The sequence below is a fragment of the Bradyrhizobium murdochi genome (assembly GCF_000472965.1).
Taxonomy (GTDB): domain Bacteria; phylum Pseudomonadota; class Alphaproteobacteria; order Rhizobiales; family Xanthobacteraceae; genus Bradyrhizobium; species Bradyrhizobium murdochi.
Genome location: NZ_AXAU01000024.1, coordinates 1 through 54,697, shown reverse-complemented (window position 1 = coordinate 54,697; position 54,697 = coordinate 1). Strand labels below are relative to the sequence as shown.

The following is a 54,697-nucleotide window of genomic DNA, read 5'->3' as shown; positions in this document are numbered from 1 at the left end:
CTCAACGGCGCTCGCGGTGTCGCTACTGTCGAGCGTGCTTCTGTTGAATGCACAGGCGGCGACCGCTCAAACGACGTCGCCGCCGAGCGCCACCGCAACGCGGCCGGCGACGACACCGCCGGGGCAAACCTCCGTTCCAAGCGAGAGCCCGCCGCCCACGACAACGCAGACCACCGGCGAAGGCAGCCGGGATCCGATGATCAAGCAAATGAACGAAGACGAAAAGCGGAAGGTCGAGACCAAGGGCAAATAAAAACAAGCCAAATTGAAAGCGGCGGACTTTCGTCCGCCGCTTTTTTCTTGCCGCTCCGTTGCCGTCGCTCTCTGGCAGTTACTTCTTGAGGGCAAAGACCCAGACAACGCCGCCCTGGGGCACGTTATTCTCAAGACCGACATTGTTCTGAGTCACCAATGAGTCCTGGATGCGCTGCGCGTCTACGCCCCAGCCCGACTGGACAGCGATATACTGCGTCCCATCGATTTCATACGCGATCGGCATACCCACGATGCCGGAGTTGGTCTTCTGTTCCCAAAGCAGTTCGCCTGTCTTGGCATGAAAGGCGCGGAACATCCGGTCATTGGTACCGCCCACAAAGACGAGATCGCCCGCGGTCGCCGTCACCGAACCAAACAGCTGCGATCTGGGGAAATTGTGCGACCAGACCTTCTTTCCCGTGCCCGGATCCCAGGCCTGCAGCTCGCCAAAATGAGTGGCGCCGGAGCGAACCTTCAGGCCGATATCTTCGGGCTTTGTCCCGAGCCAAAGCTGACCGGGAACCAACGGCACCTTCTCGCCGGTAAAGCCGCCGCAGAAATTCTCGTTGGCCGGAACATAGACAAAGCGGGTCTTCGGACTATAGGCCGCCGACGGCCAATCCTTGCCGCCCCATAATGACGGACAGAAGTCAACCCGCTTGCCCATAACTGGCTTGTGAGCCGGATCGACAATCGGCTTGCCCGTCTCGGGCTCAATGCCCTTCCAGACGTCGGTATAGACATAAGGCCAGCCGGCTACATACTTGATGCTGTCTGGCTTGCGCTCGAGTACCCAGAAGATCGCGTTGCGTCCCGGATGGATGAGGCCCTTGAAGATGCGTCCATCCCTCTGCACGTCGACCAGCATTGGTGCTTCCACCTCGTCCCAATCCCAGGAATCGTTTTGATGGTACTGGAAATAGGTTTTGATCTTGCCGCTATCCGGGTCGAGCGCTAGCACTGAGGTTGTGTAAAGATTGTCGCCGGGGTGAGTATCTCCCGGCCAAGGCGCGGCGTTGCCGGTGCCCCAGTAAATGGTCCTGGTGTCGGGATCGTAGTTGCCCGTCATCCACGCAGAGCCGCCACCCGTTTTCCAGTCGTCGCCGCTCCACGTCTCGTGGCCGGGTTCACCTGGGCCGGGAATGGTGAAGGTCCGCCACAATTCTTTGCCGTTATTGGCATCATACGCGACGACATAGCCCCGCACGCCGAATTCACCGCCGGCAGCACCGACGATAACCTTTCCGTCGACAATGAGCGGCATCAGGGTCAGGTACTGACCCTTTTTGTAGTCCTGGACTTTGGTATCCCAGAGGACCTTGCCCGTTCTGGCATCGAGCGCGACCACATGGTCATCCGTTGTAGCCAGGTACAGCTTGTCTTGCCACAATCCCACCCCGCGGTTCGTCGGGTGCAATTGGAAGAGATCGTCGGGGAGCTGGCGTTTGTAACGCCAGTACTCTTCGCCTGTCTTGGCGTTCAGGGCGATCACCTGGCCCATCGGAGTCGTGACGAACATCACGCCGTTATTCACGATCGGGGGAGCCTCGTGCCCTTCAATCACGCCGGTGGAGAAGGTCCACGCCGGTACCAGGTCTTTCACGTTCGAGGTGTTGATCTGGTCGAGCGGGCTATATCCCTGGCCGTCATAGGTTCGCCGATAGAGCATCCAATTACCGGGTTCCGGGTTCTTCAGGCGGTCGGCGGTCACTGGGGTGTATTTCTCAATCGGGCCGGCAAAGGCAGCGATTGAAAACAGGCACGTGGACGCGACAAAGCTCGACAATAGCCATTGCTTCATGGTCATAGACGCTACCTCCCTGTTTGTTTTCTTCATCTTGTTTAGTTGTGCGGCATCTGATGCGGGCGGCCGTCACCCTCCTTGCAGTGCTCCTACCTTTCCAATGAATGTTCCAACGACGGTGAGCGTACCGTCGGCCACCGCCAGGGGAAGTGCAGCAAGGCGCCGCGGCGCCGGTCCAAACACCACTTGCGCGCTTTGCCGGGGGTCGAACTCGGAATTATGGCAAACGCACTTCAGGACGTCCTTGTCGCCCTGCGCTTCCTTCCCCCACGCCGTGATGGGGCACCCGGCGTGGGAACAAATAACCGAATACGCTACGATGCCGTCAGCCGACCGCGGGCGCGTGTCGTCATCAAGTTCGGCTGGATCAAGCTTTACAACCACCACCTCATTCAACCGCGAACCTTTTCGGATCACCGAGGTCTTGGGATCCTTTGGCCAGGCGCGCACGAACGGTCCGCCGAGCTCTAGATTCTCCGGCTTGATAACCTCACCCGCATGATCCCCCTCGGCGAAGACCAGGACGTCGGCTTTTTGCGGTCGCAGGTCGCTGCCAGGGGCGTCCTCCTCGGCGGCGGCCGATCGAGGCGCCGATGCGTGCACCGCAGTGGCGAGAGCGGTCAGGATGATCGTGCGCCGGGTCTGATCTGAAGGCGATGACATTTTCGTCTCGCGTTCTGGATTGATGCCATCGGGCGATGGTCTAGTGCGTAAGTGGATTCAGATATCACAAACTGAAAGGGCGAACCCGGCCAAAAAGAGGCGGCGGACAAATTGTCACGTGCGACCTTCCTGTTTTCACACCACTCGGTTCGTTTGACCCAATCGCAGCAAATTGCATTTTGCCGTGTTCCAGGCGCTGCGCGAGATAAGCAAGCCTTCGCCGCCCGAAGCGGGCAGTCAGTTCGAACGCACCTCGGTCAGTCCACCGCGATCGCCTTCGACATGGCATTCAATGAAGACGCCTGCTCTTGGTGATCGCCGCGCCCGTGCTGGCCATCATCAACATCGGATTCTCCCGACACACGACAATGCACGCGGCGCGGTCTCCTTGCTCCACATCCCGTCCTCTACCAGACTTTAGTCGGTGAGCCCTGCCCTCGCGCCTACCAAACCGAGTTTGCACTGCCACAAGTGTCCAATGACGAGCATGCGCGCAGGTTGACTTCTCGCCGTATTCTCCAAATACTTGATTGAAAACGGGAAGAACCAGTCCCGACGATAATAATAGTTCAGTGGGAGGAGACGATGCCGACTTCACGCAGAACACTGCTGAAGACTTCTGCGGCGGCGGCTGCTGCATTCAGCTTCGATTGGACCCGCGCGCAGGCACAAGCCGAGACGGTACGCATCGGCCTGATCTACGACTTGACCGGCCCCTTTGCCGCCGGCGGGTCGGTCGCCTCCTCGATTGGCGCGCAGATTGCCATCGACCTCGTCAACGAAAAGGGCGGCATCGGCGGCAAGTACAAGGTTGTCCCCGTCGCTGCCGATTCCCAGAGCAAGCCAGATGTGGCGATCAATGAGGCCAATCGCCTGATCGACCAGGAGAAGATCGACATCATCAACGGTGTCTATGCGAGTTCGCACGCGGTCCCGCTCTCAGCCAAGGTCGAACAGCAGAAAAAGATTCTCTGGATCACGACTGCGGTTTCTACCGCCGTCTTCAAGGACAAGAACCTGCAATACGTCTTCCGCGCACAGATTCATTCCGATCAGTATGGCCAGGCCTTTGCGAGCTTCATCAGCGAGCACGCCAAAGCCAAACTCGGCATGGAGCCCAAGGACGTCAAGGTCGCGCTGATTCACGAGGACGGCCCTTACGGGGTCGGCGTCGCCGTGGCCGACGAAGCCTATGCGAAGGAGGCCGGCCTGCAAGTCGTGCTCAAGGAGGGCTATTCTGCATCCGCCCCCGACCTGTCGGTGCTGGTGACCAAGATCAAGCGCGCCAGGGCTGACGTGATTTCCCATGCCGGATACAATCCCGACATCACTCTGTTCCTGCGCCAGGCGCGCGAGAACGGCCTCAAGTTCAAGATGCTGTTCGGCGCCGGCGCAGGCTACAGCCAGCTCGACAAGTTGCGCGCGACCTTCGGCGCGGACATCGACAATTTCTGCAACATCGATCCGGTGCCGGCGCAATTGCTTGATCCCGCGAAACTCGCGCCCGGCATCGGCGATCTCACCAAGGTCATGGTCGCCCACTACAAGGAAAAAACCAGCGCGACCGACGTTCCGCCGCATTGCTCGATGGGTTTCAACCAGACCTGGATCCTGCTCAACAACGTGCTGCCCGTGGCCAAGGAGAAATACGGCGGCTTCGATCCCGAAGCGGTTCGCAAGGCGGCGCTCGACGTGGACATCCCGCCGGGCGGCACCATCCAGGGCTACGGCGTGAAATTCTATCGGCCCGGCACGCCGCTCTCCGGGCAGAACGAGCGCTCAACGCCGGTCGTGATGCAAAATGCCGGCGAGCATATCTCGGTGGTCTGGCCCACCAACATCAGGACGCGGGATCCGGTGTTCCCGCTGCCGAAATCATCGGTCTACGCGGCGTAGAACGTTCGGGGCTTCATCCTTCGAGACGCGCGCGTTGCGCGCTCCTCAGGATGAGGTCTTGCATCGCGCGAGCTACCAGACCCTCATGGTGAGGAGCCGCGAAGCGGCGTCTCGAACCATGTGGCCCGGACGCGCCACGATGGGATCAATGCCAGCGGCTCACAGCGTGACGCGCCGTCCCTCCTCTGCCGCCCAATAGCCGGCGTAGTTGACCTTGATCGTCTCGAAGGCCAGCGCCAGATCGGAGAGCGGTTGCCGGCCGCTGGCGACGCACTCCATGAAGTCCTGGATTTCCTGCGTATAGCCGCGCGTCCACTCCTCCTCGAGGCAGACATATTGCCAGCCGGTCTTGCGGTCGACCTTTTCGGTGATATAGACGCCGGCGAGCTTCTCCTCACTGGTCTGGTAACTCATCATGTGCGTGTTCGGCGTGATGTTGGCGAACAGCGAGCCGCCGCTGGTATAGGTCTCGATCACGTTGCGGACGCCACCCATGATCATGTCGCCGGAAAGCACCGTCGCCTTGGTGCCGTCGGAGAAGGTCGCCGTGAGCGTGCCCCAATCCTCGACGTCGACCGGATTGGCCTTGATGTAGGTGCGCTCCTCCGGTTTGAGGATAGCCGTGACATTGCCGACGTCACACGTCACGCTCGCAACGCTGATCGTCTCGCCGCGAGCCTTTGCCTCGACCTGCTTGAGATATAGCACCGCCGAGAGCGGATGACATCCCATCCGGATCAGCGAGCCGCCGCCGGTCATCGCCCATTGCGCGGCGTGCGCCGCGTGCGAGCCGGAGTGACTCTCCTCCCCCTTCATGAACAGGATCTTGTCTTTCGTGGCCTTGAGGATCTCGGCGGTCTTGGTCACCGCCGGCGCGTAAATCCAATCTTCCGCATACATGAAGAGCTTGCCGGTCCTGTTGATCGCCGCACGGGTCTCCGCCATTTCGTCCAACACGCGCTCATACATCAACGCCTTCGACACGTGCTTGCCGATCGGCGCTTTGTCACCATCCCGGCCGAAATAGCCGGCGAACGGCTTTTCGCAGATAACGTGTTTGCCGGCCTGCATCGCATCGACAATCATTGAAGTGTGCAAGTTGGGCGGCGTGCAGATGTCGATCACATCGAGCTCGCTGTCGGCAATCAGATCGCCAAAGCTGCGATAGACCGTCGGGATCTGGTGACGATTGGCAAACTCGAGGACATAACTGCCCCTCGCTGCAACAGCCTTGACCTCGACATCCACGCCATAAACGCGCCGATAGGCATGCATGTGCAGCTCGGACACGAAGCCGCAGCCGGCCAGACCGATCCTGATTTTCGCCATTGCGGATACATCCCAGGTTGTCGTCGATCGGGATCGTACAACAAGGAATCAGGGCACGTCACTCTTGCCGAGAGCGATGCCGCTCACATGAGCCGGCCCGCGGCTCGCCTGATCGGCTTACGGAGGTCATACCGCTATGCGAGCTCGACATGCACCACGTGCGGCCGGCCGACGGTGGGCTCAGCTATGTCGACGCTCCAGCTTCCGTACAAAGCCGGTGTCCGTATGACGCCCTTCATACTCGTCATCGATTTCCTTCAGGAGGGTGTCGCCCTTCTTCGGCTCCACAGCAAGCAATATAGCGTCGATCTTGGCCTCTATCCGGTCCTCGCCCTCCTTGGATTGCGGCGAGCCGACGTGCAATAGAATGGCCAGACCTGCAACCTGCCAAAGCAACTGCAAAAACTCAGATTGCCAGTTCTCCAGCATGTCACGCATCATCTGCATGGTGTAGTCGCTGATTTCAACTGGCTGCTTGAGCGCAAGCTGCTCGTTCGCGTAGGCATACCAACCGAATATCCAGTGACCGGTCAGCGTGATCAGAAATAAAGCCCCGGTGACCCAGGCGAACCCGTACCGCGTCCAGATCGATCTCCGAGCCATATCATGCTCCTGCTTCGCGTTTTGCGAGCCATGAACGCCGCATCTTCAATGCCGTTTTGTTCCGTAAGTTCCTTTAGGGTGCCGCTGCGCCAAACGGCGCCGCGCGAAGGGGGAACATCTTTGGGAACTTAGACTTGATGCTTTGATGCCCGATGAGGGCGATAAGCCAGGCCGTTGAACGTCCGGATGACCAGTCCCGCCATCGCGAGCGCTACTGCCGTTCTCTTGACTGGGGCGGCGGTGCTTTTGGTTTACGATCTCGGTCATTTCTCGACCCATATGGTGCTGCATATCGCGTCGATGAATATCATCGCGCCCTCGGTCGCCGCGTTGATCATTACCCGCCGGCACATCGGCGGCACCCGACCGATCTGGCTTTGGACCGCGACTTTCCTTCAGATTGTTCTGCTCTGGACGTGGCATTCCCCGGCGGTCCATGACCTCCTCCTCCGGTCTCAGCCGGCTGGTTTGACGTTCCACGCAACACTGTTGCTAGCTGGGCTCTTCTTTTGGTTGTCCCTGCTGACAACGTCCACCACGTCGCGGTGGCAGACTATTCCGGCGCTTCTGCTTACAGGAAAGCTGACATGTCTGCTTGCGGCGCTGCTCATCTTCGCGCCGAGAACACTCTATGGGTTCGCGGGCCATCTTGCTGGCGCTGCTGAACATTTCTCATTGCATCACGCGCTCGAGGATCAACATCTAGCCGGCCTGCTCATGGTCACAGCCTGTCCACTCAGCTATCTGGTCGCGGCCGTGATCATCACCGTGCAGTTAATAACACGCGCGGAGATATCGGCGGCTCCCATGCCGGACGGCAGGCTCCCTATCGGCCGCTAGCGATGCCCCTTGTTTCACGCCCACGCCTGATACGAACCATCCGTTTCATTCTCTATGGCCTAATCGCAATCACGCTCGGCGGCTTTCTCTTCGCATGGTCCGGCCTTTACAGCGTTGCAGCAAGTCGTGGCCACTTCGCGCTGACCAACGCCATTCTTACATTCGGAATGCGTAATTCCGTAAGGACTCATGCGCTTGGCATCGAGGCCCCGCAGAGCTACAGCGACGATCTCTCGGCACTCGGCGCCGCCCATTTCCACGATGGATGCGCCTATTGCCACGGCGCACCAGGCGTTCCGACCGATCCGATCGCGCAACGCATGTTGCCTCCCCCACCTGACCTTTCGACGGCGGTGCGGGATTGGCGCGATCGGGAGCTGTTCTGGATTGTCAAACATGGCATTAAGTACACCGGCATGCCGGCCTGGGTCGCGGCACAGCGCGACGACGAAGTATGGGCAATAGTCGCCTTTCTCAGGCAACTGCCTACCCTTGATGCGGCGGGCTATCGCGAATTGGCGCTTGGCGGCTTGTCAATTCGGCCGCAGATTGGGAGAGAGATCGCTACCACCGAGGATACGTCGGGGGCAATGAGCGCCTGCGCGCGTTGTCATGGTGCGGACCGCCGCGGACCGAAGAGCCACCTGGTACCGGTGCTGCACGGTCAGTCCGCCGAGTTTCTGATTGCGGCGCTGGAAGACTTTGCCGCGGGCCGCCGTGCGAGCGGCATCATGCAGCCGGTGGCGAGCGGACTCTCCCCCGCCGAACGCGAGCGGGTAGCACGCTATTATGCCGGGCTTGCGCGGCCGGGCGCGCCGAACCGATTGGAGAGCGCTGCGGCCGTCGAGCGTGGGCGCGAACTCGCGACGCAGGGGGATCCGAACGCAAAAATTCCTGCGTGTATGGATTGTCACAACACCGCAGCGCTCAACGCCTATCCGCGTCTTTCGGAACAGCATGCCGCCTACATCGTCAATAGGCTGCGGAATTGGCGGAAGGGAATCACATCCTCCTCAGCAACCGATGCGATCATGGCGCCTATCGCCAGGTCTCTAAACGAGCAACAGATCGACGACGTCGCGGCCTATTTTGCATCAACAACCGCGTCGACTTCGAAAGAAGAGAAGCAATGATACCGGCCCGACCATGCTGGTACCTGTTTGGCGCCTCGATGCTTCTCGGCGGCTGCACCAGCGATGTTCAATCGGTGATGAATCCGAGCAGTCTCCAGGCAGTGCAGATTGTCGAAGTAGCCTGGTTTCTGTTCGGGTTCGGGACATTCGTGCTCGTCCTCGTGATCGTGACGTTATTGCTCGCCATCCGCGGGCCATTGCGAATACGCCAAGCGCTGGCGCGAGAGAGCACTGTGATCTGGCTCGGCATCGCGTTTCCTGCCGTGACGCTGACGGTGCTTCTAGTCTACGGCGTTTGGGTGATGCGTTCGAACCTCAACCTGCCCCACGGTGGCAGCCCCGTCAGCATCGAGGTGGTCGGAGAGCAATGGTGGTGGCGCGTCCTGTACCACGCTCCTGCTGGTCCACAGATTGCCAGCGCCAATGAGATTCGTATTCCGGTTGGATCTCCGGTCACATTGAACCTCAAGGCTGCTGACGTCATTCACAGTTTCTGGGTGCCGAGCATTGGTGGAAAGGTCGATATGATCCCGGGGCGCACAACCCAATTGCAGCTCACTGTCGATCGTCCGGGGGTCTATCGCGGACAATGCGCCGAATACTGCGGCGGGGCTCATGCCCTGATGGCCATGGACGTGATCGCGATGTCCTCATCCGATTATGCGGCCTGGCTCGAGCGCGCGGCGACGGTGCCCGCGACGCCTGAGACCGACATCGGCTTGCACGGAAGATCGATCTTCCTCGCCGCCGGCTGCGGCGCATGTCACACGGTGCGCGGCACCGCTGCTGCAGGCTCGCTCGGTCCGGATCTGACGCACATCGGCGCGAGGCGCTCAGTCGGCATCAAAACCCTGCCGCTGACCCGCGAAAACCTGATGCGGTTTATAGTCGATGGCCAGCACGTCAAGCCCGGAAACTTGATGCCTGAGTTTCGCGTCCTGCAGCCACAGCAACTGGAAGCGCTTGCCTCCTACCTTCTGAGCCTCAAGGCAGCAGACTAGATGGTTGACGCAGTCTCCTACCCAAACACATTACCCCGGCCAAGCGAGGAACTGGCTCAGCTCGAAGCAATATGGGCTACGCCTGGAGGCTGGCGTATTGTCACCGACGTCAACAACACGGTGATCGGCCTTTTTTATACCGCTACCGCGGTTCTGTTCTTCCTGCTGGCTGGCATTCTCGCACTGCTGATGCGCCTTCAGCTCGCGGTGCCCAGCAATACCTTTCTCAGCCAGGAAGCCTACAATCAGATCTTCACGATGCATGGCACCGTGATGATGTTTCTGTTCGCCGTTCCCGTCGTCGAAGCAATGGGTATACTTTTGCTTCCGCAGATGCTCGGTGCGCGCGACCTGCCTTTTCCGCGACTCGGCGCTTACGCGTTCTGGGCCTATCTGGTCGGCGGGCTGATCTTCTTTGGCACGCTGTTCTTCGATCTCGCGCCATCGGGCGGCTGGTTCATGTATCCGCCGCTGAGCAGTTCGCAATTCTCGCCCGGACCAGGGGCGGACTTCTGGCTCCTGGGTATTGGTTTTATCGAGATCTCAGCGATCGCCGGTGCGATAGAAATCATCGTCGGCGTGCTTCGCACCCGGGCACCCGGCATGACCCTCGACCAGATGCCGATGTTTGCGTGGACGATGCTGATCTTCGCCGGCATGATCGTCTTCGCATTCCCAGCCGTGATCCTGGCCACGCTGCTGCTCGAACTGGAACGCGCGTTCAACTGGCCTTTCTTCATCGCAGCGAGGGGCGGCGATGCGTTGCTCTGGCAGCATCTTTTCTGGTTCTTCGGACATCCGGAAGTATACATCATTTTCCTGCCGGCTGCCGGTATGGTGTCGATGATCGTGCCGACTATGTGCGCTACACCACTTGTGGGCTATCGGCTTATCGTCGTGGCACTGATCGCAACCGGCTTTTTCAGCTTCGGCCTGTGGGTCCACCACATGTTCACCACTGGAATTCCGGCGCTGTCGCTTAGTTTCTTTTCGGCCGCCAGCATGGCGGTGGCGCTACCCAGTGGGATTCAGGTTTTTGCGTGGATCGCGACAATCGCGTCAGGCCGCTTACGGTGGACAACGCCGTCCCTGTTCGTGCTGGGCTTCCTCGTTATTTTCAGCCTCGGCGGCCTCACTGGCGTAATGGTCGCGATGGTCCCGTTCGACTGGCAGGCGCACGACACCTATTTCGTGGTCGCGCATTTCCATTACGTGCTGGTCGGCGGAATGGTGTTTCCGCTGTTCGCCGCATTTTACTACTGGGCGCCGGCATTTAGCCGTCTGGCACTGTCCGAGCAACTTGGAAAGTGGATTTTCTTGCTGATGTTCGCGGGCTTCAACGTCGCGTTCTTTCCGATGCACCTCACTGGCCTGATGGGGATGCCGCGGCGCGTCTATACCTATCCGGCCGTTATGCAATGGGACGTGCTGAATATGATCTCCACGATCGGCGCCTTTCTGCTCGCCGCCGGCATTGCCATCTTTCTGGTCGATGTGGTTCGAAGCCTGCGTCCCGCTATGTCGAAAACGGCCGGCAATGTTTGGGGAGCGGCAACACTCGAATGGCTGCCCAATAATGTCTATGGGCTGCGCAGCATTCCGGCCGTAACCAGTGCATACCCGCTGTGGCATCATCCACAGCTAGCCAAGGAGATCGAAGACGGACGGCATTTCTTGCCCGGCTCGATCACCGGTCTGCGCGAAACCATCGTCACCTCACCCTTCGATGCGACACCGCAATACCTGCTCCGCCTTCCCGGCCCGGGCTGGACGCCGTTTCTCGCGGCGGTGCTCACGGCTGCCTTCTTCATGCTGCTCACCGTCAAGGCGGTGGTGCTTGCGCTGATCTGCGGGCTGCTCGGAATTGCGATGACGGTCGTGTGGATGTGGGGCAGCGACTTGAAGCCGCTACCACCCGTCGATATCGGCGCGAACCTCAAGCTCCCAACCTATGCAACCGGTTCATTGTCGCATGCCTGGTGGGCCATGATCGTCCTGTTATTGGTCGCCGGTTCGCTTTACCTCTCCTATGTATTTTCCTACCTCTATCTATGGACTGTTTCACCGCAGGTTTGGCCGAGGCTTTCAGCGCTTGCACCGATCGCATACCCTATCGTATCGGCTTTGCTGCTTGTTTTGGGCAGTGCAATCCTCGAAATCGCCCGTCGTGTTTTGCCCGGAAGGTCGCGCAGCAGTGGCGCTTTCGTAGGACTTGCCGGGCTCGCCGCGGCCGCGTTGACCGGCGCGCTGGTGATCGACGTGCTAGCCCAATGGCGGGCCGGGCTGCGCCCGGAGTCCGATGCGCATGGTGCGATGGTCTATATGGCCGCCTTCCTGCAGGGGCAGCTAACCATTGCGGTTCTGGCCATGACGGGATTTGCGATCGCGCGGAGCTTCGCCGGCCGCCTTGATCGGAAACGACGCGTGGCCTTCGACAATCTGGGCCTGCTATATCACTACACGGTCGGCCAAGGCCTGCTGGGGCTTCTCCTCGTGCACGGATTTCCGAGGCTTGCAGGATGAGCGATACTTTCAAGCTATCCCTTGGCAATCTTCTGCAGGTGCTTGCTCCGCCCCTTATCTGGTTTCTGCATCTGACCACCGTCTACGCCGCCGAAGCGCTGATCTGCATTGGACCAGCGGGCGCAGCGGCTACCATGATGGCCTGGACGATTGCTCTTGCCACTGTCGCAGCTTTAACCGCCCTCCTCCTGACGGCGTGGACGCTCCATCGCGACAATGCCCGGCACCCCCAGAGCCTCGGCAGCTCTCGGTTCCTGCGTGGCGTATCACACCTTCTAATCCTGCTTTCGCTTCTTGGGATCGCGTGGACGATCCTGCCGACTGTCTTCCTGCCCACTTGCGCATAGATTTCCGCCCCCGTTTCTATCCGCTATTGCTGCCTCTGCCGGCGCCCTTACGGCGCATCAATGCGGCGAAGAGATCGGCCAAGCCGAACTGCCAGGGCTCGCAATCGCCGCTGTGACGCATCCGGTTGGTTAGCCGGCCAAGTTTCGGCGTGGCGACCGTCACCAAATCGCCTTCGACATGGGTGAACCCCTGCCCCTTCGCGGCACGATCCTGGATCGGCGCGAACATCGTGCCGAGGAACAGCACAAAGCCGTCGGGATATTGATGGTTCTCGTTAATCGTCTGCCCGACGATGTCGGCCGGGTCGCGGCTGATCTGGGTCAGCGAGGATGCGCCGTGCAGGACGAAGCCTTCCGGTCCCTTCACCTCCAGCGAAATTTCCATTCTCCGCACGTCATCGAGCGTGAAGTTCGCGTCGAAGAACCGCACGAACGGCCCGATGGCGCAGGAGGCGTTGTTGTCCTTTGCCTTGGACAGGAGTAGCGCCGAGCGCCCCTCGAAGTCGCGCAGATTGACATCGTTACCGAGCGTGGCGCCAACGATGCGCCCATCGCTCGCCACCACCAGCACGACCTCCGGCTCCGGATTATTCCAGGTCGATTTCGGATGCAGACCCGCATCCACGCATGTACCGACCGCCGACAGCACGGGCGCCTTGGTAAACACCTCGGCGTCCGGCCCGATGCCGACCTCGAGATACTGGCTCCAGGCGTTCTGGGAAACCAGCACGTCCTTCACATGCTGCGCTTCGGCCGAGCCCGGCTTCAGTTGCGACAGGTCGGTGCCGACGATCCGCGTCACCTCGGCCCGGATCGCCTCGGCCGAATCCGGATTGCCGCGCGCCCGCTCCTCGATCACCCGCTCCAGCATTGACACGGCGAACGTGACGCCGGCAGCCTTGATCACCTGCAAATCGATCGGAGCGAGCAGCCATGGCCTGGTCGGATCGCGGGTGTCGGGCGGCGTATTGTCTAGGAGATCCTGCAGTGCGCCAAGGCGCTCGCCAGGCGCGGCGCGCAGCGCTCCGCCCGGATCGGCCGCGGCGGCAAGCTGGCTGGCGGTGGGGAAGTCCTCGGTGATGTCGAACACGCCGTCCTGGCGGATCGCGACGACCGACGGGCCGGCAAGATCGGGACGCCAGACGCGCCCCATCAGCGCGGCACTGGCGAAATCGTCGGGCAGAATGAAGGCGGCGTCTGTGACGATCGGCATCTGGGAATCCTCGCGAGCATCTATGCGGTCGGCACCGTCCATAGAAGGGAACCGCTCAATGGGTCAACACCTCCCGGGAATGTCCGTCCTCCAGCATCGCAGCCGCCACGACAGGCCACCGCACCGCAGCATGAAAAATCAGACGATCGGTCAGTCCGGCCGATTGCACGCCCTGCAACAACCATGGCGGCATGGCGACTGCGCGAAGACTTCGATGTCTGGGAATTAGGCGCGGGACGCACCGCCCGCCCGATCGCCGAACGACTAGAGGCCGGGAGGCCTGCTCACCTGTCGGCCCAACGGAAAGGCATAGGACCGCCTCGCCGTACTCTTAGAGCGCGGTTGCGCTGACGGCGACCGCCATCAGCGCAACCTTGGTATCGCGCGAACTTCAGGGCCGGCGCCTGCTCCAAGCCGCCTTGTTCAAGCAACTTTGTTCAAGCAGCCCTGGCCTTGGACTTGGCCACGTGGCTTGAAATCGCATCCATCAAGGGTGGCGACAGACAATCATACGGCTCCAGTCCGAGTTCCTTCAGCCGCGCCCTGATGCCATCCATCTCACTCGGCTGAACACCGGACTCGAGCACGGACGACACGAACGCGGCAAACCCAGGAGCTGCCCATCCGGCTTCCTGGAACAGTTCGGGATGGATGAAGTCGAGCCCGTAGAACGGATGCCCCGTGTTCTCGATCCGGCCGTACATATGCGTACCGCAGGCCTTGCAGGCATAACGTTGAATTGCCGCCGCCGAATCGACGATCTGCAGCTTGTCGCCGTTCTCGACTACTTTCACATTGTCGCGCGGGACGACGGCGACAATGGAGAAGATCGCACCTTCGGGCTTCCAGCATTTGGTACAGCCGCAGGCGTGGTTGTGGGCCACGTCGCCCGTGATGGCGACCTTGACCGGCTTGTCTTTGCATTTGCAGACCAGGGTGCCGCCGGCGAAGTTGCCAGTGCCCTGCTTTACGCCGCTGTCAATCGATGGGTGGATATGAACAGTCATAAGCCTATCCTCCTTGTGCTTGAAGTTCCCCGATTCAGAATACGACAACCGAACGGATCGACTTGCCTTCGTGCATGAGGTCGAATCCCTTGTTGATCTCCTCAAGCTTGAGGACATGCGTGATCATCGGATCGATCTCGATTTTTCCGTTCATGTACCAGTCGACGATTTTCGGCACGTCCGTGCGGCCGCGCGCGCCACCAAACGCGGTGCCCTTCCAGACGCGGCCGGTCACGAGTTGGAACGGCCGGGTGGCGATTTCCTTGCCGGCCTCCGCGACCCCGATAATGACCGAGACGCCCCAGCCGCGATGGCACGCTTCGAGGGCCTGTCGCATCACGCCGGTGTTTCCGGTGCAGTCGAAGGTGTAATCGGCGCCGCCGTCGGTGAGCCCGACCAGATGCTGGACGATATCGCTGACCTTGGTCGGGTTGACGAAATGGGTCATGCCGAAACGGCGGCCCCAATCCTCCTTGGAATCGTTGACGTCGACGCCGACGATCTTGTCAGCGCCCACCATCTTCGCGCCCTGGATGACATTGAGGCCGATGCCGCCGAGACCGAACACGACGACGTTGGCGCCCGGCGTCACCTTGGCGGTGTTGACCACGGCGCCAACGCCCGTCGTCACCCCGCAACCGATGTAGCAACTCTTGTCGAAGGGCGCGTCCTCGCGGATCTTTGCCACCGCGATCTCCGGCAGCACGGTAAAGTTCGAAAACGTCGAGCAGCCCATGTAGTGGAAGATCGGCTTGCCCTGATAGCTGAAGCGCGAGGTGCCGTCCGGCATCACGCCCTTCCCCTGCGTTGCGCGGATAGCCGTGCAAAGGTTGGTCTTGCCGCTCAGGCAGCTTTTGCACTGGCGGCATTCCGGCGTGTAGAGCGGAATCACGTGATCGCCGGCCTTGACCGACGTCACGCCCGGCCCGACTTCGCGAACGATGCCCGCGCCCTCGTGACCGAGTATCGAAGGAAAGATTCCTTCGCTATCGAATCCATCGAGCGTGTAGGCGTCGGTGTGGCAGATTCCGGTCGCTTTTATTTCGACGAGGACTTCACCGGCCTTCGGGCCTTCCAGATCGACCTCGACGATTTCAAGAGGCTTCTTGGCTTCGAATGCGACAGCAGCGCGGGTCTTCATTGTAAACTCCACATTGGCTTTTCAAGTCGCCGCACGGATGTACCAGGACGCGCCCCTCGCATGTTCGGCATGATCATTTGGCTCCCATGCAGGACTTTTCCGTCTCGGTGTACGCGTCGGGCTTGTCTTCCTTCTTGGCAGGGCGGACGCGCCCAACGGCGTCATGGGCGCGGGCGCGCAGATACACATAAAGGTCGTCCATGTAGCAGGCGACATTGGGGTTGTCGCCGAGGGCTGGCATGACGGAATTGCCGCTCTTGCGGCCGCTCGCGACGACCGAGACGAAGTCGCCATAGCTCATCGTCTTCAGCGAATCCTGTAACGCCGGCGCATAGGTCGATCCCATCCCGTCAGGGCCATGGCAGACATGGCATTCGGAATGATAGCGACGGTATCCGGAGTAGGTGTACCAATCGACCGTGCCATCGGCCCCGACTTTGTAGGTCGGGTTTCCTTCCTTGTCGAAATACTTACCGTCCTCGGTCTTGACCGCGGCAGCATCATCCGCAGCGAAGGCAATCGTTCCCGGCGCCACCAGCGTGAGAGTGGCCGCAATCAACCAGATTTTACGCAAGTGTTCATCCTTGATGTCAGATGCAGACCAACCGGCGCGTGGAACGAGCCACGCGCCGGACGTAGTGGTCCTGCTTTACTGCGGCAGCGCGAACACGGTGAGCGTGCCACCGAGCGCGGTATAGTTGCTCAGCGCGGCATAGCCACCGACGGCACCGAGGCCCGCAGTCGGATCAGTCAGACCTGCGGCAAGGCCGATACCCGCCCAGCCGCCGACGCCGGACAGCACGGCCACATACTGCCTGCCGCCCTGCTCATAGGTCGTGACGTTGCCGATAATGCCGGACGGAGTCTTGAACTTGTAGAGCTCCTTGCCGGTCTTGGCGTCGACCGCCTTCAGGAAGCCCTCCAGCGTTCCGTAGAACACCACGCCGCCAGCCGTCGCGAGCGCTCCCGACCACACCGAGAACTGCTCCTTGTTCGACCAGACGATCTTGCCGGTCTTGTTGTCCCAGGCGATGAAGTTGCCCATATGGCTTTCGCCTTGGGGCGGATACATCGAGAGCGTCGCGCCGACATAGGGCTGACCCGCGGTGTAGCTCACCTTGAACGGCTCATAGTCCATGCAGACGTGGTTGGTCGGAACATAGAACAGTTGCGTATCGGGCGAGTAGGCTGCCGGCTGCTGGTCCTTGGTGCCGAGCGCGGCCGGGCAGATACCTTTGGTGTTCTTGTCCTCGCCGCCCTTCTCCGTCGAATACTGATCGACGACCTTGGGACGACCATAAGTCGGCGAGCTCTTGTTCATGTCGACGCCGGTGGTCCAGTTGACCTTCGGGTCATACTTCTCGGCGACCAGAAGTTCGCCGTTTTCCCGATCCATCGTGTAGGCCAAACCGTTGCGGTCGAAATGGGTCAGCAGCTTGCGCGTCGTGTTGCCGATCTGCTGATCGCTGAGGATCATTTCGTTGACGCCGTCATAGTCCCACTCGTCATGGGGCGTCATCTGATAGACCCAGCGGGCCATGCCGGTATCGGCATTGCGCGCGAAGATAGTCATCGACCACTTGTTGTCGCCCGGACGCTGTTTCGGATTCCAGGTAGAGGGATTTCCGGACCCGTAATAGACAAGATTCAGACTGGGATCATAGGACATCCAGCCCCATGTGCAGCCGCCGCCGATCTTCCACTGGTCGCCCTGCCAGGTCTTGACGCTGGAGTCCTTGCCGACCGGCTTGCCGAGCTCGGTCGTCTTCTCGGGGTCGACCTTGACCTGATCGTCCGGTCCCACGGAGTAGGCCCGCCACACCTGTTTGCCCGACTTGAGATCAAACGCGGTGACATGGCACTGCACGCCGAATTCACCGCCGGAGATACCGATCAGGACCTTGTCCTTGACGACGAGCGGCGAGGAGGTGCCGGTCTCGCCCTTGGCGGGATCGCCGTTCTTCGCGCTCCATTCGACCTTGCCGGTCTTGGCATCCAGCGCAACCAGCGTGGTATCTGCCTGGTGCAGGAATATCTTGCCGTCGCCATAGGCCACGCCGCGATTCACCGTGTCGCAGCACATCACCGGAATGACGTTCGGATCCTGCTTCGGCTCGTACTTCCAGACGATTTTGTTATCCTGCGAAAGGTCAAGAGCATAGACCTTATTCGGGAACGGCGTGTGGACGTACATCATGTTGCCGATGATGAGCGGCCCGCCCTCATGGCCGCGCAGCACGCCGGTCGAGAAGGTCCAGGCGACCTGGAGCTTGCCGACATTGGATGCGTTGATCTGGTTAAGCTTCGAGTAGCGTGTATTGGCGTAGTCGCCGGCCGGCTGCACCCAGTCCTTTGGGTTCTGCGACATCTTGATCAGTTCTTCGTTGGCGTATGCGACGCCGACAACGAATGTCGCCATAGCGCCAAGACAGGCTACGGATAGCACCTTGCGCATAGTGGTTTCCTCCAGGATACGAGTTTTGGGTTTCCGCCGAAACGGCCCATTCTTCCATTATTGGTCCCTATTCCTATCCCGTCCGGAGATGGGAAACTTGCCCAAGAGCGAAGCGCGTTTGCTCAATAGCGAAACCCAACTGAATTTTTTAATTTCGCGCTGGCACGCTGTTCGGCTCGGCGCTGCCGTGATGCTGCGAAGCATCATGCCGTGGACGTGTTCCCACGGCCTTCCCAGCGCGACTCTCGGTCTAGGTTTCCCTTGACGCCGCCGAAACTAAGTTGGAGGATTGTCAAAGGGATATTGGTAAGAATCTGCGCGCTTCCCTGAGGACTGCCTAAATTGGGGCTAAATGTCGCGACCATCTGACCGACGCCTCGGCGGGGGTTGCAGCCTGTTCTCAAATCGGTGGCTGGGCAATGTCTGACACAGTTCGTTCACTCAGCACTTCCGGGTTAGCGCCGAAAAAGCAGATCCAAACTTGGTCAGATGCACTGACCGATCTATGTGGCCAGTTTGATGTCGATCCGCTGGAAGGTTCCTCGCTGGAGGGGCGGATAAATTACACCACCGTCTCGCAGCTCAAACTTTGTCAGATCGAGGCGAGCCAACATCGTATCGCGCATACGATCTCGGGCACAAAGCTGAGCGAACATCCCTACGTCAAGATACTGTTCCAGACCTACGGCATCTCGCATTTCGAACAGAACGGCCGCCGCATCGATATCATGCCTGGCGATTGTCTTGCCTATGACGTCTCCTGTCCGCACACGATCGTGAGCCCCTCATTGACCCGGCACGAGGTCGTTATCGTCCCGAAGGAGCTGCTCCACGAACGCGGCTTCCGGACGGCGAAGATGTTGCCTTGCAAGCTATCCGCGCGCAACGGCACCGGCCGCATCGCCTATGACTTCGTGCACACCGCGTTTGATGAAGCAAAGAGACTGTCGCCTCACAACGCCATCGGCGTCGCCGATTCGCTCATCGATCTCTTGCTGTTACCGCTGCGCGAGGCCGACACGATGTTCGATCGCGTCGGTCCCGAAGCGATGTACATTCGCGCGCAGGCCTTCATCCGCGAACATTTGCGCGACCCGGATCTTTGCATCGACCAGATCTCCGCGGCATTGGGCTGCACCAAGCGCTATCTGCACATGCTGTTCAGCGACAAGGGTATGACCGTCAGCGATTACATCTGGCGGGCGAGACTGCTGCACTGCCGGCAGGAGCTGGAAACCCAGCACGGAAAGACGATCACGGATGTCGCGTTTTCGTGGGGCTTTTCGAGTTCGTCGCACTTCAGCCGCGTGTTCCGGAAGCATTTTGGCTTCGTTCCGTCCGCGATCCACAAGGCGCACTGCGTCGATCCGGCGCCGGATGTTTCCTGACGAGAGCATCCCGATGACGCGGCAAGCTGAACACTCTGCCGCGCGTCATCGCTGAGCCGCCTTTACGCCTCCCGTCCTCTAGAAAGTTGCCTTCAGGCCCGCGTAAAAGGCGCGCGGCCGAGCCGGACTGACCGAACGGGCGTCGGTAAAATCCGCGCCGCCGTTGGTGAAATTGGGCACGTCACCGGTCTCGAAGAACGTCCCGTAAACCGCATAGCGGCTGTCAAGGATGTTGTCGATGCGGCCGTAGAGCTGGAACGTCTTGTTGATCTGATACGAGGCGTGCACGTTGAAAACGGAATACCCTGGCAGCCGCGCTGCCTGATTAGATTCATCGCCGACAAAATACTGGCTGCCGACGAACAATGCATCGCCGCCGACCTTGAAGGCGTCGGTGACCGAATAATCGATGCCAACCTTTACCCGGTTGCGAGGTATCGCCGGAATTCGATTGCCCGGCAGGACCTGAACTACACCGTCCACGGCGAACGGGCTATTGGAGCCGATCTGCAGGGCGTCGAGGAAGCGCGCATCCACGAGGGCATAGCTGGCATAGAGTTGCAGCGTCTTCGACGTCAGATTGACCTGAGCCTCGATGCCCTGGCGCCGTGTCCTGCCTACGTTCTGGAAATAGCCAAATCCCTGCAACTCCGGACTGGGAATCGCCAGGATGTCATCAGCATTGGTCGCGCGGAACGCGCCAACCTTCCATCCGAGCGTTCCGATATTCAGCTCCTTGGTGCCGCGGAAGCCCGCCTCAACGGTGCGAGACACAACCTGCTTCAGCGGCGGGTCCGCGATCAGGAAGGCCGCGATGAGACAGGGGCGCGCAGGATCGGCGCATGCGAGTTCCAACGGGGTCGGCGCGCGATTGGCTTCAGAATACCCGGCGTAAGCCGTCAGTTCTGGCGTAACCTTGTAGGTGCCGCCGATCATCGGATTGAAGCGACTGAACGTGTGGTTGCCGTTGAGGTCGGTGCCGATCAGATCCTGAAGGACGATGTTTGCATAGTTGAATCGGCCGCCGCCCGAGATTGAAAACGCGTCCGTCACGTCGAATGTGTCGAGTGCATAGAGGCCGGTGTACTGGTTGGTGGCGCGGAGCGAGACCGGGCCGATGGATACAGGCTCGCCAGACCGCCCGAGAAATATGCCACTGCCGCTGACGACGTAGTTCGAGCCGATCGTGCCTAGTTCCGCGCTGGCCCCGAAGCGGGTAACGCCGGAGTCGAAACTGGCGCCAACCATGAACTGGTTGTTATGTCCGAACAACTGGTCGGTGTTGGTGGCCTGCAGGGTCGCGCCAGTCGTCGTCGAACGGGTTGTTGTCCGGTCGATCTGCCCTAACACCGCCGTGTCAGGGAACGGATTTGCGAGTTGGACGCCGTTAAGGCCATTTGCTGGCACGTCATCGTCGTTGAAGCAAAGCAGCCCCGGATCGGCGGCACACGGCTCCGTCTCGGTCGGGTTTCCGTCCACCGTCTTCTGCCGGAATGCCCGGACGCGCGCCGAGCCTTCGATCGTCCAGGTCGGCGTCACCTCGACCTTTCCGGTCAGATTGGCGTAAGCAACGCGGTTGTCGTGAGTCTGCGGCGTCGTATAGGTCGCCCCCCAATATCTCTGGAGCAGTTCGACCGGAACGGCCGCCGCCGCGCCGAAATTGTTCTTGGCGACGCCCACGTTGAGGTGAAATTCGCTGCTGTCGGTCCGGTAGCCGACATCGCCGTAAAACCGGCGAATCGCCGACTCCGAGAAGTTGCGATAGCCATTGTCACGCACGCCCTCGAGCGCGCCATAAACGGAAAAATTGTCGATCTGCTTGCCATACTGTGCCGAGCTCTGGATCCGTCCGAAAGATCCGCCCATCGTATTGATTTCAGCGCCTTGATAATTGAAACCGTCCTTCATCAATACGTTGACAGCTCCGCCGAGCGCGTTGAGGCCGAACGCGGGGTTGTTGGTTACGACGGTGACCGACCTGATTGCGGCGGTCGGGATCAAGTCCCAATGGACGGTATCGCCGAACGCTTCGTTAATGCGCATGCCGTTCTGGTAAACCGCCAGTCCCTGGGGAGTCCCTGAGACCGGAGATGCAACGAAACCTCGAAATTGTACGTCGGGCATAAAGGGATTTCCGGTCGTATCACTGATGATGATACCCGGCACCTGTTGCTGTAGTGCATCTGCGACGTTCAGCGAGCCCGTGCGCGCAATCTGCCCGGCTCCAACCGCATTGATCGCTGCCGGTACCTTATCGACATCCATTCCCGATCGCGCCGTCGGCGTAGGCGCGGTCGGGTAAACATAGACCCTGCGCACATTTCGGGTGGCTCGAGGTGCGGTAGTGCCGCGGGCTGGTCTGGCCGCTGGTCTGGCTGATGTCGGCGGGGCGACTACCTCGATGGCGGGCAAGACCTCACTCTCGCCAGATGCGGTTTGGGCCTCGGCACGGTCGATCCCGGGAACCAGGCACAGTGAGATTGTCCCGATCACCAGTACGCGTACGCCCATGTCCCCACCCCCACTACATTCCGGCGCGTTGGCGATGCCGGTTCGACGCGGACGATACTAGTGAGAAGACATCGACACACGCTAGCCGCAAAAGGTCGGGCTTCCCAGATGTCCTCATTCCCGAAGAAACCGGGAAAAATTCCCGCCCATCGCTGCGCCGCCTCAGTGCGATCCGTGGGGAACTATCGCCTCTACCGTCAGGCCCCCGTTGCCGGAGACGACATTCAGCGTGCCGCCCAGCGCCAGTATTCTCTCGCGCATGCCGATCAAGCCGAAACCGAGCTTGTGATCCGGCGCCAAACCGCGGCCGTTGTCGCTGACGCGCACCAAGGCGCAGGCGCGACTTCCGCTCGTTCCTGCAGCCTGTTCCACCGTGACGCTGACGGCGGTCGCATCGGCGTGGCGGAAGGCATTCGTCAGGGCCTCCTGAACGATGCGGTAAACCGTCAAGTCCGTGACTTCTCCAGTCTCGTCCGGCGCGTTCGCAATGTTCGCGTCGATGGTTACGTCGGGACGGGATTCACGCCACAAACGCAAGAGCACGCCGAGCGCCTCGCGCAGTCCAAGCTCTGCAAGTCCAACAGGCCGCAGCTTTTCCAGTATCCTGCGATTGAACTGCTGGAGCGCGTTGATCTGCTCCATGATTGCGGTGCCATGCTTGCGTAACGCATCCGCGCTCGGCGCGCGCCCGTCTTCCGCCAGCCGCATCAGGGCGCCGGCGTGAGCGCGCAGCGTAAAGAGATAGGGCCCAAACTCGTCATGCAGCTCGCGCGCAATCTCCTTGCGTTCCATATCCTGCAGCGAGACCGTGCGCTCGGCGAGCCGCCGCTTGTCCTCGACAGCTTCGCCAAGGGCGCCCGCGAGGTGGTTCAGCTTGGCACAGATCGCCGCCAGTTCGGGCGTGCCGCCGGGCTCGACGCGTGATCCATAGTGCCCGGCCTCGATGTTTGCCATGGTCTGCGAAAGCGCCCGCAGCGGCGCCAGCGCGCGGCCAACCACGACTATCGTGACCAGAAAGAGCGCGATGGCGAGCGCGGAACTAACCGCTAGCTGGGTGACGATTCCGTCCCAGATTTCGGCCATTTCGTCGTTTGGATGCGAGGTGATCAGGAGCGACTGCGGCTTTCCGTGGATCGTGATCGGCACACTTACGGTGGTCGTTTCGGGATGCACGAGCGCGATAAACCATGCCGGCGGCGATGGCTCCTCGCCGCCATCGCCCGAGCGCCCGGCCACACTTGCATCGCCCTGCCGCGTGATACTGACGTGACGGAGCCTGCTGAGGTCGTGGACGATCTGGTTCAGCCGCGCCTCCGGATCTGCCGCCTCGTTCAGGCCGGGAACGATCGTCTCCACGAATTCGCGCGCCAGCCGGATGACGCTTTGATCTTCGGCTCGGACACGGGGCGCCGCTTCGACCACCAGCCGCGCGATATTGATGGCCAGGCCAAGCGTGAGCCCCAGCGCCAGCAGCAAATTGATCCGCCCACGCAACGATAATTTCTGCCACATGACGTCTGCCCCAGTCGCGTCGCAATCAGTTCCTCGTCGAGAGGACCGTTGACAGCCGAAAAACCGACGATCAGATTGAAGCGTACCGCAATCTCGCAGGCATTGCATGACCGGGCTCGCGCCGATGTCGATGCAGCTTGACGCGATGCAGCAACGCGAGCGAAGCAGCTATCGGGGATCGATGCCATGCGAGTACTGATCGTCGACGATCATCCCATCGTTGCTTCAGGTTGCCGCACCGTATTTGCCGACGAACCGGAGGTCGTGCTGCTGGAAGCTGCCGACGCGGAGAGCGGCGAACGCGTATTCGTCGCCGAACGCCCCGACATCTGCGTGATCGATATCAACCTTCCCACCGTCTCGGGGTTTGAACTGGCGCGGCGCATTCTTGCGCGAACTGCGTCGGCACGAATCATCATGTTCAGCATGAACGACGATCCGGTCTTCGCCGCGCGCGCCATTGAGATCGGCGCCAAAGGCTATGTCGCGAAGACGGGCGATCCGCAGGATCTGGTCGAAGCCATCCGTGAAGTCGGCAAGGGCGGAGTGTATCTGCCGTCCGCGATCGCGCGAAGCATCGCATTCGCCGGACCCACTTTCGCTCGCAGCCCGCTTGCAAAACTGACCTCGCGGGAGATGGAGATCCTGCGCCTGCTCAGCGCGGGCAAGAGCCTTTCCGAGATCGCGTGGCTGGTTCATTCCTCGTACAAAACCGTTGCCAACACATCCTCGATCATGCGCCAAAAGCTCGGCGTGCGAACTTCCGCCGAACTGGTGCGGCTGGCAATCGAAAGTGGCATTGGCGTAAGCGTGCCACATGGCGCCGGAGTAGCAAGACCATGAGTATGCAGACGGTTTCACTGAACAAGGCATATGGCGGAACGCAAGGCGTCTACCGGCACGCCAGCCGCGAAACCCGGACCGACATGACGTTCTCGGTGTATGTGCCTCCGCACGCCGCGGGCACCAGGCTGCCGGTCGTCTGGTATCTCTCAGGCCTGACCTGCACCCACGCCAACGTGACGGAAAAGGGCGAATTCCGCAGCGCCTGCGCCGAACTCGGCCTGATCTTCGTTGCGCCCGACACCAGCCCGCGCGGCGAAGGCGTGCCGGGCGATCCCGCCAATGCCTACGATTTCGGGCTTGGCGCCGGTTTCTACGTCGATGCGACGCAGGAGCCGTTCGCCCGCAATTACCGCATGTGGAGCTATGTCACGGAGGAACTGCCCAAACTGGTCGCCGAAAACTTTCCTGTCGACGCAAGCCGGCAATCCATTCTTGGCCATTCCATGGGCGGCCACGGCGCGCTGACGATCGCGCTGCGCCATCCCGGCCGCTACCGCGCTGCCAGTGCCTTTGCGCCGATTGTCGCTCCCTCGCAGGTGCCATGGGGCATCAAGGCGCTCGGCGGTTATCTCGGTAGCGACCGGCAAGCATGGCGCAAGCACGATGCGGTAGCCCTGATCGAGGACGGCGCCAGATTACCCGATCTGCTGGTCGACTATGGCGATGCCGATCAGTTTCTGACCGAACAGCTCCGCCCGGAGCTGCTGCAAGGCACCTGCGAGAGAGCCAAAATCCCCCTCACCTTGCGCCGGCAGCCTGGCTACGACCACAGCTACTACTTCATCTCCACATTCATGGCCGATCATCTGCGTTGGCACGCCGCACGCTTGAAGGGCTGAAACGACGCGAAATCGGCGCAACAGAATTGAGTTGCAAGCCCATACAATTCGGTCATGGTTCAAGCCAAAGGTCTTCCATACCAAGTCGAGAAGACCTGTCAGGGAGAAGCCATGATCCGATGCCTGGTCGCTGCGATCGGCTTGAGCATTGCAGCTACCTCCGTCCTCGCCGCCGCCCCCATCGAGATCGGCATCGGCTATCTTGGCCGCGCCGGCATCAAGGCGAAATTGTCCCTCGTCGAACTACCGGCGGAGAACGACGGGCTTGCCGGCGCACGCCTTGCCATCGAGGATAATAACACCACGGGCAAGTTCCTCAATCAGCGCTTCACGCTGGAAGAGGTCCGACTCAAGGACGACGAGGACGTCGCGAAGACTGCCGCGGCGCTTGCCGAGCGCACCGGCTTCATCATTGCTGACCTTCCGGCAGACGATCTGCTGAAGGCCGCCAATGCGATTCGCGAACGTGGGACGTTGCTGTTGAATGCCGGAGCAATCGACGATCGCCTGCGCGAGCAGGATTGCCGCGGCAACGTGATCCATGTCGCGCCGACGCGCTCGATGCTTGCCGATGCGCTCGCGCAATATCTGGTGTGGAAGCAATGGAAGCGCTGGTTGCTCGTGATCGGCTCGCACGATCAGGACAAGCTCTACGCCGACGCACTGCGGCGTGCGGCCACGCGCTTTGGCGCCAAGATCGTTCAGGAGCGAACCTTTGAAGATACCGGCGGCGCGCGCCGCACAGACAGTGGCGTCACCCTGATCCAGCGGCAAATTCCGGTATTCACCCAGCAAGCACCGGCCTATGACGTCCTCGTGGCAGCCGACGAAAGCGAGGTGTTCGCGTCCTATCTGCCCTACCGCACCTGGGATCCGCGCCCGGTTGCCGGCTCGGCGGGCCTCGTTCCGACCAGTTGGCACGCCGCGCAGGATCAGTGGGGCGCGATCCAGATTCAGAACCGGTTCGCCAAACTGAACTCGCGACAGATGACCGCATTGGACATGCAGGCCTGGACGGCAGCACGCATGGTCGGTGAAGCTGCGTCGCGCACGAAGTCCGGCGACCCAAAGGTGGTGTCGGATTTTCTTAGAGGGAAAGACTTTTCCGTTGCTGCGTTCAAAGGCCGGCGGTTGACGCTGCGGGACTGGAATTTGCAACTTCGCCAGCCGATCCTTTTGGTCGATGGACGCATGGTGGTCTCGGTTTCGCCGCAGGAGGGTTTCCTGCATCAGGTGTCGGAACTCGACACGCTTGGCGTTGATCGGCCGGAAACCAAATGCAAGCTGAATTGAAGGAGGATGAATTGCATATATGGCGTCATTGCCTGCTTTTCGGGATGGCTGCATGGCTCGCGGCGGCGACGCCCGCATCGGCCTTCATCGCCTATGTGTCCAACGAGAAGAGCAACACCGTATCGGTGATCGATACGAACAGTTGGACCGTCACCAAGACCATCAAGGTCGGCCAGCGTCCACGCGGCATCGAATTCACCAGGGACGGCAAGTTTGTGTTCGTCGCGGTCGGCGACGACGACAGCATTCAGGTCATCGACGTTGCGAAGCAGGAGGTCGTCGATTCCCTGCCCTCCGGCCCGGACCCCGAGCTGTTCGCCTTGGATGCAGATGGCAAGATCCTTTACGTCGCTAACGAGAATGACAATACGGTGACCATCATCGACGTCGAGAAGCGCGCCCGTCTCGGCGAGATCCAGGTCGGCGTCGAACCGGAGGGCATGGCGATCAGCCCGGACGGCAAAATCCTGATCAATACGTCCGAGACAACCAACATGGCGCATTTCATCGACACCACGACGCGCGAGATCGTCGCCAACGTTCTGGTCGATGCGCGCCCGCGCTTCGCCGAGTTCAAACGTGACAATTCCGAGGTGTGGGTATCGTCGGAGATAGGCGGTACCGTTTCGGTGATCGACCCGGCCAAGCGGGAGGTGACGAAGAAGATTTCATTCGAAATTCCCGGCCTGCGAAGCGAAGCCATCCAGCCGGTCGGCATCGGCATGACCAAGGACGGCAAGACCGCTTTCGTCGCACTCGGCCCGGCCAATCGCGTCGCCGTCGTCGACGCCGTTAGCCACAAGGTCACCAAATATCTGCTGGTGGGCCAGCGTGTCTGGCACCTCGCATTCACGCCCGACGAGAAATATCTACTAACCACCAATGGCGTATCGAACGACGTCTCGGTGATCGATGTCGCAGCCCAAAAGGTCATCAAGACGATCCAGGTCGGCGAACTGCCCTGGGGTATGACGATTGCACAACCATGACGGCCACTGACGCCTTTTCCGCCGGTCAGAGCACGCAAGGTTTCCCTCCCCGGCCCGATGCCGTGGAGATGCCTGCGCTGTCGATCGAAGGCGTCAGCCATGCCTATGGCACCCGGCGCGCGCTGATCGAGATCGGCTTTTCCGTCGCGCCGGCAAGTTTCACCGCGTTGCTTGGCCTGAACGGCGCCGGCAAGAGCACCCTGTTCTCGCTGATCACGCGGCTGTTCGGAATCCAGCACGGACGTATCGGGATTTTCGGCCATGACGTCGCGCAGACACCCGGCGAAGCCTTGCGGCTGCTCGGCGTGGTGTTTCAGCCCCGCACGCTCGATCTCGACCTCTCGGTGACGCAGAATCTGCTTTATCACGCCGCCTTGCACGGCATCGGCAGGCGCGATGCCCGCGCACGCAGCGGTGAGGTGCTGGCGCGCATCGGCCTTGCCGACCGCGCCGGCAGCAAGGTGCGCGATCTCTCCGGCGGCCAGATGCGACGATTGGAAATCGCGCGGGCGCTGCTGCATCGCCCGCGCCTGCTCCTGCTCGATGAGGCAACCGTCGGCCTCGACGTCAAGGCGCGCGCCGACATCCTCAACCACGTTCGGCAGCTCGTTGCCGAACAGGGAATAAGCGTGCTTTGGGCGACACATCTGTTCGACGAGATCGGTTCGAACGACGATCTCGTCGTGCTGCATCAGGGCCGCGTATTGGCCCAGGGCAAAGTGGCGCGGGTGATCGCGGACGCCGGCGGCAGCGATATTAACACGGCGTTCATGCGGCTGACCGGCTCCGCCGCTCAAAGCGGGAGTCCAACGTCATGACATCGGCAGCCATGACGCCAATCCAGCGCGGCTTCTCGGCGGCCGAATATCTGATCTGCCTGAACGGCATCGTGTGGCGCGAGGCGCTTCGGTTCCTGCACCAGCGCGAACGCTTCATCTCCGCGCTCGTGCGCCCCCTGGTGTGGCTGTTCATCTTCGCCGCCGGCTTCCGTCAGGTGCTCGGCCTCTCCATCATCCCCCCATATGAGACCTACATTCTTTACGAGGTCTATATCGCGCCCGGGCTGATGGCGATGATTCAGCTTTTCAACGGCATGCAGTCCTCGCTTTCCATGGTCTACGACCGCGAAATGGGCAATATGCGGACCTTGCTGGTGAGCCCGCTGCCGCGATGGTTCCTATTGTCCTGCAAGCTTCTGGCGGGAACCGCGGTCTCGCTGCTTCAGGTCTATGCCTTCCTGCTGATCGCCTGGTTCTGGGATATCGCAGCGCCCCCGACCGGCTATCTTACGGTGCTGCCGGCGCTGGTCCTCTCAGGCCTGATGCTCGGCGCGTTGGGCATGCTGATCTCGTCCGGCATCAAACAGCTCGAGAACTTTGCGGGCGTGATGAACTTTGTCATCTTTCCGATGTTCTTTGCTTCCTCGGCGCTCTATCCGCTGTGGCGCATCCTGGAGAGCAGCCCGATGCTCTATTATGTCTGCCTGTTCAATCCGTTCACGCATGCGGTGGAGCTGATTCGTTTTGCGCTGTATGGGCAAATGAACTGGATCGCACTCGCCGTGGTGGGCGGCTGCACGATCGCCTTCATGATCGGCGCCATCCTCGCCTACGATCCATCGCGCGGCCTGATCCGCCGCGGCCCGGCCGGAGGCGAGACATGAAATACCGGATCGCGATCTCCGTACTCTTTGCCGGCGCGGCCATGAGCGGGTACGGCCACGCTGCCGATCCGCGCTATCCGGACTGGCCGTGCACGCAGGCCAAGGTGCCCGAGATATCCATCGCCGCAGTGTGGGCAGGCCCGCCGCTCGACGACATCTCCGGCAAATGGAAGGACGATGCCAAGGTCAGCGCGCTGGTTGCGAAGCTCGCGGCAAGGCGGACCCCGCTCGAGGAGGCGCAAAAGGCAATCACGGAATATCTGAACGGTGCAGCCGACAAGACCGCAAGCGGGAAATTGCTGTTTGCCGGCCTGTTCGAATCCCTCAATGCCCAACGCTCCCAGGTTATGAACGGGCTGGAGCGTGTCACCCGCAAACAGCGCGAAGCAGCAGATAAAATCCGCGCCGACACGCTGGCCTTGCAGGCGCTGCAGGGCGAAACGCCGCCCAATCAGGCGAAGATCGACGAACTCGGCAATCAGCTCGTCTGGCAGACGCGCATCTTCGAAGACCGGCGGAACGTCATCAAATTCGTCTGCGAGGTGCCGACGGCGATCGACCAGCGGCTGTTCGCCCTCGGGCGGACGATTCAGCAGGAGATCGAGTAGTCGCTAACGCGGCGATGCGATCTCCTCGCCTGTCCGCGGCTCCGGCTGCGACACCACCAGCGCCAGACCGGCCCGTTCCCAGCCGTCGGTCCCGTCAGGGTACCACGCCACGTTGGAATAGCCGTAAGTGAGGATGCGCTTGGCCGCGTTCCAGGACATCCAGCAATCGGCAAGGCAGTAGACCACCACCAGCGCGGCATTGTTGCCGGCCGTCGCGCGGACAAGCCCGCGCTGCAGATAGTCTTCCGTTACGGCCGCGAGCTTTCCGTAGCCGGTGTCCGGCAGCCACACGCTGCCGGGAATGTTGAGCCGCGGCTTGTCGCGCCAGATGGTGCCTTCGGGAAGATTTTGCGGCTTCGGCGCGCGAGGCATGACGTCGATGAATGCGCCGGCCTTGGCGCGCCAGATCGCCTCGGCCTCTGCGGTAGTCAGCACGCGTACGCCGGCAAGGGTCGCGGGAACCGGCGCACGGTAGTCTTCCATGCGATACCCGGCGGGCTCGGGAGGCCTCTCCTGTGCGAAGGTCGAGACGATGAATGGGAATGTCGCAAGGATCAGGCCTGCGAGCGCTTCTCTCATGGCGTTTTGGTTGCCGTCTCCGGGCCGATCGGTCGGTCATTCTCGTCGAGCAAGGGAACGCCGAAGTCCAGTAGTATCTTGTTAACGGCCGGCTGGTTTTCCTGGATCAGGCGATTGAGCTGCCGTTTCCAGTTCTGGTCGGCGGCGCGCACTCCCATGCCGATACGGTACGCCAATCGAGGACCTGTCTTTTCCTTCACGAGGGGCGTGACATGGAGCGGCGGGTCCGCCTTCTTCGCATAGAAGCCCGCCATCGGCCCCCAGAGAATGCCGGCGTCGATCTTGCCGGACTTCAGGTCGGCTATCATCGCCTCCGCTGACGAATCCAAACGGGTATCGACCATCAACTGATACGGTCTGGCATTCGCCATCAGGCCGTTGACCGCCATATTCGTGGCAGGCGGTGTTCCGGCCACGATGCCGATATGCTTGCCCTTGAGACGCTCGTCTTCCAGCGTGGTCACTTCGTCGAGGCCGCTGCCCTTCTTGGCGACCAGCGCGTAGGCGGTGCGGTAATAGGGATTAGTGCCCTGAACGAGGTCATCTCCCTGTGGGAAGCCCATGATGACATCGCAACGATGGGCGCCAAGCGTCATCCGGACGAAGCCCGTTGCCTGCGGGAAGTACATGTAGTCCAGCTTCTTGTTCAGCTTCTCGGCAAACAGTTCGGCGAGCTTGTTCTCGAATCCCTCGCCCTTGTCGTTGGAAAACGGCAAATTGTGCGGGTCGGCGCAGACACGCAGCACCTTGGGATCGACGAGCTCAATCGACAGATCTCCGCCTTCCTTAATCTGCGCGCGCGCGGGCGCATGACCGAAGAGCGTGACGACGCTCGTCACGATGAAAATCGACAGCCAGCACTTTCGCCCGGCATTTGTCATCGAAAGCTGCTGCACTTCCGGCCCGCCTTGTTGCCAATTTCGACTGGTATCGGCAACCTCGACGAACCGAAGTTCGATTGAAGCCGCAGACACGCAAAATGCTAAGCTTGTCGCTTGGAGGCTGCAACAGGAATAATCCTTGTGGCGAATGGCCCGCTCGTGCTGCGATGCAAACGATCATAGCGATGGAACACGGGATTGCCGATCGCGCTTCGTGGTAAGACGGAGGCCGAAATATGGCTCACCCTGCATTGACGCTTGCCGCGCTCACGATGGTCGCTGCGGCGACATCCTCGTTCGCACAGCAACAAGAGTTGCCGGTCAATTCCGTTGCAGACAGCGTATTCGTACACAACGGCCAAACCGCGCAGATGACGCGCGAGAACGCAGGCGCGATCGCCAATGTCGGTTTCATCGTTGGCCGGGATGCCGTCGCGGTGATCGATACGGGCGGCAGCCTTCGCGAGGGACGGCAATTGCTGGCGGCCATTCGCGCCCTGACCGACAAGCCGATCCGCTACGTCATCAATACGCACGGCCACCCCGACCACATCTTCGGCAACGGCGCTTTCGTGCAGGACGGAACGACGTTTGTCGGCCACGCGAACCTGCCGCGCGCGCTGGCGGCGCGCGGTCAATTCTATCTCGACGCATTTCGCCGCACGATGGGTGATCAATTGATCGACGAAATACGCATCGTGCCGCCGACGCAGCTCGTCAGCGGCACGCTCCAGCTCGATCTCGGCGGGCGAATCCTCTCCATACGGGCGTGGCCCGCCGCGCACAGCGATTGCGATCTCACGGTGCTGGATGAAAAGACCGGCACCCTGTTCGCGGGCGACCTCGTGTTCTTGACCCACACGCCCGTGCTGGACGGCAGCATCCGCGGCTGGCTGGCCGTCATCGGCGAGCTCGGCGCCTTGCCTGCGGAGCGCGTGGTTCCCGGTCACGGTCCCGTGAGCGGATGGCCGGCCGCCCTCGCCGACCAGCGTCGTTATCTCGAAACGCTGGCCTCAGACGTACGCGGGCTCATTGCCCGCGGTGAACCGATAGGGGCAGCGGCGGGTACTGCAGCAAGCTCCGAGCGATCCCGGTGGGAATTGTTCGACGACTTCAACGCCCGCAACGCAACCGCAGCATTTTCGGAAATTGAATGGGAATAGCATGCGCATTGCCCTATATTGCGCGCGTTGCTTCCATCGGCGTGAAGGTCGTGACCATGTCCGGATATCTGTTCCGCCTCTTCGGCGTCGTTGGGTTGCTACTCTGCGGCGCACCGATGGCGCTCGCGGCAGAGGCAAATGACCTGTGGCCCGGCCTGGTGCAGGACATCTTCAACAATCGTCCGATGAACGACGGCAGCGACGTGATCGGCATCGAGATGCCGTCGCGTGCCGAGGATGCCGCAATCGTCCCGGTCACTTTGCGAACGAAGCTTTCGCCCGGCGATAGCCGACAGGTGCTGAGCATTACGCTGGTCATCGACCAGAATCCCGCGCCGATGGCGGCGAAGTTCCAGCTTGGACCGGACGCCAACGTCTCCGAAATCTCCACCCGCGTCCGCGTCAACAATTACACCGATGTCCATGCGGTGGCCGAACTCAGCGACGGCAAACTTTACATGACCAAAACCTATGTGAAGGCCTCCGGAGGCTGTTCGGCGCCTGCCGCCAAGAACGCCGACGAAGCCAAGGCCAGACTCGGCCAGATGCGCTATCGGCAGTTCGCGAAGGCCGGCGAAGGGCCGGCCGGTGGCGCGAGCGAAGCCCAGATCATGATCGGGCACCCTAACAATTCCGGCCTGCAGATGGACCAGGTCACGCACCTGTATGTCCCGGCCTTCTTCGTCAATGAACTGCGGCTCTGGCAGGACGACAGCCTGGTGTTGACGATGGAAGGTGGCATTTCCATTTCAGAAGACCCCAATATCAGGTTCACCTACGTCCCCAATGGCGCGAAACGTTTCCGCGCCGAGGCAAAGGACACCGAGGGGCACGTCTTCCAGCGCGAATGGAAGGTGGATAATTCGGGGACTTGATATCGACCATCAGGCGTCAGCCCTCCCGGACACGGATGCTACTCTGCCCCCTGACGCGTCTTCGAAGCGGCGGCCGTTTCGCCTTCAGAAGCAGCGCACTTCCGCTTCCGCCTGGGCGCGCCGGAGCTCGTTGAGGGCGCTTGCCGCCTGCTGCGACGTGCGGAACGGGCCGCCCAGATCGCTCCGGACCTGCGACATGCTAAGCACGGTTTCGGCCGTGACATAGCGCTCATAGGGCACGAGCGACGCGATAACGTCGATCGAACAGGAGCATTGCTCGATCGCTTGCCGCGTCTCGCCATTCGCTTTCAAACAGCCAAACGCATACTCAACGCGCGCCGATGTCGGATAATCATTGATGTCCTGGGCGTGCGCGATCGCCGCACTCGTCATCAGCGCTGTCAACGTGGCGACAATACGTCGTACCCATCCGACAAGCATCATCGTCTTCCTCCCGCTGTTAACCGTGGAAGCTATGCTATGACTGGCCTGCTGAAAATACGGCTCAAGGCACCATGACGCATTTTGTTCGCACACTGCTTGCTACGATTGTCTTGGTCTCGCTCGGCACGTGCTGCAGCGCCGAGGCTTTACGCGTTGCGGTGCAGAAGACCGGAACATTCGCCTGGGAACTTGCAGTGATCCGCGCGCACGGCCTCGACAAGCAGGCCAACCTTTCCGTTGAGGTTCTCGAACTGGCGAGCCCCGAGGCGGGCAAAATTGCGCTTCGCGCCGGGAATGCAGACATTGTGGTCACCGACTGGCTTTGGGTGTCGCGCGAACGCGGGCTTGGCGCCAAGCTGACATTCTACCCCTATTCGAGCGCGCTCGGCGCCGTGATGGTCCCCGCCTCATCACCGATCCAGACCTTGGCCGATCTCAAGGGTCGCAAGCTTGCCGTCGCGGGCGGGCCGATCGACAAGAACTGGCTGCTGCTTTTGGCATGGTTGAAACAGGGCGGCATCGACCTGAAGTCGGACGCGACAATCGCTTACGGCGCACCGCCGCTATTGGCAGCCAAGACGCTCAGCGGCGAAATGGATGCCACCGTGAACTACTGGAATTTCTGTGCGGCACTGGAAGCAAAAGGCTTCCGCCGCATCGCCGGCATCGAGGACCTGCTGCCGAAACTGGGCGCCAAAGGCCGCACCGCGATGCTCGGCTACGTCTTCGACGAAACATGGGCGAACGCAAACCAGGACAGAATTGCCCGCTTCATCGCCATGACCCGCGTGGCGAAGGAGATTCTGTCGACCTCGGATGCCGAGTGGGAGAAAATTGCGCCACTGACCGGCGCTCCCGACGCCGCAACGTTGCGCGCCTATCGTGATCGCTATCGCGAGGGAATTCCGCGACGCCCGATCGCCGACGAAGAAGCCGACGCACGCATTCTCTACCGCGTGCTGTCTGAAATCGGCGGTCGTGAACTTGTCGGGCCAGCGCCTGAACTGGATGCCGGAACATTCTATCACGCGATCCCGGGAGATTGAGGTGGCACGCCTGCTGTCGTTCGCCGTGTTCGTCGCGATCTGGTGGATCGCTTCGCTGTTTGCCGGCGACGCGAAGCTGCCACCTCCACCCGCCGTGCTCGCGGCCATGATTGCGGAAGCCAGGTCGGGCAACCTGTTCTTCCATCTCGGCGCGACATTAGCGCGCGTTACGCTCGCCTTCACGCTAGCGATGGCGCTGGGAGCAGCCATCGGATACCTGATGGGCCGGGTGCGGCTTGCCGATCGGCTTGGCGACCCCTGGCTGATCCTGCTGCTCAATCTGCCGGCGCTCGTGGTGATCGTGCTCGCCTACATCTGGGCCGGATTGACTGAAGTTGCTGCAATTGCGGCAATCGCCATCAATAAGCTCCCGACCGCCATCGTGACGCTGCGCGAGGGAGCACGTGCCCTCGACGCGGCGCTGGACGAAATGGCGACGGTGTTCGCGTTGCCCCATTGGAGCAGGTTTCGACACGTCATTTTGCCACAACTGGCGCCCTACATCGCAGCCGCGGCACGATCAGGACTTTCGCTGGTCTGGAAGATCGTACTTGTTGCGGAATTGCTTGGACGTCCAAACGGTGTTGGTTTCGAGATTGGCGTGGCGTTCCAGCTATTCGACATTCCTTTGTTGCTTGCCTACTCGCTGAGCTTCGCCGCGGTCGTACTCCTCATTGAAACCTTGTTGGTGCAGCCATTTGAGGCCCGGTCATCCCGGTGGCGTCCCCGTGCGGCTTGAGGTCGAAATCGCCAGCAAAACGTTCAAGAGCGCGGCGGGCGAACTGCACGACGTGATCGCTGGCGTCGCCTTTGCGCTTAATGCAGGAGAGGTTGGTGTATTGGTCGGTCCATCCGGCTGCGGCAAGAGTACGACGCTTCGGATCCTCGCCGGCCTCGACCCCGACTTTCAAGGGCGCGTCTCGCGACCTACAGGTGCGCGGATCGGCTTCGTATTCCAGGAGCCACGGCTGTTGCCGTGGCGGTCGGTCGAGGAAAATGTGCGGCTTGCCGCGCCTCTCGCCGATGAGTCGAAGCTTTCAGCACTCTTCGAAATTCTGGAGCTGAAGGCACATCGCAACCATTTCCCCGGCGAGTTATCGCTCGGCCTCGCGCGGCGCGTTGCACTTGCCCGCGCGTTCGCCGTCGAGCCGGAGTTGCTCATTCTCGACGAACCGCTAGCCTCGCTCGATACCGCTCTTGCGAGCCGCCTGCGCGATGAGATCGCCATGTTGGTGGACGGTCGCTCGGTGATAACGCTGCTGGTCACCCATGATGTAGACGACGCGGTTCGTCTCGGCGATCGCGTGATCCTGCTGTCGCCGCGCCCGGCCCGGGTTCTCGCGGACCTGCCTATCCGCACGCCGCGAAGCGCGCGCGGAGAGGTCGAGATCGCCGCAATCAAATCGGAAATCACGCGGCGGATCGATCACTGTCCCACCAAGTAGGATAGGTCATAGGCAGTGCCTTAGGCCGGTGCTAGGATGCATGATCGGTTGGGGTTGACGATGAAACGCTCGATCGGAACTGCAGCACTCGGTCTTGCTCTTGTGGCGATGACGGCAACTGCCCAGGACATGATGCGTCATGTTGACCTGTCGTCGCCCGATATGGTCTCGGCCGAATTGACCCGGGGAGAGGTTGAGGCCGCGCTCGCCGCAGCGACCATCGCCGCGCCCGCCGATTTCACCGGGAAGAGATTATCCGGCCTCGATCTGTCGGGACTCAACCTGTCCGGCGCAACTTTCCGCGCGGCCCGGCTCAACAAGACAAAGCTCGCCGGCGCCAGACTCGACCGCGCAATCCTCGACCAGGCATGGCTGATCGAAGCCGACCTGACCGGCGCAAGCCTCAGGAACGCAAATCTGTTCGCTTCGCAGATGGCTCGCGCCCGCCTCGACGGCGCCGATCTTTCGGGAGCACGCGTCGCTGCCGACCTCACCGGTGCGAGCCTCGTCGGCGCTTCGATCGCGGGCGCAAATCTCGGTGCCGACATGCGCAACCAATCGATGGGCCTGATGCGCGCGGTGCTGAAATCGGCCAATCTGGAACGCCTGAACGCGCGCGGCGCCGATCTGTCTCGCGTCGATCTCGAATTTGCGGTGCTGAAGAGCGGCGACCTCACCGGCGCTTCTCTCAAGAGTGCCCAACTGGGCGGAGCCGACCTGACCGGCATCACCGTCGTCGATACCGATTTCGACGGTGCCGATCTCGATACGGCCCGGTTGATCGCCCCGATCGGTCTCGATCGGGCAAGAAACTTCGATAAAATCAAAAATCGAGACCGTCTGATCAAGCAATGACGGCTCCAGGCGCCCCGCGACGAAAGGATGACCGATGCGATGGATACTGGCTTTGGTGGCACTGCTGTCAACGAGCGCCAACGAGGTGGCCGCGCAGGGAAAAGGCATCCGGTTGTGGAATCTTACGACGGCGACCATTTCCGAATTTCAGCTTTCCCCGCCCGGCAAGAACGATTGGGGTCCCAACCTCACCCTGAACGACAAGGACAAAGAAGTCGACCACGACGAACGCCTGCGCATCACGGGCGTGGAGCCGGGACGTTATGATGCCAAGGTCGGCTATCGCGGCTCAAAGCACTGCTTCGTTCGCGACGTCGAAATCAAGGCTGACGCCGTGTTTTCGATCGCGGACAAGGATTTAAAGGATTGTAACAAATAGCCGCCGCTGGACGACTATTCAGCCTGCCGACCGCACGGCGTCGGCGGATGCCTTTCGATTGGTGCCTGGATATTCGCAGCGCCACTTAACCGCGGTCCATTTCGGGTGTTCGCCAACCCACTGCGCGATGTAGGGCTGCGCGTTCATGGCACATTGCTGCAATGAAGCATTTGAAGAAAAGACCAGATGGGTTTCCTCGCAAGTGGTGGGCGAGAGCACCGCACAGACGGTCACGACCAAATCTATTGGGGTCATATCTGATATCCCTTGCATTGTTCCCGAACAGATTAACGCAAAGAGCTACGGCAAAGGGCGGCCTGACGTTTCACTACCCCGTGAGAAAGCCGGAACTCGGGGCCGCGCGCGCAGCCGCCAGCCCTAAAAATTTACGCCGAATACCAGCCGCGCCTGGTGACGCTCGAAATTGACGAGATCAAGGCCGGTAGCCGACCCCGCCGGACGCCCCCACGCTTGCAAGCTCCAGCTCGCGGTCAGCCGCGAGCTTTTCGACAACTGGAAGTATGCGGTCGGACCGACAAACAACGCTTGCCCTGTGAGTTTGTCCAGACTGATCCCCTCATATTTTCGCAGGTAACGCGCCTCTCCGCCTAGCAAGAAACCGGGAAGCAACTGCGCCATGACCCCAAGCGCCGTGCCGGCGGTGGACCCCGGCTCCATCGCGTCACTGCCGATCAACCGTGTCCACTCTGGTTCGTAGATCAGGTTGAACGCCGCGACGACACGGTTCGGTACGAGCTCGCGATCGAACGCCAACCTGAATTCAGTCCCAAAACTCCGGGCCGCTTCAGCGGTCGTCTCCTCGACACGATGCGCGTGCGCTTCCGTCGCGAACGTAACTCCGAATGGTGCCGTTTCCCGATCGAGGAAGCGGTAGCGCAAATCGATCGACCCACCCTGCCATGACAGCCGGCGCTGGTCGTCAAGGCCTGGCACGCCACCGATCAGATGCGACGCAAACGTGCTTCCCACCTCGATTCTAATATTCCGGGCCGGCACAAACTCCAGTTCAAACTCCTGGCCGACCGCCCGGTAAGTACCCCCGCTCCTGCCGAAGCGCCCGGTCGTCTCGCTCTGAAACTCCCGTTCGCCGACATTGCCTACATCGCTGCCGATCATAAAGCCGAACAGATGCTCGGTGTCGATGCCCTCGGCATAGCCACAAGCCGGCAGCAGCGCAGCAAAGGACACGACCGCCGCCTGAAAGGTCCTTGCACGCATAGACGTTCGCATTCAGCGGGTCATGGGGTTGAACGGGTGATTCCCGGCGGTGCCGGCGGGGCATACCCTAGCATGATGCGGCAACCATTCGCGAGTCATGGGAAGACTCGGAACGCAGGTGGAGCAGTGCAGAAACTGGGATCGGCACCGTCGGCCGCCTACAGGGGATCCCGCTGGCTTTAGCAGGATTCGCGGGCTCACGCTTGGTGCAAGCAACGCAGGACTTCGTGGCAATTGAACAGCCTGCCCGGCCCGCAGCAACATGCTGTTGCCGGAGCCGGGCAGGCCGCTTCGACGCGTCTATTTACGCGCCGCGCAGGCGTACATGTTGATTTCCATGCCCACCGACACTTCGACGATCTTCGGAGTCTTCCAACTCATCAGGGTCCTCCCAAGCAGTGCTGACACGACGTTCGTGCCGGGACGAAAACTAGGGTCACCGTGGACAGAGCGCAAGTACGGAAGGCCGAAGGTCGCACTATGCGCACCATCTCCGAAGGAAGAAGTTCGCTCTTGGGCAAGCCTACTTCCCTCTTGGACAAACCTGCGGATGAGGGCGCCGAATCGACGCATGCATCGCGGGGGTTCGTCCGATCACAGTTCGAACGACCTTCTATTATGCATCCGCGCTTGTCTGCCGAAACAGTATGACGACCAGGTCGAATCTTCAGCAGTCCTTATCTGCCTCTGTGACCTTGTCGGCCTTGGCACCTTCAGCCTGTTGTGCCGCCGTCGGTTCGCCTTGCATCTGCCGCTGCGTATCTTGTGAAGATGCAGCAGTGTCTCCCGCCGCTCGATTCATCTTATCGGTCGGCGGATGTTGATCGGTGCTGCCAGCCATACCCGTTGTCTGGCTGTCGCCCATCTTGGCCGGTCCGGAGCCAGCATCCTTCAGGTTGGCCGCGCGTCCCGTCTCGCAAGGACCCGCAAATGCTGCGCCGGTGCTCAAGACCAGGATCGAGCAACCAGCAAGAATGAGCCGTTTCATTTTCTTCATCAGTTTCTCCTTCCTTTTCTTGTGAAGCGCGCGCAACACGATGAGAGGCAACCGACCCGTTGTCCGCAGGTTCCGGGTGGCTACGTGAATATCGACACGTTTAGTCTGACGCGTGCGTTACTGGTGAGGACAATCCGATGGAACCGATTCACCGAGGGTTGATCAGTTTTATTTTCGCGCTGTGCTTTGCATCGGAGGTGTTAGCGCAGGAAAGGCAGCCTGGCCAAACCGCACCGAATGCGGAAACCGCCCTGCCCGCTGACGGGTCATCGCTGACCGGAAAGGAACGCCTGGGAAAAAAGTGGATGGACGAGCAACGGATCGACAATTGCAACGTGCCTATCGACAAGCGCGGCAGCAAGCCGCGATCCATGACCTGCACGCGTGTTCCGGCAGAATGATCAGCGACGACGATCAGCGCATCACCACATCGTCTGCCGCGCGCGCTCCGGCCATTCTCGATCGTACTTCTCGCCACCGACGGTGTTGTCGCTCATCTCGGCAAGGATCTGGCCGGGCGTCGGCAAGCTTCTCGGGTCGACGTGCTTGTCGGGATTCCAGAGATCGGAGCGCACGATGGCGCGCGCGCACTGGAAATAGACCTCTTCGACCGTCATGACGATGACGGTGCGCGGCGCCTTACCCTCCATCTTGAACGACGCGAGCAGTTCCGGATCGGCCGATACGTGCGCGCGACCGTTGATGCGCAGCGTGCTGCCGGAGCCGGGGATGAGAAACAACAGCGCCACCCGCGGATCGCGCACGATATTGCGCAGCGAATCGCAACGGTTGTTGCCGCGGCGATCCGGCATCATCAGCGTTTTCTCATCGTGGATACGAACGAAGCCCGGCAGGTCGCCGCGCGGCGAGCAGTCCAGCCCCTCGGGTCCGCAGGTCGCAAGCGCCGCGAACGGCGATTTGTCCATCAACGCGCGATAGGCCGGCGTGATCCTGTCCGCGACTTTGACAGTCGAGGCATCGTTGGGAAAGCCGTAGATGGCCTCGAGCTGCTCGATGGTCGCGATAACAGTCACTTTAGCTCTCCCGTCAATCGTTCCATTTCTCGCCCTTGATGACGCGGACGAGCTGGCGGGCATGATATTCGGCGCTGCCGGTATTGACGATGGTGACGTCGGGCGCGGCCGCCGCATCCTCCACCGTGCGACCCAAGCGGGCTTCGAGCCTGCCGTCGCTGCTGCGCTGCCGCATCGCCAGCCGCTCGGCCAGAACGTTTGGCGGGGCCGTGATGAAAACCACCACCACGTCGGCATAGGCGCGGCGCATCGCGCCAATTACGGTGCGCGATACGTTGGCAACGATGGTCCGCCCGGCGCGGATTTCGTCGTCGATCGCGCGCGACAGTGCGTAGCAATGGCCGTGGGCTTCCCAATGCATGGCGTATTCGCCGCGCGCCAGCGCCTCCCGGAACGTTCCGGCGCTGACCTGTTGGTTTTCTTCCGACGCCGATGCCTCGCGCGTGATCACGCGGCGTGGAAACACGATTTTGCTGTCATCGGCGCAGGTAACCTTGGCGAGGCCGAGCAGCGTGTCCTTGCCAGCGCCGCTCGGACCGACCACCAGGATCAAACGGCCCGGCCCGATTACGGCGGCCTGGCCTGGCGCTGTGGTTGTCAAGATTTCCGTCATACCACGCGCCGCCCTTCCCGCCAGACGCTACGCACCACCGGAATGTTACGGGCGACATGCACCCGGATCACATCGGCCCGCTTGCCGGCTGCGATCTCGCCACGGTCCGCAAGGCCTACGGCCTCGGCTGGGGTCTTGGTGACGGTGCGGACGGCGGAGGCCAGATCGATCGCCGGCACATGCTGCGGCAATTGCAGGGCTGCCATCAAAAGGCTCGAAGGGATGTAGTCGGACGACAGGATGTCCAACAGTCCCTCACGGGCGAGATCGATGGCGGCGATATTGCCGGAATGCGAGCCGCCGCGGACCACGTTCGGCGCGCCCATCAGGATGCCGATGCCGGCCTGATGCAGGCCGCGCGCGGCTTCCATCGTGGTCGGAAACTCAGCGACCGAAACGCGATCCTGGATCGCATCGGCGACATTTTCCTCGGTGGTGTCGTCGTGGCTGGCGAGCGGGATTTCATATTGATGGGCAAGCGCCACGATTTCGCGCATGTTGGCCGCGGCATAGGTTCTTTGATAGTGGAAGCGCTTCTCGAACAGCGCATCGAGCTCGGCGTCGGTCTTGCCGCCGCCCTTGCCGCGGTAATAATCGCGAAGCTTGACCTCATCGCGGAACTGACGCTGGCCCGGCGTGTGGTCCATCAGCGACATCAGCCGCACGTCCGGCCGGTCGATCAGCTCCTTGGCTTCCTCGACGACGCTGGGCATCGGAATTTCGCAGCGCAGGTGCAGGAAGTGTTCGGCACGCAGCAGGTTCGCCTCACGCGCCGCCGTGATCGCACCCGCGAGCACGCCTGCCCTGCCGTCAACGTCCTCGGCGCCGTCCTCGCGCCAGACCCGGAGCGAATCCAGAACCGTGGTGATGCCCGAGGTGGCCAACTGTCCGTCATAGGAAACCACCGCCGCGATCGGATCCCAAAACACTTTCGGGCGCGGCACATAGTGCATTTCGAGATGGTCGGTGTGGAGCTCAATCAGGCCTGGCATGATCAGGTCGCCGCCGGCGTCCTCGCTGCCTGACGGCGCAGTGCCCTCGCCATATTCGGCGATGCGGCCATCTGCGAAAGCGACCCAGCCGTGCTCGATCACGCGATCGGCCAGTACGAGGCGGGCGTTGCCGAGGATGGTTTCGTGCTTCGAAGTCATCTCACATCTTCCTTCATGCCGCGGCGGCAAACGATGTCACATCGACGATGCGGTCGGCGATCAGATGGCGAATTTCATCGTCATGGACGATCGCCACCATCGCGACGCGCTGTCGCTTCTTCTGTTCAATCAACTCAACGACTACAGCGCGATTGGCCGCGTCGAGCGAGGCGGTCGGCTCGTCCAGCAGCAGAATTGGCAGATCGGAAATGAAACCGCGCGCGATGTTGACGCGCTGCTGCTCGCCGCCGGAGAACGTCGATGGCGGCAGCGCCCACAGCCGCTCGGGAATGTTGAGGCGGCGCAGCAGCGCGCCCGCCCTCTCGCGGGCTTCCGCACGTGCAATTCCGTTCGCGATTAGCGGCTCCGCCACCACGTCGATGGTGGCGACCCGCGGCACCGCCCGCAAGAACTGGCTGACATAGCCGATGGTCGTGCGGCGCACGCTGAGCACCTGCCGCGGCTCGGCCGTGGCGAGGTCGATCACCATGCCCTGATGCCGGATGCCGATCCGGCCGCCATCGCAACGGTAATTGCCAAAGATCATTTTCAGGATCGAGGATTTGCCGGCGCCGGAAGGGCCCGACAGCACGACGCATTCGCCCGGCTCGACCTGAAACGAGACGCCGCGCACCACGGGCAGTTCGACGCCGCCCTGTAGATGCATGGTAAAGGTCTTCTTGGCGCTGGTGATGTCGATCATCGCAGTCATTGGCGTGCTCATGCCGGCAAAATCGAGGAAACGAGCAGTTGGGTATAGGGCTCACGGGGGTCGTCGAGTACCTGGTCAGTCAGGCCGGTTTCGATGACGCGGCCCCCCTTCATCACCATCACGCGGTGCGACAACAGCCGGGCCACAGCGAGGTCATGGGTGACGACGATGGCGGCAAGGCCGAGCTCGCTGACGAGATTGCGCATCAGATCGAGCAGCCGCGCCTGCACCGACACGTCGAGCCCGCCGGTCGGCTCGTCCATGAATACCAACCGCGGTTCGGTGACCAGATTGCGCGCGATCTGCAGCCGCTGCCGCATGCCGCCGGAATAGGTGCGCGGCGCGTCGTCGATACGCGCGGTATCGATTTCGACGCGCTCCAGCCAGGACGAGGCGGCATCGCGGATGCGACCATAGTGATTCCAGCCCACCGCCATCAGCCGCTCGCCGACATTGGCGCCGGCCGAGACCGCCATCCGCAGGCCCTGCGCGGCGTCCTGGTGCACATAGCCCCAATCCGTACGGAACAAGAAGCGGCGCTCGGCTTCGCCGAGGCGGGCGAGATCGCGCAACACGCCGTCCCGCATCCGGTATGACACCCGCCCGGCGCTCGGCGCGAGCTGCGCGGACAATAGTTGCAGCAGCGTGGACTTGCCCGAGCCGGACTCGCCGACGACAGCCAGCACCTCGCCGGGATAGAGCGCAAACGATACGTCGCGGCAGGCGGTCAACCGGCCATAGTTCTTGCCGAGATGCTCGGCGACCAGAAGCGGCTGGTCGTCTTGCATGGGGTCTTGCGGCTCAGCCATGCGCCCTCTCCTTGTGCGGCGGCGCGCTCTCGCTGCCGCGATGGCCGGCCAACTGGCGAGACTCGCAATAATCGGTATCCGAGCAGACGAACATCCGGCTGCCCTTGTCGTCGGTGACGATCTCGTCGAGATAGGAATCGCCGGCGCCGCACAGCGCGCAAGGCGCATCGAACCGGTACCGCGTGAACGGGTGATCCTCGAAGTCGAGCGATACCACATCCGTGTGAGGCGGGATCGCGTAGATGCGCTTTTCGCGTCCCGCGCCGAACAGTTGCAGCGCCGGGCAATTGTCCATCTTCGGATTGTCGAATTTCGGCGTCGGCGACGGGTCCATCACATAGCGCGCATTCACCTTCACCGGATAGGCATAGGAGGTCGCGATATGGCCGAAGCGTGCGATATCCTCGTATAGCTTGACGTGCATCAGGCCATATTCGCCCAGCGCATGCATGCGCCGCGTCTCGGTCTCGCGCGGCTCCAGGAACCGCAGCGGCTCGGGGATCGGCACCTGATAGACCAGCACCTGCCCGGCATGCAGCGGCGCTTCGGGAATCCGATGCCGGGTCTGGATCACGGTGGCGTCTGTCGTGGATGTGGTGGTCGCGACACCAGCGGTCTTGCCGAAGAATTTCCGGATCGAGATCGCGTTGGTGGTATCGTCTGAACCCTGGTCGATCACCTTCAGCACATCCTGGGGCCCCAGGATCGCGGCCGTCACCTGCACGCCGCCGGTGCCCCAGCCATAGGGCATCGGCATCTCGCGGCTGGCGAACGGCACCTGATAGCCGGGAATCGCGATCGCCTTCAGGATCGCGCGGCGAATCATACGCTTTGTTTGTTCGTCGAGATAGGCGAAATTGTAAGCCGGCGCGTTCATTCCGCGGCCTCCTGCATGTCCGGCGCCTCATTGGCCTCGGCGAACTCTTGGCGCAGCTTGCGCAACAGACCGAGCTCGGACTGAAAGTCGACGTAATGCGGCAGCTTGAGATGCTCGACGAAGCCGGTCGCCTGAACATTGTCCGAGTGCGACATCACGAATTCCTCGTCCTGAGCCGGAGCGATCACTTCCTCGCCCAGTTCGCGAGCGCGCAGGCTGCGATCGACCAACGCCATCGACATGGTCTTGCGCTCGCTTTGTCCGAAGGCCAGGCCATAGCCGCGCGTAAAGCACGGCGCTTCGGTCGCCGATCCCTTGAACTGGTTCACCATCTGGCACTCGGTCAGCTCGATCGAGCCGAGCGGCACGACAAAGCCCGCATCCTCGGCGAAGAACTCGACCTCCACCTCGCCGAAGCGGATTTCGCCGGCAAAGGGATGATTGCGGCCATAGCCGCGCTGTGAGGAATAGCCGAGCGCTAGAAGGAATCCCTCGTCGGCACGCGCAAGATTTTGCAGCCGCAGATCGCGGTCGGCCGGAAAACTCAGTGGCTCGCGCGTGAGATCGCCGACCGGCGCATCGGCATCCGCCGCCGGCGAAGGTTCGATCAAGCCATCGCGACCGAGAATGTCGGTGACGCGCGGCGTTGCCGCCTGCGTTACGTCCGACGTCTCAGGCTGCTCCGGCACAAAGCCGTCCGCAAGCCGCGGGTCCAGCAAGCGATGGGTGTAATCGAAAGTCGGCCCCAGGATCTGGCCACCCGGAATATCCTTAAACGTCGAGGAGATGCGCCGACGCACCTGCATCTCGCCGGTGTTGACCGGATCGGTCGCGCCAAAGCGCGGCAGCGTGGCGCGAAAGGCGCGGACCAGGAAGATCGCCTCGATCAGGTCGCCACGCGCCTGCTTGATCGCGAGTGCCGCCAGCTCACGGTCGTAGAGCGAGCCTTCGGTCATGACGCGGTCGACGCCGAGCGAGAGTTGCTCGGCAATTTGCGCCAGCGAGAGTTCGGGCACATCACGGTCGCCACGCCGCTCATGCGCGAGCAGGCGGTGGGCGTTCTCAATGGCGCGTTCGCCTCCTTTGACGGCTACATACATGGGCTACGCTCCGCTCGCGACTAGCCGCGTGGTTCGTGGGATCGCGACAATCAAGTCGTCATGGACCAGCACGACATCGATGCCGCGCGGGAACAGGGCTTCGTTGATGGTGAGACGCTGGAAGAGGTCGCGCGGCTGGAGCATCGCCTGCAGCAGCGCCGTACCGTCGATGCCCGGCCCCCTCATCTCGAAGTTGGGCCCCTGCGTCAGGCTCTCGGCGTGCAGGATCAGTGTCGTCGACCTGTCAGGATATTCGTTGCTGCCGAACGCGAAGCGATCGAGCGCCGGCAGGTTCTTGGCGTCGCCGACCAGGGCGAAGCTGGCGATCGAGGAATCCGCGACCACCGGCGCACTGGTATGGAACTTGAGCCACTTCGCCACATCAGGCGTGGCCGACATCGCGGCATCGAGCCAGATCGGCGTGTCATGATCGAACAGCGTCAGCGCGATCGCGGCGGCGCCGCGCATCATCCCGGCCGGCGCGCCGACAGAAGCCGTGACCCGTTGCACGCTCCCCGGACGCGCCATCGCATCCATTACGGAGCGGAAGGTCGACTGCGCCGACAACACCTTGTCGGCAAACCCTGCGGGCAATTCTGCAACCGTCGTCATCGCATCACCCCTCGCCGCGCACCATGGTGTAGAAATCGACCCGCGTCGCCGCCGCCTCGGCTGCCTTGCGGCTACGATCGGCGATCATGGCCTCGCGCAACGGCCCGATCACCTTGGTCTCGACCTCACCCGAAAGCTCCATCGACTGCACCATGGCGTCGCACAGTGCGATCATCTGCGCCTTCTGCCTGTCGCGGCCGAGCACGTAGCCGAAGCCGACCTCACCTGTCGCAAGACGCAACGCCGCGCGCGACACCGTGGCCTCGCCCAGATTGAACGGCGCACCGTCGCCGCCGATGCGGCCGCGCACCATCACGAGGCCATTCTCAGGTTCGCGCAGGTTCTCGTGTGCGGGTACCGCGATCGCCGCGAGATGGTCCGCAATGTCGCCAGCCTCGGAATGCGCCAGCACCGCCATCGCGGCCTTGCGTTGCGCTTCTCTGCTGTTCCGCCCGGTCAATCCCATGAGCAACCTTGCCTGAATCAAGTTGTCTATGATAATAGACAACTTGATAATGGAGCGCCATGACTGTTTCGTGACAAACGGATAATTTCTGGTATCACCACGCCATGAGCCTGCAGGAGAGTTCCGGCGTCGCCTTGTGGCGGCAGGTTGCCGACGGTATCGAGCGCGGCATTGCCGACGGCCGCTTTGCTGCGGGCGAAAAGCTGCCGGGCGAGATCGAGATCGCCGATACCTATCGGGTCAACCGCCACACTGTGCGGCGCGCCCTGGCTGCGCTTGCCGAACGCGGCCTGGTGCGCGCCGAACGCGGCAGCGGCACCTATGTCGAGGCGCAGCGCCTCGCCTATCCCTTGCGCTCGCGGACGCGGTTTTCCGAAATCGTCGGCGCCGGCGGCCGCGAGCCGCGCGGCCAATTGATCGATGCCTCCGAAGAGCCCGCGACGCGCGAACTGGCCCGTGAGCTCGGACTGAAGACCGGCGCGCCCCTGGTCCGTATCGAATCGGTGCGGCTCGCTGACCGCACGCCGATCTGCGTCAGCACCAATTGGCTTTCCGCCGATCGCTTTCCGGGCGCCGGAGCGGTCTTCGCCAACGTACGCTCAATGACCAAACTGCTGGCGCATTACGGCGTTCGCGATTACCGCCGCGCCTCAACCCGCGTCACCGCCACCATCGTGGACGCCTCCGACGCCGCAAGGCTCGATCTCGCGCTCGGGCGTCCCGTTCTCGTGGTCGATAGTACCGATGTCGATACCGACGGCAAACCGCTGGTAACCAAACGCGCGCGCTTCGCCGCGGAGCGTGTCGAGTTTCTGGTGGAGAACGGTTGATGCTTGTAGGGTGGGCAAAGCAATAGCGTGCCCACCATTCAGTGACGTGCTCTAGATGGTGGGCACGTCGCTAGCGCGCCTTTACCCACCCTACAGAAGCATCACGCGACGGCGCGCCGCCCGATGATCGCGAAGCGGAGTTTGCCGGAAATCCAGTCAATTGCGGAAACCGCGATGAGGATAAGCAGAATCAGAAACGATACCTTTTGCCATTCCAGCACCCGGATTTGTTCGGCAAGCTGAAGGCCGATTCCACCGGCCCCGACGATTCCGATAATCGTCGCCGAGCGCGTGTTGGATTCGAAGTAATAAAGCACTTGGCTCAGCAGAATTGGAAAGACCTGCGGCAACAGCCCGAACCGGACGCCGTGGAGATGGTTGCCGCCCGCCGATCGAACTCCCTCTGCGGGGTTCTTGTCTGCAGCCTCGATAGCTTCCGAGAAAAGCTTTCCAAACGTCCCGAAATCGCTGCAGATCACCGCAAGGATACCTGCAAACGGACCCAATCCCACGACGCCGACCCAGATGAGCGCCCAGATCAAGATATCGACACCACGGATAGTGTCGAGGCTACGGCGTGAGAAAAAGTGGACGATCCGGTTCGCAACCACATTGCGTGCGGCCAGCAGGGCCACTGGCAATGCCAGCAGTGCTCCGCCCAGCGTACCGAGAAATGCGATCGACACCGTCTCGCCGAGCGCATTCAAATACTTCAATGCCTCTGCCCATGAACCAGGATCGGGCGGCAACATAAGCCGAAGGAATCCGCCTAGCCTGGCCATTCCGTCAGAAAGCCGGTGAAACGGTATGTCTAGCTGGGCAATCCCGAACAGAAAAAGCGCGACAGCCGTGCCAAGGCCTATCGTGATCTTTGCCCTGCTCCACCAATCCGGGCGGAAATGGCTCGGATAGCGTTCAACGATTGCGGCCTGAGCGTCGGAGCTGAACGATTTCATGCGCCGGTGCCCTCTAGCCCAAGAAGGCGATGGCGCACGCGCTCTGTAATGAAATCGAACAGCATGACCGTGACAATGATGAGCAAGAGGATCGCGCTAACGTCGCTGTAGTAGAATTTGCGAACGGCCTCGATCAAATCCTGCCCGATCCCGCCGGCGCCGACGAAGCCCATCACCGCCGCGCCGCGCACGTTGATCTCGAACCTCAGCAGGGCATAGCTTACGAAATTCGAAAGAACCTGAGGCACCGCGCCGAACCGGACAATCTGAATCCAGCTACCTCCGCTCGCCGCCACCCCCTCGATCGGCTTGTTATCGATATTCTCGACAACCTCCGCGAACTGCTTGCCGAGCGCGCCAGTGGTATGGATCGCGATGGCAAGTACACCCGGCAGCGGCCCGAGGCCGAACGCCAGTACAAAAATCAAGGCAAAGACGATATCCGGGACGGTGCGGCAAAACTCGAGCAAGCGCCGCGTAACAAACACGATTGTTCGCGACCTGACGAGATTGGCCGATGCCAGAAAGCAGAGAACGAATCCGCATATAGCTCCCGAAAGGGTTCCCATATACGCAATCAGCAGGGTATCTCCGAGAAGCAGCGTCCAGCGAGGCAAGCCCCAAAGCCATTCCGAGAGATCATTCCAAGCAGACGAGAACGAAAACGTGGGAGCTATGCTGGCGAAGTAGGCCGGGAAACGCCAGAAATTCTCGGCGAATTTCCGAAAGTCGACATCGCCCATCCAGCCGGCGGCAAGCGCCGCTGCGATCAGGACCGCTGAGCCGAGCCAAACGCGCCGTCGCTTAGCGGCGACCGCATCCGCATAGCGGTCGGCAAGCTCTTGCAGCCTGGCTTCCGGGAATTCGGGGACTGCGGTGCGCATGGATTTTTCTAGAGCGGGAATGGGCAGATCTCGCGATCTGCCCATATCGTTCGGACCTATCGTTCTGCTCAGGATTTCTGCTTGCGCAGGCTGTCGACAAACTTGGTCAGATCGATCACCGCCTCATAGGCTTTGTGATCAACCTCGACGAAAGGCAGTTGCTTCCCTTCGTAGATCTTGTCGAAAGCGGCCTTGTCCTTCACAGCAATTTCCAGCACCGCCTTCTTGATCGCCGCCTTGAGGTCGGCAGGCAGGCTACCGAGATATGCCATCGGCGAATTCACAATCTGTTCGGACTTCATGATGATCCTGAAATCGGCGGCCTTCGCCATGCCCTTGCGTTCCATCCGAAGCAGGTTCGATTCCTTTTCGTCATTCCACCAGTTGAACGCCGCATCGCAGGTACCCTGGGCAAGCCCGATCACCGCGTTTTCATGGCTTCCCGAATAAACCACCTTGGAAAAGAACTTCTCCGGGTCGATGCCCATCTTGTCCATCGCGAAACGCGGCACGTTGTTGCCTGACGTTGAATTGGGGTCGACCAGGCAGAGATTCTTGCCTTTCAGGTCCTTGATGTCCTTGTAGCTCGAGTCGCTTTTGACATAGAGGACCGAGTAATAACCCTTGGTGCCGTCGCCATTCACTTCGATCGCGAACGGCTCGACCTTGGCGCCGATAATGTAGGCACGGGCGTAAGACGCCGGACCGTACATCGCGATGTGGATGTTGCCGGCCCGCTGGCCTTCGATCACCGCGGCGTAGTCGTTGGCGATCCGCAGCGTCACCTTCGTGCCTAGCTCGCGGGACAGATACTCCGCCAAGGGCGTCCAACGGTTGGTCGTGCCCGAAGCATTCTCATCGGGGACCTTTGCGAACACCAGTTCGGGATATTTTGCTTTCCAGTCCTGGGCTGATGCGGGGGAAACTGAGAATACCAATCCCGCCGCAGCGGCGAGAATAACAAGACGATTGAACATGACGTCTCCTATTTTGCAGCGATGTAGCTTGCGGATTTCAGTCCCGCGCAGCTCGTGATTCTTGGACGCAACACTCAGGCCGCAGCGACCGTACCGAGCGCTGGAACCGCCGAACCGCCTGGCGCAAGCGCCGGCGTCGCATCCATCACCTCATTCGCCTCAAGATCGTAGAGCTCACGCGCGATGCGATCTGTCAGCGCTACCGGCGCGCCGTCGAACACTATCCGCCCCGACGCCATGCCGATCAGACGGTCGCAGTAGCTTCGCGCCAGATCGAGCGAGTGCAGATTGCAGACTACGGTGATCCCGAAGTGCTTGTTGATGCGCAGCAAGGCATCCATGACCACGCGGGTGTTGCGAGGATCGAGCGAAGCAATTGGCTCGTCGGCAAGTATGATGTCGGGCTCCTGTACCAGCGCACGCGCAATCGCGACGCGCTGCTGCTGACCGCCGGAGAGCTGGTCGGCGCGTTGTGCTGCGATAGACGCCATATCGAATTGTTCGAGGGCCGACATCGCTATTGCCTTGTCACGTTCGGGCCAAAGCTGAGCGAGGGAACGCCACGACGGTACCGCAGCCAACCGCCCCATCAATACGTTGGTCAGAACGTCGAGCCGGCCGACCAGATTGAACTGTTGGAAGATCATCGCGGAACGCGCGCGCCACTGCCGCAAATCCTTGCCGCGCAGCGCAGTCACGTCGACACCTTCGAACAGGATGCGTCCCTCGGAAGGCTCGGCGAGGCGGTTGATCATACGAAGCAGCGTCGACTTGCCGGCGCCGGAACGGCCGATCACGCCGACGAAGCTGCCGGGCTGAATCGAGAATGACGCGTTATCTACTGCGGCCTTGGTGCCGAATCGACACGTCAAACCTTCTACCACCAGCATGCAGTGCTCCAGAGTTCTGGTCGTGGAGCATCGCTACCGGCTCGATCTTACAGTTGTGTGACAGGCCTGCTGCGGTGCGGCGTTCGTCCACAGCGGCGACCGCTTCATCTCTCTGTCATGATCTTGTCATCAAGCGCATCGAAGACGAGCCGGTATCCCTTTCTCCCGATCGTTGATGGACGTTACCGATGGCCGGCAAGATGCTTTCCACTGAACCATTGGTCGACCCCACCGCGTCAGTGCGCGACTGCCAGCTTGGCGCCTACACCGAGGTCGGCGCCCGGACCATTCTGCTCGAAGTCACGATGGCCGATTACTCCTACGTCGTGAACGACTCGCAGATCACCTATACGACGATCGGGAAATTCTGTTCGATCGCGGCGATGACGCGCATCAACCCGGGCAATCATCCGATGCACTGGGCCTCGCAGGCGCATTTCACCTACCGCGCCTCCAGCTACTTTTCGGGCGAGAGCGACGATGCCGAATTTTTTGCATGGCGCCGCAAGCACCACGTCCATATCGGCCATGACGTCTGGATCGGCCACGGCGCGGTCATTCTGCCCGGCCGCTCGATCGGCACCGGCGCAGTGGTCGCGGCCGGCGCCATCGTGACCAAGGATGTCCCCGCCTATACGATCGTTGCAGGCAATCCGGCACGGCCGATCAAGCGGCGTTTTACGGAATCCATTGCCGGGCGGCTTGCGGAACTCGCGTGGTGGGATTGGGACCATGAGACGCTGCGCCACGCCCTGCCCGATTTCCGCAAGCTCGATGTAGAGGGCTTTCTCGAAAAGTACGAAGCCGCCGCAGCTACTCGCCGTCCATTCAACCAGAGTGCCGCATCGTGACTGAGCTGTTCATAGAAGGTGGCCGGGCCCTGCTCGGCCACGAAATCGTGGAAACCTCATTGCGGATCGCCGGCCGTGAGATCGCAGCCGTAGGTGCGAACAGCAGCCACAGCATCGGCAGCGTCAATGCCGATGGCCTTCTGGTATTGCCGGGCATTGTCGATTTGCATGGCGATGCCTTCGAGCGGCAGATGATGCCGCGCCCCGGGGTCGATTTCCCGATCGATGTGGCGCTTGTTGACAGCGACCGGCAGGCGATCAGCAACGGGATCACGACCGTCTATCATGCCACGACCTGGTCGTGGGAGCCTGGCCTGCGCAGCGCCGACAATGCCAGGCGCTTGCTGGAGGCGATCGAGCAGATGCGGCCGCAGCTTGCCGCCGATACCCGCTTCCATCTGCGGCACGAGACCTACAATCTCGACGCGGAAAGCGAAGTCATCGAATGGCTGTCGGAAGGACGCGTCGACCTGTTCGCCTTCAACGACCATATGGACTCGACGGTCGCCAGCCTCGCCAAGCCGCAAAAGCGCAGCCGAATGGTCGAGCGCACAGGTCTCAGCGACGAGGCCTTCGATCGCCTGGTGGAACGTGTAGTCTGCCGCGGCCACGACGTGCCGGCTTCGATCACCCGGCTGGCGCAGGCAGCGCGCGCGGCGGATGTCCGGATGCTCTCGCATGACGACGCGAGCCCGGCGATGCGGCAGGCCTTTCGTGCGCAGGGCGTTGCAATCGCCGAATTTCCGGTCAACGAGGAAACCGCACGCGATGCTGCCGAAGCCGGTGACTTCATCGTGTTTGGCGCGCCCAACGTGGTGCGCGGCGGCAGCCATACCGGCTGGACCAGGGCCTCCGACATGATCGCCAAGGGCCTCTGTTCGGTGCTTGCGTCGGACTATTATTATCCAGCGCCGCTATTGGCGGCATTCCGGCTTGCCGCCGACGCCGTTCTGCCGCTGGCCGCGGCATGGCAATTGATCTCGGCGGCACCGGCGCGCGCCGCCGGCCTCGCCGATCGCGGCACGCTCGCCGCGGGGCAGCGCGCCGACATCCTTCTCGTTGATGACACGGTGCCATTGCGCCCGCGCATCGTCGCCGTCATTGCCGCGGGGCGTCTCGTACATCTGACGGAGGCGAACCGTCTCGTCCATTCGTCCGCAGCATCACGCAAGGCGGTTGCAGCCGCGTGAGGCGGCCCTATCCTGGCGCAATGGCAAATCACCCCCGTTACGCAATCTATTACACCGCCAGGCCTGACAGCGCGCTCGACCGGTTCGGCGCCTTTCTGCTCGGCTACGACACCCATAGCGGCGAAGACCTGCCCTTTCCGGACGGTCTCCCGTTGGACTGGCGCGAGCTGACGCGCGATCCGCGCAAATACGGCTTTCACGCCACGCTGAAGGCGCCGATAGCGCTGGCCGACGGCAAGGCCGAGGCGCAGCTTGTTGCGGCATGCGAATTGTTCGCCGATCTGGCCCGGCCATTGCCCGTGATCCAACCGGTCGTCGATTCGATCAGCGGTTTCATTGCGGTCGTTCCCGCCGAGCCGTCGGCAGATCTTGACCTGCTTGCCGCCCAGGCGACCAGAGCATTCGATCCGTTCCGCGCTCCCCTCAGCCCGGAAGATCGCGCGCGGCGAAGTCCGGAGGCGTTGACGCCACGGCAGCGCGACTATCTCGACCGCTGGGGCTACCCTTACGTCTTCGAAGAATTTCGCTTCCACATGACGCTGACGGGGCGGCTTCCCGCCGAACGGCGCGAGCGGGTTGTAGCGATGCTACGCAGCAGGTTTTCAACAACCGGCATCGGCCCGCTCGCGATCGACGCCATCGCCTTGTGTCGTCAGGACAATGCGAATTCGCGGTTTCGGGTCATCGGCCGCTGGCAATTGCGCGACTAAGATGTGAGCTTTCAGGAGGTTGTCCATTCGGCCCTGACCGAGGAAGCTGAGGTTGCTGAAGCTTCAGATTCTGAGGGGAGAACCGAATGGACACCCATAAGAATGCGCCTCTGACACCGAAAGGTCGAGAGGCGATGGCGCGGAGCGTAGTCGACGGCGGGCTGAGCAAGGCCGCGGCCGGCCGTCAGTTCAACACCACAGCGAAGACGGTCGCCAAATGGGTCGAACGCTTCCGCGCGGAAGGTGTCGATGGTTTGCGCGATCGCTCCTCAC

General features: G+C 61.5%; 59 protein-coding genes (1 of these 59 cut by a window edge). 28 read left to right on the top strand and 31 right to left on the bottom strand.

Translation table 11 applies throughout. The features are described 5' to 3' along the window. On the top strand, positions 1-253 hold the 3' portion of the coding sequence (locus YUO_RS0131800; RefSeq protein WP_028350855.1) for a hypothetical protein. The gene continues 11 nt to the left of window position 1, outside the view; the window shows 253 of its 264 coding nt (coding positions 12-264); its start codon lies beyond the left edge, outside the window; it ends in the stop codon at positions 251-253. Positions 254-331: 78 nt separating this feature from the next. Here the strand turns inward: YUO_RS0131800 and YUO_RS0131795 are convergent, their stop codons facing one another. Both YUO_RS0131795 and YUO_RS0131790 read right to left on the bottom strand, forming a co-directional pair. After that, positions 332-2,062 (bottom strand): methanol/ethanol family PQQ-dependent dehydrogenase, encoded by a 1,731-nt coding sequence (locus tag YUO_RS0131795; RefSeq protein WP_028350854.1) that lies wholly within the window; start codon positions 2,060-2,062, stop codon positions 332-334. A 66-nt stretch (positions 2,063-2,128) separates the two neighbouring features. Next, positions 2,129-2,722, bottom strand: coding sequence for a QcrA and Rieske domain-containing protein (locus tag YUO_RS0131790; RefSeq protein ID WP_051379737.1), 594 nt, complete (start codon positions 2,720-2,722; stop codon positions 2,129-2,131). A 585-nt stretch (positions 2,723-3,307) separates the two neighbouring features. Here YUO_RS0131790 and YUO_RS0131785 point away from each other — a divergent pair. Beyond that, positions 3,308-4,618: an ABC transporter substrate-binding protein gene (locus tag YUO_RS0131785; protein ID WP_028350852.1), complete on the top strand. Its 1,311-nt coding sequence runs from the start codon at positions 3,308-3,310 to the stop codon at positions 4,616-4,618. A 159-nt stretch (positions 4,619-4,777) separates the two neighbouring features. Here the strand turns inward: YUO_RS0131785 and YUO_RS0131780 are convergent, their stop codons facing one another. Both YUO_RS0131780 and YUO_RS0131775 read right to left on the bottom strand, forming a co-directional pair. Then, on the bottom strand, positions 4,778-5,947 hold the full coding sequence (locus YUO_RS0131780; RefSeq protein ID WP_028350851.1) for a Gfo/Idh/MocA family protein: 1,170 nt from the start codon (positions 5,945-5,947) through the stop codon (positions 4,778-4,780). Between the two features lie 180 nt (positions 5,948-6,127). After that, positions 6,128-6,550 (bottom strand): DUF6766 family protein, encoded by a 423-nt coding sequence (locus tag YUO_RS0131775; RefSeq protein ID WP_028350850.1) that lies wholly within the window; start codon positions 6,548-6,550, stop codon positions 6,128-6,130. A gap of 186 nt (positions 6,551-6,736) precedes the next feature. On the opposite strand from YUO_RS0131775, the gene YUO_RS42385 reads away from it, so the two are divergent. From YUO_RS42385 to YUO_RS0131750, 5 genes are read left to right on the top strand one after another with little or no spacing between them, the layout of a single operon-like run. Continuing rightward, entirely contained in the window at positions 6,737-7,390 is a 654-nt protein-coding gene (locus tag YUO_RS42385; protein ID WP_051379736.1) for a cytochrome c oxidase assembly protein, read from the top strand. Positions 7,391-7,392: 2 nt separating this feature from the next. Beyond that, entirely contained in the window at positions 7,393-8,523 is a 1,131-nt protein-coding gene (locus YUO_RS0131765; protein WP_035728091.1) for a c-type cytochrome, read from the top strand. A 38-nt stretch (positions 8,524-8,561) separates the two neighbouring features. Beyond that, a complete protein-coding gene (gene coxB / locus YUO_RS0131760; protein WP_051379735.1) occupies positions 8,562-9,524 on the top strand; it encodes a cytochrome c oxidase subunit II in 963 nt (320 codons plus the stop codon). Further along, positions 9,525-12,047 carry a cytochrome c oxidase subunit I gene (gene ctaD / locus YUO_RS0131755; RefSeq protein ID WP_028350847.1) on the top strand — a complete coding sequence of 841 codons (2,523 nt, stop codon included), beginning with the start codon at positions 9,525-9,527 and terminating at the stop codon, positions 12,045-12,047. Beyond that, a complete protein-coding gene (locus YUO_RS0131750; protein WP_028350846.1) occupies positions 12,044-12,394 on the top strand; it encodes a hypothetical protein in 351 nt (116 codons plus the stop codon). Before ctaD ends, YUO_RS0131750 begins: the two co-directional genes overlap by 4 nt. Before the next feature lie 16 nt (positions 12,395-12,410). On the opposite strand, the gene YUO_RS0131745 is transcribed toward YUO_RS0131750, so the two are convergent. The 5 genes from YUO_RS0131745 to xoxF5 form a co-directional block, all read right to left on the bottom strand. Then, positions 12,411-13,607, bottom strand: coding sequence for a fumarylacetoacetate hydrolase family protein (locus tag YUO_RS0131745; RefSeq protein ID WP_028350845.1), 1,197 nt, complete (start codon positions 13,605-13,607; stop codon positions 12,411-12,413). Between the two features lie 437 nt (positions 13,608-14,044). Further along, on the bottom strand, positions 14,045-14,614 hold the full coding sequence (gene gfa, locus YUO_RS0131735) for an S-(hydroxymethyl)glutathione synthase (protein WP_028350844.1): 570 nt from the start codon (positions 14,612-14,614) through the stop codon (positions 14,045-14,047). Positions 14,615-14,648: 34 nt separating this feature from the next. Further along, complete coding sequence (locus YUO_RS0131730) at positions 14,649-15,755, bottom strand: S-(hydroxymethyl)glutathione dehydrogenase/class III alcohol dehydrogenase (protein ID WP_028350843.1); 1,107 nt, start codon at positions 15,753-15,755, stop codon at positions 14,649-14,651. 73 nt (positions 15,756-15,828) lie between these two features. Beyond that, complete coding sequence (locus YUO_RS0131725; protein ID WP_235782905.1) at positions 15,829-16,290, bottom strand: c-type cytochrome, methanol metabolism-related; 462 nt, start codon at positions 16,288-16,290, stop codon at positions 15,829-15,831. A 114-nt stretch (positions 16,291-16,404) separates the two neighbouring features. Beyond that, positions 16,405-18,210, bottom strand: a complete 1,806-nt coding sequence (xoxF5, locus tag YUO_RS0131720; protein ID WP_028350841.1) for a lanthanide-dependent methanol dehydrogenase XoxF5 — start codon at positions 18,208-18,210, stop codon at positions 16,405-16,407. A 419-nt stretch (positions 18,211-18,629) separates the two neighbouring features. Here xoxF5 and YUO_RS0131715 point away from each other — a divergent pair, with 419 nt between their 5' ends. Next, a complete protein-coding gene (locus tag YUO_RS0131715) occupies positions 18,630-19,598 on the top strand; it encodes a helix-turn-helix domain-containing protein (protein ID WP_028350840.1) in 969 nt (322 codons plus the stop codon). A 78-nt stretch (positions 19,599-19,676) separates the two neighbouring features. Here YUO_RS0131715 and YUO_RS0131710 read toward each other — a convergent pair whose 3' ends face one another. Together YUO_RS0131710 and YUO_RS0131705 are read right to left on the bottom strand one after the other, a co-directional pair. Then, on the bottom strand, positions 19,677-21,863 hold the full coding sequence (locus YUO_RS0131710) for a TonB-dependent receptor (RefSeq protein ID WP_235782903.1): 2,187 nt from the start codon (positions 21,861-21,863) through the stop codon (positions 19,677-19,679). 408 nt (positions 21,864-22,271) lie between these two features. Continuing rightward, positions 22,272-23,621 (bottom strand): histidine kinase, encoded by a 1,350-nt coding sequence (locus YUO_RS0131705; RefSeq protein WP_028350838.1) that lies wholly within the window; start codon positions 23,619-23,621, stop codon positions 22,272-22,274. Positions 23,622-23,807: 186 nt separating this feature from the next. Between YUO_RS0131705 and YUO_RS0131700 the strand changes: the two genes are divergently transcribed. From YUO_RS0131700 to YUO_RS0131670, 7 genes are all read left to right on the top strand, one after another. After that, entirely contained in the window at positions 23,808-24,464 is a 657-nt protein-coding gene (locus YUO_RS0131700) for a response regulator transcription factor (RefSeq protein WP_028350837.1), read from the top strand. Next, a complete protein-coding gene (fghA, locus tag YUO_RS0131695; RefSeq protein WP_028350836.1) occupies positions 24,461-25,306 on the top strand; it encodes an S-formylglutathione hydrolase in 846 nt (281 codons plus the stop codon). The genes YUO_RS0131700 and fghA overlap by 4 nt, the downstream gene beginning before the upstream one ends. 111 nt (positions 25,307-25,417) lie before the next feature. Next, the gene (locus YUO_RS0131690; protein ID WP_028350835.1) at positions 25,418-26,599 is read left to right on the top strand and encodes an ABC transporter substrate-binding protein; all 1,182 of its coding nucleotides are present in this window, start codon (positions 25,418-25,420) and stop codon (positions 26,597-26,599) included. Beyond that, the gene (locus tag YUO_RS0131685; protein WP_035728088.1) at positions 26,584-27,588 is read left to right on the top strand and encodes a YVTN family beta-propeller repeat protein; all 1,005 of its coding nucleotides are present in this window, start codon (positions 26,584-26,586) and stop codon (positions 27,586-27,588) included. The genes YUO_RS0131690 and YUO_RS0131685 overlap by 16 nt, the downstream gene beginning before the upstream one ends. Positions 27,589-27,656: 68 nt before the next feature. After that, positions 27,657-28,406: an ABC transporter ATP-binding protein gene (locus tag YUO_RS0131680; protein WP_156908860.1), complete on the top strand. Its 750-nt coding sequence runs from the start codon at positions 27,657-27,659 to the stop codon at positions 28,404-28,406. Then, complete coding sequence (locus YUO_RS0131675; protein ID WP_028350832.1) at positions 28,403-29,251, top strand: ABC transporter permease; 849 nt, start codon at positions 28,403-28,405, stop codon at positions 29,249-29,251. The genes YUO_RS0131680 and YUO_RS0131675 overlap by 4 nt, the downstream gene beginning before the upstream one ends. Beyond that, on the top strand, positions 29,248-29,859 hold the full coding sequence (locus YUO_RS0131670) for a hypothetical protein (RefSeq protein ID WP_028350831.1): 612 nt from the start codon (positions 29,248-29,250) through the stop codon (positions 29,857-29,859). The genes YUO_RS0131675 and YUO_RS0131670 overlap by 4 nt, the downstream gene beginning before the upstream one ends. Positions 29,860-29,862: 3 nt before the next feature. On the opposite strand, the gene YUO_RS0131665 is transcribed toward YUO_RS0131670, so the two are convergent. Further along, entirely contained in the window at positions 29,863-30,438 is a 576-nt protein-coding gene (locus tag YUO_RS0131665; RefSeq protein WP_028350830.1) for a PQQ-dependent catabolism-associated CXXCW motif protein, read from the bottom strand. Further along, positions 30,435-31,319, bottom strand: coding sequence for a substrate-binding domain-containing protein (locus YUO_RS0131660; protein WP_028350829.1), 885 nt, complete (start codon positions 31,317-31,319; stop codon positions 30,435-30,437). Before YUO_RS0131660 ends, YUO_RS0131665 begins: the two co-directional genes overlap by 4 nt. 236 nt (positions 31,320-31,555) lie before the next feature. Here YUO_RS0131660 and YUO_RS0131655 point away from each other — a divergent pair, with 236 nt between their 5' ends. Both YUO_RS0131655 and YUO_RS0131650 read left to right on the top strand, forming a co-directional pair. Continuing rightward, complete coding sequence (locus YUO_RS0131655) at positions 31,556-32,482, top strand: quinoprotein relay system zinc metallohydrolase 2 (RefSeq protein ID WP_028350828.1); 927 nt, start codon at positions 31,556-31,558, stop codon at positions 32,480-32,482. Positions 32,483-32,598: 116 nt separating this feature from the next. Beyond that, the gene (locus YUO_RS0131650; protein ID WP_430649574.1) at positions 32,599-33,357 is read left to right on the top strand and encodes a quinoprotein dehydrogenase-associated SoxYZ-like carrier; all 759 of its coding nucleotides are present in this window, start codon (positions 32,599-32,601) and stop codon (positions 33,355-33,357) included. A gap of 84 nt (positions 33,358-33,441) precedes the next feature. On the opposite strand, the gene YUO_RS0131645 is transcribed toward YUO_RS0131650, so the two are convergent. Continuing rightward, entirely contained in the window at positions 33,442-33,801 is a 360-nt protein-coding gene (locus YUO_RS0131645; RefSeq protein WP_028350826.1) for a hypothetical protein, read from the bottom strand. Positions 33,802-33,872: 71 nt separating this feature from the next. On the opposite strand from YUO_RS0131645, the gene YUO_RS0131640 reads away from it, so the two are divergent. The 5 genes from YUO_RS0131640 to YUO_RS0131620 are packed head-to-tail and all read left to right on the top strand — an operon-like array spanning position 33,873 to position 37,526. After that, complete coding sequence (locus YUO_RS0131640; protein ID WP_028350825.1) at positions 33,873-34,847, top strand: ABC transporter substrate-binding protein; 975 nt, start codon at positions 33,873-33,875, stop codon at positions 34,845-34,847. A 1-nt stretch (position 34,848) separates the two neighbouring features. Then, on the top strand, positions 34,849-35,586 hold the full coding sequence (locus tag YUO_RS0131635; RefSeq protein ID WP_028350824.1) for an ABC transporter permease: 738 nt from the start codon (positions 34,849-34,851) through the stop codon (positions 35,584-35,586). Beyond that, positions 35,576-36,292: an ABC transporter ATP-binding protein gene (locus tag YUO_RS0131630; RefSeq protein ID WP_028350823.1), complete on the top strand. Its 717-nt coding sequence runs from the start codon at positions 35,576-35,578 to the stop codon at positions 36,290-36,292. The genes YUO_RS0131635 and YUO_RS0131630 overlap by 11 nt, the downstream gene beginning before the upstream one ends. A 60-nt stretch (positions 36,293-36,352) precedes the next feature. Further along, positions 36,353-37,147 carry a pentapeptide repeat-containing protein gene (locus YUO_RS0131625; RefSeq protein ID WP_028350822.1) on the top strand — a complete coding sequence of 265 codons (795 nt, stop codon included), beginning with the start codon at positions 36,353-36,355 and terminating at the stop codon, positions 37,145-37,147. Positions 37,148-37,181: 34 nt separating this feature from the next. Beyond that, positions 37,182-37,526, top strand: a complete 345-nt coding sequence (locus YUO_RS0131620; RefSeq protein WP_028350821.1) for a hypothetical protein — start codon at positions 37,182-37,184, stop codon at positions 37,524-37,526. Positions 37,527-37,544: 18 nt separating this feature from the next. Here the strand turns inward: YUO_RS0131620 and YUO_RS48745 are convergent, their stop codons facing one another. From YUO_RS48745 to YUO_RS0131600, 4 genes are all read right to left on the bottom strand, one after another. Beyond that, entirely contained in the window at positions 37,545-37,781 is a 237-nt protein-coding gene (locus YUO_RS48745; protein WP_028350820.1) for a hypothetical protein, read from the bottom strand. Between the two features lie 123 nt (positions 37,782-37,904). Then, positions 37,905-38,765, bottom strand: coding sequence for a DUF6662 family protein (locus YUO_RS0131610; RefSeq protein ID WP_156908855.1), 861 nt, complete (start codon positions 38,763-38,765; stop codon positions 37,905-37,907). 300 nt (positions 38,766-39,065) lie between these two features. After that, positions 39,066-39,146: a pyrroloquinoline quinone precursor peptide PqqA gene (pqqA, locus tag YUO_RS42380; protein ID WP_035728097.1), complete on the bottom strand. Its 81-nt coding sequence runs from the start codon at positions 39,144-39,146 to the stop codon at positions 39,066-39,068. Positions 39,147-39,432: 286 nt separating this feature from the next. Next, complete coding sequence (locus YUO_RS0131600) at positions 39,433-39,762, bottom strand: hypothetical protein (protein WP_235782902.1); 330 nt, start codon at positions 39,760-39,762, stop codon at positions 39,433-39,435. Positions 39,763-39,899: 137 nt separating this feature from the next. Between YUO_RS0131600 and YUO_RS42375 the strand changes: the two genes are divergently transcribed. After that, entirely contained in the window at positions 39,900-40,163 is a 264-nt protein-coding gene (locus tag YUO_RS42375; protein ID WP_035728085.1) for a hypothetical protein, read from the top strand. A 21-nt stretch (positions 40,164-40,184) separates the two neighbouring features. Here the strand turns inward: YUO_RS42375 and YUO_RS0131590 are convergent, their stop codons facing one another. Genes YUO_RS0131590 through phnG form a run of 9 tightly spaced genes read right to left on the bottom strand, consistent with a single transcriptional unit; the run spans position 40,185 to position 47,136 of the window. Continuing rightward, positions 40,185-40,796, bottom strand: coding sequence for a pyridoxamine 5'-phosphate oxidase family protein (locus YUO_RS0131590; protein ID WP_028350817.1), 612 nt, complete (start codon positions 40,794-40,796; stop codon positions 40,185-40,187). Between the two features lie 13 nt (positions 40,797-40,809). After that, entirely contained in the window at positions 40,810-41,409 is a 600-nt protein-coding gene (gene phnN, locus YUO_RS0131585; protein WP_028350816.1) for a phosphonate metabolism protein/1,5-bisphosphokinase (PRPP-forming) PhnN, read from the bottom strand. Next, a complete protein-coding gene (locus tag YUO_RS0131580; RefSeq protein ID WP_028350815.1) occupies positions 41,406-42,560 on the bottom strand; it encodes an alpha-D-ribose 1-methylphosphonate 5-triphosphate diphosphatase in 1,155 nt (384 codons plus the stop codon). The genes phnN and YUO_RS0131580 overlap by 4 nt, the downstream gene beginning before the upstream one ends. A gap of 13 nt (positions 42,561-42,573) precedes the next feature. Then, positions 42,574-43,272 carry a phosphonate C-P lyase system protein PhnL gene (gene phnL, locus YUO_RS0131575; RefSeq protein ID WP_028350814.1) on the bottom strand — a complete coding sequence of 233 codons (699 nt, stop codon included), beginning with the start codon at positions 43,270-43,272 and terminating at the stop codon, positions 42,574-42,576. 8 nt (positions 43,273-43,280) lie between these two features. Next, positions 43,281-44,081: a phosphonate C-P lyase system protein PhnK gene (gene phnK / locus YUO_RS0131570; RefSeq protein ID WP_028350813.1), complete on the bottom strand. Its 801-nt coding sequence runs from the start codon at positions 44,079-44,081 to the stop codon at positions 43,281-43,283. Next, positions 44,074-44,958 (bottom strand): alpha-D-ribose 1-methylphosphonate 5-phosphate C-P-lyase PhnJ, encoded by an 885-nt coding sequence (locus YUO_RS0131565; RefSeq protein WP_028350812.1) that lies wholly within the window; start codon positions 44,956-44,958, stop codon positions 44,074-44,076. Before YUO_RS0131565 ends, phnK begins: the two co-directional genes overlap by 8 nt. Then, positions 44,955-46,058, bottom strand: coding sequence for a carbon-phosphorus lyase complex subunit (locus tag YUO_RS0131560; protein ID WP_028350811.1), 1,104 nt, complete (start codon positions 46,056-46,058; stop codon positions 44,955-44,957). Before YUO_RS0131560 ends, YUO_RS0131565 begins: the two co-directional genes overlap by 4 nt. Before the next feature lie 3 nt (positions 46,059-46,061). Beyond that, entirely contained in the window at positions 46,062-46,670 is a 609-nt protein-coding gene (gene phnH / locus YUO_RS0131555) for a phosphonate C-P lyase system protein PhnH (protein WP_028350810.1), read from the bottom strand. 4 nt (positions 46,671-46,674) lie between these two features. Further along, positions 46,675-47,136, bottom strand: coding sequence for a phosphonate C-P lyase system protein PhnG (gene phnG / locus YUO_RS0131550; protein ID WP_028350809.1), 462 nt, complete (start codon positions 47,134-47,136; stop codon positions 46,675-46,677). 104 nt (positions 47,137-47,240) lie between these two features. On the opposite strand from phnG, the gene phnF reads away from it, so the two are divergent. After that, complete coding sequence (phnF, locus tag YUO_RS0131545) at positions 47,241-47,966, top strand: phosphonate metabolism transcriptional regulator PhnF (RefSeq protein ID WP_028350808.1); 726 nt, start codon at positions 47,241-47,243, stop codon at positions 47,964-47,966. A 101-nt stretch (positions 47,967-48,067) separates the two neighbouring features. Here phnF and phnE (YUO_RS0131540) read toward each other — a convergent pair whose 3' ends face one another. From phnE (YUO_RS0131540) to phnC, 4 genes are all read right to left on the bottom strand, one after another. Further along, positions 48,068-48,922 carry a phosphonate ABC transporter, permease protein PhnE gene (gene phnE, locus YUO_RS0131540; RefSeq protein WP_028350807.1) on the bottom strand — a complete coding sequence of 285 codons (855 nt, stop codon included), beginning with the start codon at positions 48,920-48,922 and terminating at the stop codon, positions 48,068-48,070. Next, positions 48,919-49,806 carry a phosphonate ABC transporter, permease protein PhnE gene (gene phnE / locus YUO_RS0131535; RefSeq protein WP_028350806.1) on the bottom strand — a complete coding sequence of 296 codons (888 nt, stop codon included), beginning with the start codon at positions 49,804-49,806 and terminating at the stop codon, positions 48,919-48,921. The genes phnE (YUO_RS0131540) and phnE (YUO_RS0131535) overlap by 4 nt, the downstream gene beginning before the upstream one ends. A 68-nt stretch (positions 49,807-49,874) precedes the next feature. Beyond that, positions 49,875-50,783 carry a phosphonate ABC transporter substrate-binding protein gene (gene phnD / locus YUO_RS0131530; RefSeq protein WP_028350805.1) on the bottom strand — a complete coding sequence of 303 codons (909 nt, stop codon included), beginning with the start codon at positions 50,781-50,783 and terminating at the stop codon, positions 49,875-49,877. Between the two features lie 74 nt (positions 50,784-50,857). Continuing rightward, a complete protein-coding gene (phnC, locus tag YUO_RS0131525) occupies positions 50,858-51,673 on the bottom strand; it encodes a phosphonate ABC transporter ATP-binding protein (protein WP_028350804.1) in 816 nt (271 codons plus the stop codon). Between the two features lie 188 nt (positions 51,674-51,861). Here phnC and YUO_RS0131520 point away from each other — a divergent pair, with 188 nt between their 5' ends. From YUO_RS0131520 to YUO_RS45340, 4 genes are all read left to right on the top strand, one after another. Further along, complete coding sequence (locus YUO_RS0131520; protein WP_028350803.1) at positions 51,862-52,524, top strand: transferase hexapeptide repeat family protein; 663 nt, start codon at positions 51,862-51,864, stop codon at positions 52,522-52,524. Continuing rightward, entirely contained in the window at positions 52,521-53,714 is a 1,194-nt protein-coding gene (locus tag YUO_RS0131515) for an alpha-D-ribose 1-methylphosphonate 5-triphosphate diphosphatase (protein WP_028350802.1), read from the top strand. The genes YUO_RS0131520 and YUO_RS0131515 overlap by 4 nt, the downstream gene beginning before the upstream one ends. Positions 53,715-53,734: 20 nt before the next feature. Continuing rightward, a complete protein-coding gene (locus YUO_RS0131510) occupies positions 53,735-54,424 on the top strand; it encodes a DUF1045 domain-containing protein (RefSeq protein ID WP_028350801.1) in 690 nt (229 codons plus the stop codon). 86 nt (positions 54,425-54,510) lie between these two features. Beyond that, positions 54,511-54,697, top strand: a 187-nt coding sequence (locus YUO_RS45340) for a helix-turn-helix domain-containing protein (protein WP_028346715.1), incomplete at its 3' end; no start/stop codon positions are given.

What these genes read in the sequence shown, in the direction of transcription:
- YUO_RS0131565 (WP_028350812.1), bottom strand. Translation starts at nt 44,958, where the DNA reads ATGAACGCGCCGGCTTACAATTTCGCCTATCTCGACGAACAAACAAAG.
- YUO_RS0131660 (WP_028350829.1), bottom strand. Translation starts at nt 31,319, where the DNA reads ATGACAAATGCCGGGCGAAAGTGCTGGCTGTCGATTTTCATCGTGACG.
- phnF (WP_028350808.1), top strand. Translation starts at nt 47,241, where the DNA reads ATGAGCCTGCAGGAGAGTTCCGGCGTCGCCTTGTGGCGGCAGGTTGCC.
- YUO_RS0131795 (WP_028350854.1), bottom strand. Translation starts at nt 2,062, where the DNA reads ATGACCATGAAGCAATGGCTATTGTCGAGCTTTGTCGCGTCCACGTGC.
- YUO_RS0131775 (WP_028350850.1), bottom strand. Translation starts at nt 6,550, where the DNA reads ATGGCTCGGAGATCGATCTGGACGCGGTACGGGTTCGCCTGGGTCACC.
- YUO_RS0131700 (WP_028350837.1), top strand. Translation starts at nt 23,808, where the DNA reads ATGCGAGTACTGATCGTCGACGATCATCCCATCGTTGCTTCAGGTTGC.
- YUO_RS0131785 (WP_028350852.1), top strand. Translation starts at nt 3,308, where the DNA reads ATGCCGACTTCACGCAGAACACTGCTGAAGACTTCTGCGGCGGCGGCT.
- YUO_RS0131520 (WP_028350803.1), top strand. Translation starts at nt 51,862, where the DNA reads ATGGCCGGCAAGATGCTTTCCACTGAACCATTGGTCGACCCCACCGCG.
- pqqA (WP_035728097.1), bottom strand. Translation starts at nt 39,146, where the DNA reads ATGAGTTGGAAGACTCCGAAGATCGTCGAAGTGTCGGTGGGCATGGAA.
- phnD (WP_028350805.1), bottom strand. Translation starts at nt 50,783, where the DNA reads ATGTTCAATCGTCTTGTTATTCTCGCCGCTGCGGCGGGATTGGTATTC.
- YUO_RS0131675 (WP_028350832.1), top strand. Translation starts at nt 28,403, where the DNA reads ATGACATCGGCAGCCATGACGCCAATCCAGCGCGGCTTCTCGGCGGCC.
- YUO_RS0131745 (WP_028350845.1), bottom strand. Translation starts at nt 13,607, where the DNA reads ATGCCGATCGTCACAGACGCCGCCTTCATTCTGCCCGACGATTTCGCC.
- phnK (WP_028350813.1), bottom strand. Translation starts at nt 44,081, where the DNA reads ATGGCTGAGCCGCAAGACCCCATGCAAGACGACCAGCCGCTTCTGGTC.
- phnL (WP_028350814.1), bottom strand. Translation starts at nt 43,272, where the DNA reads ATGACTGCGATGATCGACATCACCAGCGCCAAGAAGACCTTTACCATG.
- YUO_RS48745 (WP_028350820.1), bottom strand. Translation starts at nt 37,781, where the DNA reads ATGACCCCAATAGATTTGGTCGTGACCGTCTGTGCGGTGCTCTCGCCC.
- phnG (WP_028350809.1), bottom strand. Translation starts at nt 47,136, where the DNA reads ATGGGATTGACCGGGCGGAACAGCAGAGAAGCGCAACGCAAGGCCGCG.
- YUO_RS42385 (WP_051379736.1), top strand. Translation starts at nt 6,737, where the DNA reads ATGACCAGTCCCGCCATCGCGAGCGCTACTGCCGTTCTCTTGACTGGG.
- YUO_RS0131680 (WP_156908860.1), top strand. Translation starts at nt 27,657, where the DNA reads ATGCCTGCGCTGTCGATCGAAGGCGTCAGCCATGCCTATGGCACCCGG.
- YUO_RS42375 (WP_035728085.1), top strand. Translation starts at nt 39,900, where the DNA reads ATGGAACCGATTCACCGAGGGTTGATCAGTTTTATTTTCGCGCTGTGC.
- coxB (WP_051379735.1), top strand. Translation starts at nt 8,562, where the DNA reads ATGCTTCTCGGCGGCTGCACCAGCGATGTTCAATCGGTGATGAATCCG.
- YUO_RS0131610 (WP_156908855.1), bottom strand. Translation starts at nt 38,765, where the DNA reads ATGCGTGCAAGGACCTTTCAGGCGGCGGTCGTGTCCTTTGCTGCGCTG.
- YUO_RS0131620 (WP_028350821.1), top strand. Translation starts at nt 37,182, where the DNA reads ATGCGATGGATACTGGCTTTGGTGGCACTGCTGTCAACGAGCGCCAAC.
- YUO_RS0131650 (WP_430649574.1), top strand. Translation starts at nt 32,599, where the DNA reads ATGGCGCTCGCGGCAGAGGCAAATGACCTGTGGCCCGGCCTGGTGCAG.
- YUO_RS0131780 (WP_028350851.1), bottom strand. Translation starts at nt 5,947, where the DNA reads ATGGCGAAAATCAGGATCGGTCTGGCCGGCTGCGGCTTCGTGTCCGAG.
- YUO_RS0131665 (WP_028350830.1), bottom strand. Translation starts at nt 30,438, where the DNA reads ATGAGAGAAGCGCTCGCAGGCCTGATCCTTGCGACATTCCCATTCATC.
- YUO_RS0131645 (WP_028350826.1), bottom strand. Translation starts at nt 33,801, where the DNA reads ATGATGCTTGTCGGATGGGTACGACGTATTGTCGCCACGTTGACAGCG.
- YUO_RS0131715 (WP_028350840.1), top strand. Translation starts at nt 18,630, where the DNA reads ATGTCTGACACAGTTCGTTCACTCAGCACTTCCGGGTTAGCGCCGAAA.
- fghA (WP_028350836.1), top strand. Translation starts at nt 24,461, where the DNA reads ATGAGTATGCAGACGGTTTCACTGAACAAGGCATATGGCGGAACGCAA.
- YUO_RS0131670 (WP_028350831.1), top strand. Translation starts at nt 29,248, where the DNA reads ATGAAATACCGGATCGCGATCTCCGTACTCTTTGCCGGCGCGGCCATG.
- YUO_RS0131730 (WP_028350843.1), bottom strand. Translation starts at nt 15,755, where the DNA reads ATGAAGACCCGCGCTGCTGTCGCATTCGAAGCCAAGAAGCCTCTTGAA.
- YUO_RS0131580 (WP_028350815.1), bottom strand. Translation starts at nt 42,560, where the DNA reads ATGACTTCGAAGCACGAAACCATCCTCGGCAACGCCCGCCTCGTACTG.
- YUO_RS0131600 (WP_235782902.1), bottom strand. Translation starts at nt 39,762, where the DNA reads ATGAAGAAAATGAAACGGCTCATTCTTGCTGGTTGCTCGATCCTGGTC.
- YUO_RS0131510 (WP_028350801.1), top strand. Translation starts at nt 53,735, where the DNA reads ATGGCAAATCACCCCCGTTACGCAATCTATTACACCGCCAGGCCTGAC.
- YUO_RS0131710 (WP_235782903.1), bottom strand. Translation starts at nt 21,863, where the DNA reads ATGGATGTCGATAAGGTACCGGCAGCGATCAATGCGGTTGGAGCCGGG.
- YUO_RS0131765 (WP_035728091.1), top strand. Translation starts at nt 7,393, where the DNA reads ATGCCCCTTGTTTCACGCCCACGCCTGATACGAACCATCCGTTTCATT.
- YUO_RS0131705 (WP_028350838.1), bottom strand. Translation starts at nt 23,621, where the DNA reads ATGTGGCAGAAATTATCGTTGCGTGGGCGGATCAATTTGCTGCTGGCG.
- phnN (WP_028350816.1), bottom strand. Translation starts at nt 41,409, where the DNA reads ATGACGGAAATCTTGACAACCACAGCGCCAGGCCAGGCCGCCGTAATC.
- phnE (WP_028350807.1), bottom strand. Translation starts at nt 48,922, where the DNA reads ATGAAATCGTTCAGCTCCGACGCTCAGGCCGCAATCGTTGAACGCTAT.
- ctaD (WP_028350847.1), top strand. Translation starts at nt 9,525, where the DNA reads ATGGTTGACGCAGTCTCCTACCCAAACACATTACCCCGGCCAAGCGAG.
- YUO_RS0131640 (WP_028350825.1), top strand. Translation starts at nt 33,873, where the DNA reads ATGACGCATTTTGTTCGCACACTGCTTGCTACGATTGTCTTGGTCTCG.
- YUO_RS0131685 (WP_035728088.1), top strand. Translation starts at nt 26,584, where the DNA reads ATGCAAGCTGAATTGAAGGAGGATGAATTGCATATATGGCGTCATTGC.
- phnC (WP_028350804.1), bottom strand. Translation starts at nt 51,673, where the DNA reads ATGCTGGTGGTAGAAGGTTTGACGTGTCGATTCGGCACCAAGGCCGCA.
- phnH (WP_028350810.1), bottom strand. Translation starts at nt 46,670, where the DNA reads ATGACGACGGTTGCAGAATTGCCCGCAGGGTTTGCCGACAAGGTGTTG.
- YUO_RS0131655 (WP_028350828.1), top strand. Translation starts at nt 31,556, where the DNA reads ATGGCTCACCCTGCATTGACGCTTGCCGCGCTCACGATGGTCGCTGCG.
- YUO_RS0131750 (WP_028350846.1), top strand. Translation starts at nt 12,044, where the DNA reads ATGAGCGATACTTTCAAGCTATCCCTTGGCAATCTTCTGCAGGTGCTT.
- YUO_RS0131560 (WP_028350811.1), bottom strand. Translation starts at nt 46,058, where the DNA reads ATGTATGTAGCCGTCAAAGGAGGCGAACGCGCCATTGAGAACGCCCAC.
- xoxF5 (WP_028350841.1), bottom strand. Translation starts at nt 18,210, where the DNA reads ATGCGCAAGGTGCTATCCGTAGCCTGTCTTGGCGCTATGGCGACATTC.
- gfa (WP_028350844.1), bottom strand. Translation starts at nt 14,614, where the DNA reads ATGACTGTTCATATCCACCCATCGATTGACAGCGGCGTAAAGCAGGGC.
- phnE (WP_028350806.1), bottom strand. Translation starts at nt 49,806, where the DNA reads ATGCGCACCGCAGTCCCCGAATTCCCGGAAGCCAGGCTGCAAGAGCTT.
- YUO_RS0131625 (WP_028350822.1), top strand. Translation starts at nt 36,353, where the DNA reads ATGAAACGCTCGATCGGAACTGCAGCACTCGGTCTTGCTCTTGTGGCG.
- YUO_RS0131790 (WP_051379737.1), bottom strand. Translation starts at nt 2,722, where the DNA reads ATGTCATCGCCTTCAGATCAGACCCGGCGCACGATCATCCTGACCGCT.
- YUO_RS0131690 (WP_028350835.1), top strand. Translation starts at nt 25,418, where the DNA reads ATGATCCGATGCCTGGTCGCTGCGATCGGCTTGAGCATTGCAGCTACC.